This window comes from Paenarthrobacter sp. AB444 (assembly GCF_028736865.1).
Classification (GTDB): domain Bacteria; phylum Actinomycetota; class Actinomycetes; order Actinomycetales; family Micrococcaceae; genus Arthrobacter; species Arthrobacter nicotinovorans_B.
The window spans coordinates 1-41,160 of sequence record NZ_JAQZBY010000021.1; the positions used below are offsets into that span (position 1 = coordinate 1).

Sequence of the window (41,160 nt, forward strand, 5' to 3'; positions counted from 1 at the left end):
CTGCGAGGGCGGGGAGTACGTGGTCCGTGAGGAGCGGGGCCAGGTCCTCGGGCAGGGGAGCGCCAAGGTCGAGCCAGCGGATTTCGGCGATTTCCGCAGAGGGTTGCGCTTCCCACGTGCCCGGGGCCGTGAACACAGTGGCCTCGATGGTGGTCTCGTCCTCGTTGGCGGCGACGGCATGCCAGACGCCCAAGGGTTCCAGGTCCTGTGCGGCAACCTCGATGCCGACTTCCTCCAGCAGCTCCCGGGACGCCGCCTCGGCAGCGGTCTCTCCGGCCTCGGGCTTTCCGCCGGGGTGCATGAACTTCTCCGTGCCGCGTTTTCGGACGGTGAGGAGCTGACCGTCCTGGTTGTAGACGCACACGGCGCTCACCACGATCACGTTCATGCATTTCTCCTCAGGTGCGATTCCAGCAGCAGATCCTTCGCGGGGCCCGTGACGTCCCACGTGAAGCTGAACGCGTCCGGGCCTTCCCACAGATAATTGACGCGGTAATCGTCCGGATCGCACCAGTGCTTGTCCTGGTGGCCCTGCTCCGAGAAGCTCATGACGTGGAATGGCCGGCCGTCGGGAAAGAACACGTCCATGGATTCCGGACCAACGCCAGGCTTCAGGAGGTATTCGCGGAAGGCGGGCCCCGAGTGGGTGGGCCAGTGCATGGTTCCGTCTTCGCGGTAGTCCAGCCCGCCGTCGGGGTTCTCTTGATAGCGCACGACGCCGGTGAAGGAACCTTTGGTGCCTGAGGCGCGGTCCAGGAGTGTCCGCTCCACCACCCAGCTGCCGGCCAGATAGGCCCGCAGGTCCGGGGTGGGCTGCTGATGGTTCAAGTGCCCTCGATTGGAATCGAACCAACGACACCGGCTTTAGGAGAGCCGTGCTCTATCCACTGAGCTACGAGGGCCTGTGTGTCCACGGCTTGGAATCCCACTGCTGGAGCTCGAGGGCCCGGACACGACTACAAGCATACAAGCTGCCGGGCCGCCGCCCGAACACGGCTAGGCTGACGGTCATGAATGGCCACCAGATTGCACCCGTACAGGCCGGAGCGTTCCTTCCGGACCTGCGCAGCACCAGGGCGAACATCGGCGGATGGGCCCAGCTGAGCGTGGTCCAGTATTTCGTGGCGGAGGCTGCAGTGATCGAGGCCTGGGCCGGGCCGGAGCCCTACAGCAGGGCTACCGGCTTCATCAGCGACCTGGGGGCTGTCTCCTGCGGCGTGTATGAGGACCGGGCGGTCTGTTCGCCCTTGCACTGGCTGATGAATGCCTCCTTTGTGGTCCAGGGCCTGGCCTTGGTTCTTGGCGCGCTCTTCCTCACGGCAGGTCTTTTGTGCGTCGCGGCGAGGCCGGGCGTCCCGGCCAGGCGTTTCCGTGCGGCCGGGGACAGCTTGGCCCAGGCCCGGGTGCTGACGGTGCCCTGGATTCTGGCTGTAGCTATCCGGATACTGACCGGCGTCGCGGGGCTGGGAACGGTGATTGTTGGCTTGGTACCCGAAGATGCGGGCTCTCCGTGGCACTTCGCCGGGGCCCTCATGTTTTTCATCGGCGGAGGCTTTGCGCTGCTCCTGCTGGCCATACTGTGGTTCCGGCAGACGCAGGTTAGCTGGTTCCTCGCTGCCTGCGCAGCAGTCTGTCTGGGGGCGCTGGTGGTGGGCGGGCTCACGGGAATGGACGTGCCGCAGCCGGGGACCTTGGAACGGCTCATGGGCTATCCCGTGACCATTGGCCTGGCCGCCGCAGGCCTGGTGATCGCCCAACGCGTGCGGACGGAACGGAAAGCGCTCAGGGCCGGTTGAGGAAGTACTCGCGGATGTCCACCAGCGACGTGCCACCCGTGTAGCCCAGCTCTGCCGCCCCGACGGACACGGAATCGTCCGGTGAAAAGATGCTGATTGAGAAGGAGCCGGAGTCCAGATCCTTGGTCTTGTCGAGCATCGCCGGCAACGCTCCGTCCAAGGCCTCGGCCAGTGCGGCCTGGTCGGAGGCTGTGCCTGTCAGCTTCGCGGTGATGAAGTTTCCGGACGTGTTCATGTTCACGTGCACCTGGGCATCCTTGATTCCGGGCACGGAGCTTGCCGCCTCCTCCATGTCTTTACCGAGCCGTTCCGCCTTGGAGGGACCACCCGCGCCGCAGGCCGTGATGCCAAGGAGGAACAGCCCAACGATCAGGACTGTTGCCAGTGCTCTGGGAAGTTTGCTCAAGATCACTGCTTTCGGGAAATGTTGGACACGGTTGAGGACACCTGGCTGGCGTCGTTGGTCAGGAACTGCTGGGTGGAGTCCTTTTGACTGTACTGGTTGATGGGACCGCCGCCTTCCAAGCGCGTGACTGAATCCACGTAGCGGTAGGAATCGTGGTAGCTCAACCCGGCGAAACCGGGATCGATGTCCGGATTGGGCAATGTAACCACCACGGCGTTGTTGTCCCGGCTCATTGAGACCCCGCCGGGCACCATGGTGGCATCGGCCAGGTCCACTTTGGGAACGGGGTCGCCGGAGTGTTGCAGAGCCAGGACATCGATCGATGACGGGATGGGAGCCGAGTCCACCGGGGAGCCATACGTGACCACATTGGTCACGTTGAACCTGTCCGTGAATCCACTGTCCGAGGCCAACGCCGTGGCGATCATCCCGCCTTGGGAATGCCCTGACAGCATGACTGGCGCACCGGGAGGAATCCCGGCTTTCTCCATGGCCAGGCTCACGGCCTGAGCGGCCGTGGACAGGTTCCCACCGGCGAGTTCAAGGTTTCCGGTGAGGTCCGTAGGGTTGGCCGCGCCATCGGGCATCCACCGCGTCGTGCCCGGAATGCTCACGATGTAGGCAGGCGGACTGCCTGGCTTTTCGACCGTGGTGATCCTGATGCCGGTGTCCTCCGTGCCGTCCTTTCCAGCGTCAGAGTATGCGGCGTCGGTAGCGGCAAGGATGGCACTGATGCTTGAGGGAACAGGCGTGACGGCCCTGCCGTTGGCATCTGTTTTTCCGGGCGTTCCCACCGTCAGCGGAAGGGGATTCCCTGCCACCGGCCGACCATCATCCAACAAATGCGGGTTCTGGAAACCGAAACTCGTCACCGTCGCGGCGGTGTTCAGCGTCGCTGCGACGAGTAGCACGCCGTTGGACACCAGCTGGGTGATCGATGGTGGTTCACCTGACGTCAGCCAACCCCAGCCCATGTTTACCAGGTCGCCGAAACGAGTGAAGCGGTTCTCCTCGGCATCCATCAGGTTTCCGATGGGGAGGGGCGCCAGGTCTTGGGCGAGGTACCACATGCTTGAGGCGGTGCCGGCAAGCACGCGGTTGACCCTGCCGAAGGTGCTCCACAGCTCGCCGGCATCGTCAGCGGCCGCGTCCAGCAGCCGGTCCAAAGCGGACGTACCAGCGGAGCCGGCCGATGGGGCGCTGGCTGCCAGCTGCTCGTGAACGTTCCGTTGCACGGCTTGCGAGGCGGCTTCGAGCGCATGCCCGGCGGCGACAAGTTGGCTGCGGTAGGCCTTCCAGTCGTGGGTGAACCGTTGCCCGTCGTCGCCGTACCACTCCACGTCGGCGATGAGCGGAGTGAGGCTGCCGCTGAGGTCCAGCAACCGTTGGCTGTTCCGGGCAAACTCCTTGCTGAGGCGTCGGCCGCCCTCCACGTCCATTCCATACAGGCTCATGCGTGCACGCTCCCGGCACCGGCACCGGCATCAGCCCCGACGCGGGCGCTGGCGAGGTATTCACGGCCGCCCAGCACGGACCAGGCAAACTCGCTGGCAATATCGGTGGCGGGGACGGGCATCCAAGAGGCCGTGGCAGCGTCCCCGCGGCTTGCCTCCACGGAGTACAGGCGTTCGGCGACGCCCCAGCTGTGGCGGCGTTGGTATGGCTGGAAACCGTGCCTCCCCGGGGGAACCGCCGTCACCTCAAGGTGGATAGTGCAGCCGACGTCGGCGGCAGTTGCCTGCGGAAGGTTGTCGGGGGAGTCAACGAGCCGGGGCAGGTCCGGAAAATGACGGCTGAGGGACGCCCAAGCGTCCTCCTCCCGGAAGAAGGAAACCTCGACGGCGTTGCGGACTTCCGTGACAGCACCGCCTCCCGCTTCGGTGCTGATGCGGCGGCGGTACGAGAGGCCAACGCCCCGCCCGCCCGCCATGCCGACCTCAGTGTGGACCGACTCCAGCGTGCCCCCGGACTGAGCTGTGTCCCCAAACTGAGCTGTGCCCCCGGACTGAACTGTGTCCCCGCGCTGAACGATGGTGGACGCTCTCAGCGGTGCCGACGCCGCAAGGAAGACTGCCAGCACCCATTGCTGTGACATCACCCCACGGGCATCGAGAATGCCGGCGCGGAGGAGTTCCTCTGCAACTTCGGGTGTAACGTCACCCTGGGCCTGCAAGGACGCCTGATAGGCGGCAAGTTCCGCGTCCTGGCTGCTGTCCATCGCTTCGGCGGCTTTGCGGACGGTCGCTGCCCACGCCAGAGGGCTGATCTCAACGATGTTGAGCCTGGAATCGGCCCGGATTTCTCCCACGAATTTCCCCCAATACACTCCGCGCGCCGAACCTGGCGCCAAGGCTCACGGTATCGGCGTGGGGCTGGCGGCGGAATGGGGAGAAGTGCCCGGACAAGCCGGGCGAGGGAGACGGCTCAAACAGCCGTGCTCAGGCGGCGCGCTTCTTCCCCAGGAACACGGCAACCACACCGCATACCAAGCTGATCAGGAAAAGCACCCAGGACGCGACGGTGACCGCCGACGCCACGGCAACCGAACCGGCGTCGGGCGTTTCTGCCGCCAGCACCGAATCGATGGCCACGTTGGACCACAAGTGGGCCACCGCAAAAAGCAGGGGAGCGGCCCACATGGCCCACCGCCACGACTTGCGTGCCACGTTGGTGCCGATGAGCAGGAGCCAGCTGAAGCCAAAGATCAAGGGGAACAGCGTGCCTGCGGTCTTGTGGACGTAATTGAGCTGGCCACGGGCGGAGTCGTCCATGGCGGTGCGCAACTGGGCGATGTAGTCCTGGGAGAAGCCGCCGATCAGGGAGTCGGGCATTGCCAGGCCATTGGAGAGCTGGGTCATCTGGTTCAGGGTCAGCAGGTGCAGGTACCAGAAGAGGAACAAGCTGGCCACGACGCCGGCGATCACGATCAACTTGGAGTTGCTCTGCGCCTTCTGCGGCGTGCGCTGCGTGGTGGGGTTGATCACGGGAGGCAGGGAGTGATCGGGCACCACTGCCTTTGCTCCGTGCTTCTTGATGCGCTGCGCTGGTGTCTTGGCCATGTCATTCATTATCCCGCCACATAAGCTGGACCCATGACCACCGGCAGGCACACCGCAACTGAACTCGATCCTTCACTTGATGACTACCAGCTGGCCAGCGCCCTGGTCCGGGAAGCAGGGCAACTGGCGCTGCTCATGCGGATGGGCGGACTGCAAGGCGAACGCAAGACGTCCATTTCCGACGTCGTCACCGCCGCTGACCACGCCGCCGAGGCTTACGTCCTGGACCAGCTGCGGCGCTGCAGGCCCGACGACGGCATCCTCGGCGAGGAGGGAGCCTCCGTAGCCGGGACCAGCGGACGGACCTGGGTGATCGACCCCGTGGACGGCACCTACAATTTCCTCCACGGCTCCACGTACTGGTGTTCCGCCATTGCCTTGAAGCGCGACGACGCCGGCCGCGGAGGAAGCCCCGTAGCGGATCCATCGGTCCTGCTCGGTGCCATCTACCAGCCCGAGCTGGACAAGCTGTGGCTGGGCGGCGAAGACCAGCCAGCCACACTGAACGGCGAGCCCATCTCCGGCTCCGGCGATGTGTCCGTCGCCGAAATCTCTGCCGCCACCTATATCCACCCCACGTGGCTCGCCGACCCCCGTACGGCCATGCCCTGGCACGCAGCCGCCATCACCGCGGCGTCCCTTCGGATGTTCGGCTCGGGTTCGTGCGACCTCGGCCGGGTGGCCGACGGCGAGCTTGGTTGCTGGTTCCAGCACAGTTGCCCCGAGTGGGACTGGCTCCCCGGCAAGGCGATCGTGCGTGCAGCAGGCGGGGACACCGCCGTCGTCAAGGTCAACGGCATGAACTGGTTCGTGGCGGGAAGCCCGACGGCGGTCCGTGAGTTGGGTGCCGCACTCACCTCGGTTCCCCAGTTCGCTTAGTGGCTGAACAGTTTGCTTAGTACCTGACGGAGGCGTTAACCCCTTCGGGTACCCCCGAGCCTGTGCCCCCGATCTGCTTGTTATTTTGCAGCGGGGGGCGTCTGCCCCCACAGTCTCAGCTGCAGAACAGCCCTGTCCTGCAGCGTTCGCAAGGGGGAATACTTGAACAGCAAGAGCAAGCTGTGGCCCACTGCCGTGGGTGTCACAGCGGTATCGGCCCTGGCCATCGGCCTGGTGGCCGCACCGGCAGCAAACGCAGCACCTACCGACGTCATCTCGGTGGGCAGCGGACAGATCATCGACGGGTCCGTCCTCACGCTCCCGAACTTTGCCAGCCTGGCATCCAACGGAGCAGCAACTGCCCAGCAGATCGGCACCCCGCCGTCCGGCCCGGCAGTCATTGAAAACGACACTCCGCTGGACCTCAGCGCCGTGTTCGGTGTCGTGAACGTGGGCGCGGGCAACATCCCGCTGCTCCAGAACAACGGCATCATCCAGGTCGGCGCTGTCAGCCAGTACGGCAAGGCAGTCAACGACGGTTCCTCGGAAGCATTCTCCGGCACTGTGAGCGGCGCTCCCGGCCTGGTGACGCTGCCCGGCGGACTTCCGACGAGCGGCGATCCTTCGATTCCGGCAGCCCGCATCAACGTCGGCACTGCCGGTATCCTCGGGGGCACCGACCTGGTCAACGTGGACCTCCAGGTGGCTACCCTCGCGGCAGCAGCCAAGAAGGACCAGGGTGCAGCACCTCAGGGCGCCTACTCGGTGGCTGGGGTTTCCGCTGAAGTTGGCGGCACGGTCATCGGCGGCGTCGCGGGCACCATCAGCACCGCGATCAACACGGCCAACGCCATCCTGACCCCCTTGGGCGTCACGGTGGCCAACCCGGTGGCCGGTGGAACCATCTCCATCACGGAGGCCGACCTCCTGGCTGTCGCCGGCGTCGCAGACCTGAACTCCCTGCCGGCTGGAACCGACCTCATCTCGTTCCTGCCGCAGGCTGTTGCCAACAAGCTGACCTCCGTCGTGAGCAGCACTTTGGCGACCGCCACGACCGCCGTGAACGGCCTTGGCCCGATCGCCCAGCTCGCCGCTGCACCTGCCCTCGCTGCCCTGACCGCAACGTTGAACGGCGTGACAGGTGCTCTTGCAACCAGCATCGTGGCACCCTTAAGCACCGCACTGACCGCCCTGGTTTCGGCCAAGGTCAACGTCCAGGAAACCGCACCGTCGGGCGCCTTCACCCAGCGCGCCCTGCAGGTCGCTGTTGCCGGCGGCTCCATCGCCACCGTCAACCTGGCCAACGCGACCGTTGGACCCAACCTTGACGCAGCGGCGATCCCGCTGGTCAACACCGACACCATGGCGATCACCGGCGGCGTGGCCCTCCTGGCACTGCTCAGCTGGCTGTTCGTCCGCTCACGCCGCCGCACTGCGGCAGCCGCTGCCTGATCGCTCCGGCGACCACGCAACGGCGAAAGGAGAACTGTCAATGTACGGCAATAACTGGACTGCCGGCGGCACGGCCGCAGGCGGTACCACGCTGGCTGTCACCGGTGCCCCAACCCTCGGTTGGGTCATCCTGGTGGGGGTCGCCCTGCTGATCACCGGTTTTGTAGTCCTGCGCAACAGCAGGCTCAAAGCGGCAAAGCGCGGAACGGATCCCAACGCGTAATACCATCGGCGGGGCGGCTCTTTCCGGGCCGTCCCGCCACCCCCATTTTTCCCGGGCTTTCCCGCCCTCGCCCAAGCATCGGAAGTAAATGTCGGTACTCGAATCCGCACAGGCGCTGGCTTTTGTGCTCCTGGTGGTTTTTCTTTCGTACATCCTGGTGATTCTGGTGCCCTTCCTCCGGCGCAAACCCGATCCCGAAGGAGATCCCGGCTCTTTCTCGTGGCATGTGTTCATTCCGTGCCGGGACGAAGAGGTGGTGATCGGCGAGACCCTGGGACTGCTGCGCAAGCAATTTCCCGAAGCCCACGTCTGGGTTGTCGATGATGACAGCGACGACGGTACCGCCGGTATCGTCGACGCCGCCTCGACGCGCGACTCCATGATCCACCTGGTGCGCCGGCGGCGCCCCCTGGCACGTACCGGCAAAGGCGACGCACTGAACGCCGCCTACCGCACCCTGGACGCTTGGCTCCCGGCCGACGTCGACCGGTCTTCGGTGATCGTCCTGGTGGTCGACGCCGATGGCCACCTTGCCGACAACGCGTTCCGTCAGGCGGCCGGCCCGCTCGCCTTCGGCGACCCCGAAGTCGGAGCTGCCCAAACCGCCGTCTGGATGTCCAACCTGCAGGACCCGACCCTCGAGGGTGGCACCGGGCTGCAGCGCCTCAAGAAGTCCTTTGGACGGTGTCTGGTCCTGATGCAGGACATGGAATTCCGAACCACCATTGCTGCCATGCAGTCGCTCAGGCGCCACACGCTGACGGTCGGCCTGGGAGGAAACGGCCAGTTCACGCGTCTTTCCGCCTTGGACGTCATTGCCAAAACGTCCGGACAACCGTGGCATGGGGCGCTCCTGGAAGACTACGAACTCGCCATCCACATCATGCTTGGCGGCTACAAGACCGTCTACATGCACGACACCCACGTGGCCCAGGAAGCGCTCCCTGACCTGCGTCGCCTCCTGACCCAGCGCACCCGGTGGTGCCACGGCGGCATGCAGTGCAGCGTGTACCTGAAGCGGATCTTCGAATCGCCCTACTTCAGCAACGTCGGCGCCATCGAATCCAGCTACTTCCTGGTCCAGCCCTTCATCCAGATTCTTGGCCTGGTCCTCTGGCCTACGCTCTTCATCACCATGGTGGCGCAGGGTTCGCTGACCATGGGCAGCTTCGGCGCCTGGATCAGCGCGGCATGGTTCATCATTCCCCTGATTTTTGCAACGGGCGTGCTGCCTTTCGCGTTGTGGGGCCTGGTGTACCGGAAGCAGGTCGCGCCGGAGAAGAACTTCATGCTGGGGGTGCTCTGGGGCTTAGGCTACTGGCTTTACATGTATCAGAACTACGTCACGGTGCTGAGGGCAACCTACCGCCTCATCACCGGCCGGCAGGGGTGGGCCAAGACCCGCCGCAACCAGGAAGCTGACGTTAAACTCCTAGCGAAGGAAGCGTAGTGGCCATGAGCGCCGAAGCCGGCAACATCAGCATTCCCTCAGGACCCCGGGCCATCCCGGTGCGAAAGGCACGCGGCGGGGGACTCATCGGGTTGCTCTTCATCGCTGCCGCAGCAGCTGCGATGCTGCAGCAGGAACACATCCGGTCCGCCGAAGCGTGGCTCATGTCCGCGATTTTCGATGGCGTACTCGGCGGCGCGTCATACAGCGTGGACGACATCATTTTCCACAACGTGGGCGGTGGCCAGCCGTTTGCCCTGCAAGTGACAGGACTGTGCTCCAGCGCGGTCCTGCTGGCCCCGGTCGCGGGTCTGGCCGGGATCTTCTTCCTGATGGGACGCATCCCGGTATCCCGGCTCATGCCAGCCGCCATCATCGCCCTGGTCATCGTGTGCATCAGCAACGCAACCCGCTATTTCATGATCGCAGCCGCGCAGCAAAGCTGGGGTCAGCAGGGTTTTGACCTCATGCATCACTTCCTGGGTTCCTTCGTGGTGATTTTCGGGTTCGTGGCCGCCATCATCGTCCTGGTCCGGGCCGCCGTCGTCCGCAAGAGCCGGCCGGCTGCGCAGGGCAAGGGCCGGCGTGCGTCGTCGTAGCCCGTTCCGCGCAGGGGTCATGGTGGCCGCTGCGGTTTTGATCTCAACACTTTCAGCATGTGAGCAGCCGCAGCCAGGTGTGGACACGGCCACTCCGGAAGCCGGGCTGTGCCATGCGGTGTTCTCGCCGGAGGAATTCGATGCCGGCAGCGAATCCCGGCCGCCCGTGCCCTGCAGCGAACCCCACACCACCCAGACGTTCCTGGTCACAAATTTCCCCAAACCCCTGGCCAGCCAGGAAGCACGCCCCAACCAACAGCAACTCAAGGCTGTCGGCAGGAGAGTGTGCACCGTTGAGGACCTGCGCACCTATCTCTCGGCGTCCACCAGGGATGCAACTACCGGGCTGACGGTCACCAGCTACTTCCCAAGCCGCGACGCATGGGCAGCGGGCGCCCGATCGGTTCGCTGCGACGTCGCACTGACGGACCAACACGGAACGCCCCAGGAAACGGGCCTTGACCTCAAGGGCGCGCTGGCCGGGCCGAACTCCGCCGTTGTACGGCTCTGCTACCGGCAGGAACTCAAGGATGGCGTCCTTTCCGAGGATGGGGCGGACGTTCCGTGCTCGGAACCCCACACCGCCGAGGACATCAGCGCCTGGGTGGCGCAGGACGCGTCGCTGGCAACACCCGAGGCGCGGGAAGCCCGCTGCCTTCCCTACGCCCTGGAGTTCCTGAAGAGTGAAAAGATGCCCCCAGGCATAAGCGTCCACCCCGTCATCCGCACCGTGGGCACTGCACGAACCATCCGGTGCGCGGTGGCCCCTGCGGACCTTCAAGAACCTGGCCAGCCCCTGGCCCTGACGACCGGTAGCCTGGCACCTGTGCACGCCCCTGGGACCGGGGGAGTGACAAGCAATGGTTGAGGACGCGACCGGACTTCGTGAACGTACCAGCGAACCCACGGAAGTGTTCGCCCCCGCCCCGGTGCGCGGCCGGGAGCAGAACAAAGCCCGGCCGATAGGGAGTGTGGCCCGCTTCCTCGCGAGGACGTTCGGGCCCGGGGCATTGCATCTGGGCCCCGTCCCAGGGGTGGCCCTGATCGCCGGACTGGTGTCGGCTGCCCTCATGATGGTGCGGTTGCTGGTTCCCGAACCTGTCGGCATGGGTGACCAAGGCGACGGGCACAGCTTGGTGTGCTCCTTGGGAGTGATGAACCAACGCCCGTGGGACTACGCCGAATTCACAAAGTACATCCACCCAAGCTGGGTTCCCCACACGTACTACGGCGAAGGCTGTGGAGCCAGCGGCACTGGAGAGCCCTACTATTCTTCCCAGCTGCTGTTCTTGTGGCTGGGGAAGCTGTTGACCCCGTTGCTGGGCTGGGGGGAGGGGCTCGATACCCGTGCGGTTGGCATTGTCTGCTGCGCAGTGTTCGGGCTGTTGATCGCGGCGCTGGTCAACGTACTGCCGGGTCGGGCCTGGTTCCGCGTCCTGATCGCAGGGCTGGTGACTGTCGTGATGGCGGACGGAATCTTTGCTGACTTCTTCATCTCGCCTTACAGCGAGGCCGCGGCCTTCCTGGGCATCCTGGCCGTGTCCGTGGCGTTGCTCCACTACTGGAACGGACGCGGACCGCAGTGGCTGGCTGTACTTCTCGTTGTCCTCGCCACCGCGTTCACCTTTTCGGCCAAGACGCAGCTGGTCTCGTGGCTGCCCGTCTTGGCCTTGGCGCTGCTCTGGCAGCCGTGGCGTCGCGGCGCGGCTGAAGGTGACGCGACCGCCGTCGAACCTTCTGCTGCGGCCGCCCGGCGTCCGCGCTGGCGGACATGGTTGCTGCCGGCGACGGCGATCCTGGTGATCGCTGCGTTCTCGGCAGGCTTCATCAACGCCCAACCCAAGAGGTTCTCCGAGGTAAACCTCTACAACGCTGTGTTCGTGGAGCTTCTTCCGTACAGCCCCACCCCCGAGGCGGACCTGGAATGGCTGGGGTTGGACAGCAGTTTCATCAATGCCATGGACACCACCGTGGACTCAACGCGCTCAGCCGTGCACAACCCGCTGTACCACCAGTTCCAGGAGAAGATCAGCCTGGGCACCATCGCCGGTTTTTACGCCACGCATCCCGAACGGCTCATCACCATGGGTGAACGGGGCATCACGGCCATGCTGACACCGGAATTGGGCTATGTTGGCTCCTACCTCGAAGGCTCCGGGCATGGACCGTACGAGAAAGAACGGCGTTTCCCCGTTGTCCTGGGCCTGTTCAGCGCACTGAAGGCCGCGCCAGTGGTCTTTGTCGGGATGCAGCTGGTGACCCTGCTGTTGGGCCTGGCTGTGGCTTTCCGGAAGCGGAGCGCCGTGGGTCGGTTGGCCGTGGTCATGGTGCTGGGATGCTGGTTGCAGTTCTGGGCCGTCATGCTCAACGGGGGCCAGTCCGAAATCTACAAACACATGGTCATCGCCGGGTTCATGGCAGCTCTGTGCGGCCCACTGCTGGTCGCGCTGATCAGTCTCCTCGCCTCCGCGCCACAGAAGGAGCCGGCGCGAAAGCGCAGGGGCCGGCGGGCCAAGGCACAGCAAGGCTCAGCTGATCCAGCCGTCAGTGGTTAGCTGTTTGCGCAGGCTAATGACGTTGCCCACTTTGACGCCCGCGGTGGCATAGCGCTGCCGGATCCTGTGCAGATGGGCCTTGACCGTCTGTTCGCTGATGCCCATGGCGTCGGCCACCCCGCGCACGGGCAGGGGATCGCTGCCGAGATACAGCTCGGCGAGACGTTGCTCGCGCGGTGACAGCTTGACACGCTCCGGCGTGCTGTCCGCCATGTGGCCCATGGCATCAGGATGCACGTACTGCTGTCCGGCGGCGGCCGCACGGAGGGCCGACTCCATGTGCTCAGGCCCCGCCGCTTTGGGAACGTAGCCCAGGGCTCCGGCAGAGCGGACGGCCTCGGCATCCCACGGGTCCAGTGCCGTAGCCAGGACCACCACACGTAAGCCCGTCCGGACCAGGTGACCGACTGCGGGGACAAGGTCTGCGCGGTGGTCAAGGGTTCCCAGGACTGCCACGGTCGCGGACAGGCTGGTCCAGGCGTCCTCTTGGAGATGGGTTGGGACGGTGGTGAAGCCTGCCGCGACCACCAGGTCAGGCGCATTTCGGCGCAGCCAGGCGTCCAGTGTGTCGATCATCAGTTGGTGCCGGTCCACCACCACCAGCCGCGTCACCATAACTTGGGTGCCTTGATATGGACCATCACGCTTGCTCCGCCAGGGTCCGTGTGTACACGTGGGACCCCCAGCGATTCGACCTCACTCCACAGGGCAGGGGTGCAGCGTGCGGGATCGAGGTTGGTCACCCTCCACGTGATCAGCACCCGTTCCCCGATATCCGGCTCCACGTAAACGTGCAACCTGCCTGGTGCCTCGGCGGCGTCGTGCCCCGGGTGGGGAACGGGCGTAGCGAGAAGCATGGTCACCGAGAGGAACGCGGGGCGATGCGCCTGCGGAATGCGTTGCAGGAGGTCCGGCTGTGCAGCCACTGAGACCCTGGAATCAAGACCCGCCAGCACCAGGGACTCATTGAACCAGTTGCTGCTCTGGGCCACCATCAGCTGTGCACGCAACCGGGAGGCCAGCAATTGGGCCTCCGCGGCCAGGTCCGGGCCCAGAGTGCGGCTTTCGCTCCGGCCCGCCCTGGCAAAGAGGTCCTCGATCTGACGGTGCGTGGCGGACAGCTCCTCCGTGCGGGCTGAGTCGAGGGTATCGGCCTGTCGGGTCAGTGTGGCCAGAGACTGGGAGACATGCCGGGCCATCTGCTCCTCCATGCGGCTGCGGATACCCACCACGATCAGGACTCCCAACAGCCCGGGGATGAGGGTAATGAAGAAAATCAACAAGCCCTCCCCGGAACCGAACCGGGGGGTAATGGCGTAATAGGCACTGCTCAAGAGGGAGTTCGCAGCGGAAAGAAGCATGAATCCCAGCAGGTCCCATCGCAGGCAGACCAAGAAGACCAGGGCCGTCCCCAGCATGACGTTGAACGCGAGCGCGAGGTAGCCCGAGGACAACGTCACCACTTGGGCCGTCATGATGCCCGAACCAATGGAGCTGGCAAGCCAGAGCAGGCGCAACAGGGGAAGATGCCGCCGGGCGGTTGTGGGGGCCGATGCCAGGATGGCTATCACGCAGCCTGCGAGGTCGAAGGCGACCGAGGCAAGCCTGGAGTCGTCCAGGCTGGTCCCGTCCAAGGACCCTGCTTGGGTCATGGCCGATAAGATCCACAGCGTCGCACTGGCCGTTACCAGCACGCCCCGGGACAGGAACAGTGGTCCGGTTGCAGTGCCTGTACTCTCCGGAAAGATCCGGCTCATGCTGCCTCTACTTCGAGGACCACCGTGGTTCCACGTCCCGGCGTCGACAACAGCCTGACCCGTCCTCCTACCTCCGTCATCCGCTCAATCACCGAGTGGCGCACACCAAAACTCTCCGGCGGGAGGGACCCGGCATCGAAGCCGCAGCCTGCATCGCTGACCAATACCGACACCAGGGGACCGGTTCGGGAGACGAGCACATCCACGTGGTCGCTCCCGGCGTGCCGCGCTGCGTTGACCATGCATTCCCCGGCTGCGTCGGCCACAGCCAGCCCAACATCCGGAGGCAATGACCCGCCCTCGCCGAAGACGTCCACGCAGAAACCGTCCCGGCTGTGTTCGCGGGCACGCGCCTTCAGCAAGGAAGTCACCTCGGTGCCCGTGGAAGGCTCGACGACGGCGAGGCGGCCGGCCGGGCGGATCGTCACCTGCCCGGCGTCCCCCACGGATGCGGCCCCAAGGGCGCCGACGTTTCGCGCGGGTGCCCCGCCGTCGTCGTAAGCTGCCGGTGCGATCATGCCCCGGAAGTCCTCCGGCGCCACACCGGCGCCACCCCTGGCCAGGAGGGTAAGTCCCCTGAGCACGGTGTCGTGGATTTGCCGGGCGTCCTGGGATGCTGCGTTGATCCGGTCCCGGGCAACTGCCTGGGCGGCCAGGGACTCAGCCTTGACAGCCTGGTCGCGCAGATAGACATCCAGGGCCCTGGGGGCCGAATGTCGGATGGCAAGCATGATGAGCCAGAATCCAAGAAGGATCAGGAATGTCGTGGGCCCAAGGTGATGCATCATGGATGTCGCCAAGGTATGCCCGAAAACCATGAGGCCCAGCAGACCCGTAAAGACTCCGGACTTCCAAGTGCCGCGCAAGGACAAGGCAACGGTGGAGCTGGCACCGATGAGCAGACTGTGCGCCAACAACAGCGAATCCGAATCCTGGCGGTAGGCAACACCTGCAAGGAGCTCCGACAAGATGATCAGCCCGGCCACAATCATCAGCCGGAGCGGCCAGACGTCGCTGAGCAGCATCACCACGAAGCACAGCACCAGCGTGGTCACGATTGCCCAGGCAAGGGCCCGGTGCCACAAGGGACCATCCATGATGGGGAACAGGTATAGCCACGAGGCCGCAACGAAGACAAAGCTCATTACTGTCCCGGACCGGGCCAACATGTCCGAGCGCTCCACCGCTTTCCGCTGCGCTGCCAGCCGCGTTATCCATGCCCCCATGAATGTCTCCCCAAAACCTGTCATCGGAATAAGATGACCACTTAGGCAGCATCATATGCGCGGAGGACCGATAAAAATGCGATACCCGGTGTCCCAACCCACCATCGAGGTGGACATCGTGGAAGACCATGCGGTCCTGCTGGAGGGGCTTTCCCAGTGGCTTCAGGACAACACCACTGGTATTCGCGTGGTTGGCCGCTACACCTCGTGGGCCGACGCCGCCGCCCGCCTGGGTGCCTTGTCCGACGTCGTTATCCTCGATGTCCTGCTCGGCGACCAAGTGCCGCTGCGGGCCAAAATCCAGGCGATCCTTTCGTCGGGTCCACAGGTGGTGGTATGCAGTTCCGTCGTGGACCCGGCTGTCATGCGGCAGGCGATGGCGGCCGGTGCGCTGGCCTACATCCCCAAAACCGCCCCGGCGAGCGTGGTGGAGACTGCGCTCAGATGCGCGGCGCAGGGTACGCATTACGTAACCCCTGAAGTCTCTGAGGCCATGGACGCCGGGATGGGGGAGCCGCAATTGTCGGCGAGGGAACATCAAGTGGTGTCGGTGTATCTCGGAGGAGCGGCCGGGACGATGGCCGAGACCGCGCAATTGCTGGGCATTTCAGTGGACGGCGTGAAGAAGCATCTCGCCTCGGTACGGCGGAAGTTCCAGGACGGTCCGGAGCCGCTGACGAGGCTGGGGCTGCGGGAACGTCTCACCGCGGGCGGGTGGTTGCTGGAGGATGATCAGCAGTAGCCGGGCTGTGGACGCAAGGCTCTATAGTGTCGGGGGCACCGCCTAGACTGGTAGGCACCATGGATATGTTGTTTGACCCCTACGCAGACGGACCCTTCAAAGCTGGAACCAAAGCCGCAGTCAAGGCTGCGCCGGAGCTTTCGCGCTCAGGTGGTGGTGCAACGGGCGCCCGCTTGCAGGAGGGCGACTCTCCAGCCTCCGGCGGATGGGGTAATTCGGATGCATCCGGGCTTCCTTCCGCGGATGCCTTGCTTCAGGGGCTGAACCCGCAGCAGGAAGAGGCAGTCAAGCACGCCGGAAGCCCGCTGCTCATCGTCGCCGGCGCGGGCTCAGGCAAAACCCGCGTACTCAGTAACCGGATCGCGTACCTGATAGCCACCAAGCGTGCCCATCACGGCGAAATCCTGGCCATTACCTTCACCAACAAAGCGGCAGCCGAGATGCGGGAGCGCATCGAAGCCTTGGTAGGGGCACGGGCCAAGGGCATGTGGATCTCAACCTTCCACTCCTCCTGTGTCCGCATCCTGCGGCGCGAGGCTGCCAACGTGGGGTTGAACTCCAACTTCTCCATCTACGATTCCGCGGACTCCCTGCGACTGATCACGCTCGTGGCGAAGAACCTGGACCTCGACCCCAAGAAGTTCGCCCCGAAGGCCATCCAGCACAAAATCTCTGCGCTCAAGAACGAGCTCATCGACGCCGATTCCTACTCTTCCTCGGCGAACTACAACGATCCTTTTGAGCAGGCCGTGGCCGAGGTCTTCAAGGGCTACGCCCAGCGGCTGCGCCAAGCCAACGCCATGGACTTCGATGACCTCATCGCTGAAACCGTCTACATGTTCCGGGCCTTCCCCGCGCTCGCGGAGTCCTACCGCCGGCGCTTCCGCCATGTCCTGGTGGACGAGTACCAGGACACCAACCACGCACAGTACGCGCTGGTCCGGGAAATCGTAGGGCTCGGGACCGACACGGATGTCCAACCCAGCGAACTCACGGTGGTGGGCGACTCCGATCAGTCCATTTACGCCTTCCGTGGCGCGGACATCCGGAACATCGTGGAGTTCGAGGCCGACTACCCGAACGCGCGGACCATCAAGCTGGAGCAGAACTACCGCTCCACCCAGAACATCCTCAGCGCGGCCAACTCGGTGATCTCCCGCAATCCCAACCGCCAGGAAAAGCGGTTGTGGACGGCCGAAGGCGATGGCGAAAAGATCATCGGCTACGTCGGGGAGAATGAGCACGACGAAGCCCAGTTCATCGCCAAGGAAATCGACCGGCTGCAGGACGAGGAAGGTCTTCGCCCCGGCGACGTTGCCATCTTCTACCGGACCAACGCGCAGTCGCGGTCCATTGAAGACGTCCTGGTCCGTGTCGGCCTGCCGTACAAAGTGGTGGGTGGCACCCGCTTCTACGAACGCAAGGAAATCAAGGATGCTCTGGCGTACCTGCGCGTCCTGGTGAACCCGGACGACGACGTCAACCTGCGCCGCGTGCTGAACGAACCCAAACGCGGAATCGGTGACCGTGCCGAGGGCGCCGTTGCCGCCCTCGCCGAGCGCGAGCGCACGTCCTTCATGGCCGCTGCCCGCCGCGCGGACCAAGCACCGGGCATGGCCACCCGCTCGGTCAACGCCGTCCTGGGCTTCGTGAAGCTGTTGGATGACCTCGCCGAAGTTGCCGCAGGCTCCGGTGCCGCTGCTGCACTCGAAGCCGTCCTGGAGCAGACGGGATACCTTGCGGGGCTGCGCGCGAGCACGGATCCGCAGGACGAGTCCCGTGTGGAGAACCTCGCCGAACTGGTGGCAGTGGTCCGTGAGTACGAACGCGACAACCCCGACGGTTCGCTGGGCGAATTCCTGGAACAGGTTTCCCTGGTGGCAGATGCGGACCAGATTCCGGACGCGCCGGGTGCCGACATTGATGCGGCTGTGGCAGAGGCCAAGCGCATGGGAGTTGTCACCCTCATGACGCTGCACACGGCCAAGGGCCTGGAGTTCCCGGTGGTGTTCCTCACCGGCATGGAGCACGGCATCTTCCCCCACCAGCGTTCGGCCACCGATCCGAAGGAACTCGCCGAAGAGCGACGCCTGGCCTATGTGGGGCTGACCCGTGCGCGGAAACGGCTCTACGTCACGCGCTCGGAGGTCCGGAGCATGTGGGGCCAGAGCCAGTACAACCCTGCCAGCCAGTTCCTGGAAGAGATTCCGTCGGAGCTGGTGGAGTGGAAGCGCGAAGGAATGAGCCGGCAAGCGGGCGGATGGGGCAGCGCTCCGATCGGTTCCAACCGCTACGGCGGTTCCTTCTGGGGCGCCGGAACCTCCCGTGGTCAGGCCGCAAGCCCTACCGCAGGGTTCGACGCGGACGTGCCTGCCGCCGTCGCACGCAACAGGGTCCAGCCGCAAAAGGAAGTCATTTCCGTCGCTGTGGGGGACAAAGTCAACCACACGAGCTTCGGCAACGGCGTGGTGCTCGGCGTCGAAGGCGCGGGAGACAAGACGGTCGCCAAGGTGAAGTTCGACGTCGGCGAGAAGCGCCTGCTGTTGCGCTACGCGCCGCTGACAAAACTGGACGCGTGACGCAGCACGGCATAATTGGTGGCATGCGACGCACAGTGTGGGGGCTCCTGGCCGCTTTGATCCTGGTTGTGGTGTCGGGTTGCTCCTTCGCCACCAAGGACCCCGACTACGTTCCGCCTGCCCCGTTGCCGCCGCTGGAGCAACTGCAGCAGGTTCCGGTCTCTGAGCAGACCACCCTTGCCGCCGGCGAGGACGTTACGGCGTTCGTCGCCGCGGACCGGAACATCGTGTGTGCCATGACGTCCTCACGGGGCGGTCACCTCAACCTGCCCTACGAGGCCAACTCCTATTCGGACGCTGCCAACAACAAATTCGCGATCGTGCCGGTTGTCCATTGCGAGCTCGCAGCGTACGCCAAGCCTGAGCCTGATGACATGGCGGACGACTGCGCCGGGACGGGGCTGGGCTACCTCGGCGGTACGGCGCTCCTGACTCCGGACAAGGCCGTGTACGGCTCGTGTCGTTCCGGCGTAACACAAATGGAGTCGGAGTTCGGGCCCAAGGGCAGCCGCAGCGGCCCCATCTCCAAGCTGCGCGAGCTGGCAGAGGGGCAGAACATTGAACGCAACGGCCTGCGGTGCTCGGCGTACAACGGCGGCGTTGCCTGCGGAAACGTCTCAGGGGGCGTGGCATTCTTCGTCAGCCGCAAGGGCTACCAGCTGGTTTCCGACGGCGGCAAGACAGTCCGGGGGAGCCTGAAGGAAGGCTTCTGATCGCCCGGAAAGGGCCGTTGGTGAAGCCAAAATCCGCGTCATCCTGCGGTTTTTCTACATGCGATAGAAGTGTAAGGTTACTCACTTAACAGGTAGTGTGTAGCTGGCGGGACTCCTCAAAGGGCTAAAGTTCCGAGAGGACCTTACGCAATGTGACCGGCTTCAATCCTGGTTGTTACCGCGTACTTTCCGCAGCTGGCTATCGCGGTCATCGCGGTTCCCGGCTGAACAGAAAACTACTTCGACGTAGAAGGACACTAAACCGTGGACCTGTTTGAATATCAGGCGCGCGATATGTTCGAAGCGCACGGTGTACCCGTGCTCGCCGGCATCGTGGCGCACACTCCTGAAGAAGCGAAGGCAGCTGCCGAGAAGATCGGTGGCGTTACTGTCGTCAAGGCACAGGTTAAGGTCGGTGGCCGCGGCAAGGCTGGCGGCGTGAAGGTTGCCAAGTCCGCTGATGAGGCGCTTGAGCACGCAACCAACATCCTGGGCATGGACATCAAGGGCCACACCGTCAACAAGGTGATGATCGCCCAGGGTGCCGATATTGCTGAAGAATTCTACTTCTCGGTCCTCCTCGACCGTGCGAACCGCAACTACCTGGCCATGTGCTCGGTTGAAGGTGGCATGGAAATCGAGCAGTTGGCAGTGGAGCGCCCCGAGGCCCTGGCCAAGATCGCCATCGACCCCGCCGTGGGCATCGACCAGGCCAAGGCCGACGAGATCGTTGAAGCTGCAGGCTTCGCTGAAGAACTGCGCGGCAAAGTCGCCGACGTCATTCTGAAGCTCTGGGACGTCTTCAAGAAGGAAGACGCCACGCTCGTTGAGGTCAACCCGCTGGTCCGTACCGGCGCCGGTGACATCGTTGCCCTTGACGGCAAGGTTTCCCTGGACGAGAACGCTGACTTCCGCCACGTTCACCACGGTGAGCTGGAGGACAAGGACGCAGCTGACCCGCTCGAGGCCAAGGCCAAGGCGCAGGACCTCAACTACGTCAAGCTGGACGGCGAAGTTGGCATCATCGGCAATGGCGCCGGTCTTGTGATGTCCACGCTCGACGTCGTTGCCTACGCTGGCGAAAACCACGGCAACGTGAAGCCCGCCAACTTCCTCGACATTGGTGGTGGAGCTTCCGCCGAGGTCATGGCCAACGGCCTGGACGTCATCCTGGGCGACTCCCAGGTCAAGAGCGTCTTCGTCAACGTCTTCGGTGGCATCACCGCTTGTGACGCTGTGGCGAAGGGCATCGTGGGTGCACTGGCCGAGCTCGGTTCCTCCGCGAACAAGCCGCTGGTAGTTCGCCTCGACGGCAACAACGTCGAGGAAGGCCGCCGCATCCTGACCGAGGCCAACCACCCGCTGGTTACCCTGGCCGCCACCATGGACGAGGGCGCCGACAAGGCCGCCGAGCTCGCCAACGCAGCTAAGTAAAGGGACGCGAGAATGTCTATCTACCTCAACAAAGACTCCAAGGTCATCGTTCAGGGCATCACGGGCGGCGAAGGCACCAAGCACACCGCGCTGATGCTCAAGGCCGGCACCAACATTGTTGGCGGCGTGAACGCCCGCAAGGCCGGTACCACGGTCCTGCACGGCGACAAGGAAATCAACGTCTTCGGCACCGTCAAGGAAGCCATCGCTGAAACCGGCGCAGACGTCTCCATCGTCTTCGTTCCGCCGGCATTCACCAAGGACGCCGTCGTTGAAGCCATCGAAGCCGGCATTGGCCTCGTAGTGGTCATCACGGAAGGTGTTCCGGTTCAGGACTCCGCCGAATTCTGGGCCCTGGCCCAGTCCAAGGTGGACGCTGACGGCAAGCAGATCACCCGCATCATCGGACCGAACTGCCCCGGCATCATCACCCCGGGCGAAGCCCTGGTTGGCATCACCCCGGCAAACATCACGGGCAAGGGTCCCATCGGCCTCGTGTCCAAGTCCGGTACCTTGACCTACCAGATGATGTACGAACTCCGCGACCTCGGTTTCTCCACCGCGATCGGCATCGGTGGCGACCCCATCATCGGCACCACGCACATCGACGCCCTGGCCGCGTTCGAAGCCGACCCGGAGACCAAGGCCATCGTCATGATCGGTGAAATCGGTGGCGACGCTGAAGAGCGTGCAGCCGACTTCATCAAGGCCAACGTCACCAAGCCGGTTGTCGGCTACGTGGCAGGCTTCACGGCTCCTGAAGGCAAGACCATGGGCCACGCCGGCGCCATCGTCTCCGGCTCCGCCGGTACCGCCCAGGCCAAGAAGGAAGCCCTTGAGGCTGCAGGCGTGAAGGTCGGCAAGACGCCGTCCGAGACCGCGACGCTGCTGCGCGAGGTTTACGCAGCGCTCTAAAGCTCCACCAAGCAGTACGACGGCGGCCCGGTGCCTTCCCCACGGAAGGCGCCGGGCCGCCGTCGTACTTTAAGCCCCCGTGTACTTAATCCCACGTTGTGGGCGCCGTTGTGCGGGCTATTCCTGTGCGGGGGGCAGAGTGGGCCGCGCAATGTGGGTTGGCCTGTTGTGGGGCCTGCTGTGCGGGCTATTCGGGTGTTTTGGGGCGCAGAGTGGGCCTCGCAAGGTGGGTTGGCGTGTTGTGAGGCCCGCTATGCATCCCGCCTCTCTAGCCTCGCAAACTCGGCCAGGGAACCCTGGCGTTGTGGGCCCTGCTAAGGATTTGGGGCGCAGAGTGGGCCTCACAAAGGGGTAGGCCTGTTGTAGGGCCTGCTGTGCGGGCTATTCGGGTGTTCTCGGGCGCAGAGTGGGCCTCGCAACGCTCGAGCAAGTCCCGTCGAGAGCTTCCGGCGTGCTTTTGCTGTATCCAGAATCAGACAACTTTGTTAGTATGTTAGGACAAACTTCCGAGAAAGGTTCTGCAATGCCGCTTGTTCGAATCGACGTCAACCAAGGCCGTTCACCCGAAGAGCTGACCGCCGTCAGCCGCGCCATCCATGACGCGATTGTCGCCGAGTATGGAATTCCCGAGCGCGACTACTTCCACATCCTCACCGAGCATCCCCAGGGGCAGATCATTGCGCAGGATGCCGGGCTTGGATTCGAGCGGACATCCGGCGTGGTGATGATCCAGATCTTCACCCAGGAGGGCCGTAGCCAGATGGCCAAGAGTTCGCTTTTCGAAGCCATTGCAACGAGTCTCGCTGGGGTGGGCGTGGCCGGCGAAGATGTCTTCGTGGGCTACGTGGAGAACACTGCCGGCGACTGGTCATTTGGTTTCGGCCGCAGCCAGTATGTCACCGGTGAGCTGGCTGTTCCGCGCAAATAAAGCCGGGCTGTGTCATGTTGTAAATATGTCAGTACAAACCTTTGACAGGACATGCGATCTGGTGCAAAGTAGTCATGTGGCCCCGCTCACTGAGGGGTGGCAAGGCATTGGGGCCCAGCGCTCAAAGAGTTCACAAGAGAAAGGTCAACGATCACCGTGACCCACGAACTGCTCACGATCGGGCGCATCAGCGTTGATATCTACCCGAACGACATCGGAGTGGACCTGGAGGACGTGACGTCCTTCGGCAAATACCTCGGAGGTTCGCCTTCCAACGTTGCCGTTGCTGCCGCCCGCCATGGCCGCCGTACCGGCGTCATCACCCGTACCGGCGACGACGCCTTCGGAAAGTACCTGCACCGCGAACTGCACAAGTTCAACGTTGACGACTCTTTCGTCTCGCCGGTAGCCCAGTACCCGACTGCGGTGACGTTTTGCGCGATCAAGCCCGCCACGGACGAATTCCCGCTGTACTTCTACGGCCGCTTTCCCACCGCGCCTGACCTGCAGATCAAGGCCGAAGAGCTGGACCTGGATGCCATCCGGGAGGCCGGCATCTTCTGGTCCACCGTCACAGGCCTGTGCCAGGAGCCGAGCCGCAGTGCACATATCGCGGCGCACCAGGCCCGCCCCCGGACCGGGCTCAAGAATGGCCAGTTCACCATTCTCGACCTGGACTACCGCCCCATGTTCTGGACCTCCGAAGAAGAGGCCCGTGCAGAGGTGGCCAAGATCCTCCCGCACGTCACGGTAGCGATCGGCAATGACAAGGAATGCGCCGTGGCCGTAGGGGAGGGGACGCCTGACGAGCAGGCAGACCGCTTGCTGGCCGCCGGCGTCGAAATCGCCGTGGTGAAACTCGGCGCGGAAGGCGTCATGGCCAAGACCCGCACGGAACGTGTGGTTTCGGCGCCGGTACCGGTGGAAACCGTCAACGGACTGGGCGCCGGTGACTCCTTCGGGGGTGCCTTCTGCCACGGACTGCTCTCCGGCTGGCCGCTCTCCGAAGTCCTGGATTACGCGAACGCCTCCGGTGCCATCGTCGCCTCCCGCCTCTCTTGCGCGGATGCGATGCCGACGCCGGAGGAGGTCACCTCGCTGCTGGCCGAACGCGGACGTCCGGTCCCGGGCGGAACCCCCGCAGAAGCCCCCATTGCAGAAGGAGCAGTGCGTTGAGCCTCAACGATGACCCCCGCCGCTATGAACACTTGAGCCGTATCCGGCTTGAGGACCCGGAGGCCGTGGCCCGCGCAGCTGCCACCCGCCGTCGTCATCCCGGCCTGAAGCATGGGGTGCAGAACTTCATAGTCGCCGCCGACCATCCGGCACGGGGGGCTCTTGCCGTTGGCTCCGAGCCGATGGCGATGGCCGATCGCCGCGACCTCTTGGACCGCCTGCAGATCGCCTTGGCCAACCCCGCCGTTGACGGCATCCTGGCCTCGCCGGACATCATGGACGACCTCCTGCTCCTCGGGGCCCTCGAAGGCAAGCTGGTGTTCGGTTCCATGAACCGTGGCGGCCTCGCCGGCCTGGTCAACGAGTTCGACGACCGCTTCACCGGCCACACCGCAGCCGCGCTCGAGGCACTGGGCGCTGACGGCGGCAAAATGCTGACCCGTATCTGCCTGGGCGACCCGGACACCGTTGCCACCCTTGAGGCCACAGCCAAGGCCATCGATTCGCTGGCCGAACGGAAGCTCATCGCCATGGTTGAACCCTTCCTTTCGGTCCGTGATTCGCACGGCAAGGTCCGTAACGACCTCCGCGCCGACGCCGTCATCAAGTCCGTCGGCATTGCCGAGGGCCTGGGATCCACCAGTGCCTACACCTGGATGAAACTGCCGGTAGTTGCCGAGATGGAGCGCGTCATGGCCTCCACCACCCTGCCCACCGTGCTGCTCGGCGGCGACCCGGACGGCAGCCAGGACGAAGTGTTCGCTTCCTGGCAGGCGGCCCTCGCCCTCCCCGGCGTCCAGGGCCTCACGGTGGGGCGCACCCTGCTGTACCCGCACGACGGCGATGTCGCCGGTGCCGTAGCGACGGCCGCCTCGCTGCTGAACAACACTTCGCCCGGGGCGGCTGATGCTTCCGGGCTCAGCTCGTCAGACCGTATTCCCGTGAAAGTATCGGAGTAGAGACCAGTGGGAGCAACCCGTCGGATGACCGTGGCGCAGGCCGTGGTCGAGTTCTTGTCCAAGCAGTACACCGTGGACTCTGTTGCCGGTGTTGATTACCGTGAGCGCTTGATTCCGGGAACGTTCGGTATTTTCGGACACGGCAATGTGGCCGGAGTGGGCCAGGCATTGAAGCAGTACCAAGCCGCGGATCCGACCATCATGCCGTACTACCAGGGACGTAATGAGCAGGCCCAGGTGCATCAGGCCGTGGGGTACGCCCGGCACACGCGCCGCCGCCAGACGTTTGCTATCAGTACATCGATCGGTCCGGGTTCCTCGAACCTGTTGACGGGCGCGGCCTTGGCCACCACCAACCGGCTGCCCGTCCTGCTGCTGCCTTCGGATACCTTCGCCACGCGCGCCGCCGACCCCGTGTTGCAGCAGCTGGAGCTCCCCTACGCGTATGACATCACGGTCAACGATGCCTTCCGTCCGCTCTCGAAGTTCTTCGACCGCGTCTCCCGGCCGGAGCAGCTGTTCTCGGCTTTCCACCACGGCCTGCGCGTACTGACGGACCCGGCCGAGACCGGTGCCGTGACCATCTCGCTGCCGCAGGACGTCCAGGCCGAGGCGTTCGAGGTGCCCGAAGAGTTCCTGGCCGAGCGCGAGTGGCGGATCCGACGCCCCGAAGCCGAGGATGAGGACATCCGCCGTGCCGTCGAGGCAATCCGCGCCGCGAAGCGCCCGCTGATCATCGCCGGCGGCGGTGTGCTTTATGCCTACGCCAACGAGGAACTGGCAAAGTTTGCAGAGCTTACCGGCATCCCGGTAGGCAATACCCAGGCGGGCGTCGGCGTCCTTCCGTGGGACCACCAGTTCTCCCTCGGTGCCATTGGTTCAACCGGCACGACGGCGGCCAACGCCATCGCTGCCGAGGCGGACCTGATAATCGGCATCGGCACCCGCTACGAGGACTTCACCACTGCGTCCCGGACCGCGTTCCAGAACCCGGACGTGAAGTTCGTGAACATCAACGTCGCGGCAATCGACGCGTACAAGCACGGCACCACCCTGCCGATCGTCGCTGATGCCCGCAAGGCCTTGGTGAAGCTGAACAAGGCCTTGGGCGGCTATCGGGTCGGCGCGGACCTCGAAGAGAAAATCGCGGCGGAGAAGAAGCGCTGGAACGCGGTCGTGGACGAGGCCTTCGAAACCCGCTTCACGCCGTTGCCGGCGCAGAACGAGATCATCGGCGCCACAAACAAGGCGATGGACGACCACGACGTCGTCATCTGCGCGGCAGGTTCGCTCCCGGGCGACCTGCACAAGATGTGGCGTGTGCGGGACCCCTTCGGTTACCACGTGGAGTACGCCTACTCCTGCATGGGCTACGAAATCCCCGGCGGCCTGGGCGTAAAGCGTGCAGCGCTGGCCGAAGCCGCCGCTGGGGGCGTGGACAGGGACGTGGTGGTCATGGTCGGGGACGGCTCCTACCTGATGATGCACACCGAACTGGTCACCGCCGTCGCCGAACGCATCAAACTGATCGTGGTCCTGATCCAGAACCACGGTTACGCCTCCATCGGCTCGCTTTCGGAATCCCTCGGCTCGCAGCGCTTCGGGACCCAGTACCGCGTCCTGGACAAGGAACAGCACAGTTTCGACGCCGGTGAACACCTGCCCATCGACCTCGCCACCAACGCCGAATCACTGGGCGCAAAGGTTATCCGGATCGAACCGGGCGAGAACGTGATCGAGTCCCTCGGCGCTGCGATCAAGGAAGCCAAGGCAGCTCCGGAAACCGGCCCGATCGTGATCCACGTCGAGTCCGATCCTTTGCTGGATGCTCCCAGTTCTGAGTCTTGGTGGGACGTTCCCGTCTCAGCGGTGTCGGAGCTGGAATCCACGCAGCAGGCCTACAAAACGTACACAGACCACAAGAGCCGCCAGCGTAAGCTGCTCGGCTGAATCCCAAGACCCCGCCACAAGAAATTAGACGAGGAAGTCCGCAGATGTCGACGACGACCATTTTGACCACCATCAACCACTTCATCAACGGCGCCGAGTCCGCCGGTGAAGGCGACCGCACCCAGCCGGTGTACAACCCGGCCACCGGGCAGGTCACCGCAGAGCTGCGCCTGGCCAACCAGAACGACTTGGACACCACGGTGGCCGCTGCCCGCAAGGCCGCTGATTCCTGGGGTGACATTTCCCTGGCCAAGCGCACTGCGGTGTTGTTCAAGTTCCGCGAACTCGTCGCAGCGCACGTCGATGAACTCGCCGAGCTGATCACCGCCGAGCACGGCAAGGTCCTCTCCGACGCCAAGGGCGAGATCGGCCGTGGCTTGGAAGTCATCGAGTTCGCCTGCGGCATTCCGTCCTTGCTCAAGGGTGACTACTCGGACCAGGTTTCCACCGGCATCGATGTCTTCTCCTTCCGGGAACCGCTCGGTGTGGTGGCCGGTATTACGCCGTTCAACTTCCCGGTGATGGTGCCGTTGTGGATGGCCCCGATGGCCATTGCCACCGGTAACGCGTTCATCCTCAAGCCCTCGGAGCGGGACCCGTCCCCGTCGCTGCTGCTGGCAAAGCTCTGGCAGGAAGCGGGCCTGCCCGATGGCGTGTTCCAGGTCCTTCACGGCGGCAAGGAAACCGTCGACGGCCTTCTGACCCACCCGGATGTGGACGGCATCAGCTTTGTTGGCTCCACCCCGATCGCCCAGTACGTCCACGAGACCGCCACCAAGCACGGCAAGCGTGTCCAGGCGTTGGGCGGGGCGAAGAACCACGCGATCGTGCTTCCTGATGCCGACCTGGACAACGCCGCCGACCACCTCGCCGCCGCCGCGTTCGGCTCCGCCGGTGAGCGGTGCATGGCAATTTCTGTTGCTGTCGCCGTCGGGGACGCTGCTGACTTGCTGGTCAAGAAGGTCGAAGAACGTGCCCTGGCCGTGAAGGTCAACAACGGCACCGAACCCGGCGCTGAAATGGGCCCGGTGATCACCCCGGCCTCGAAGGAACGCATCGTCAAGATCGTCACCGAAGCAGAAGCCGCAGGTGCTGCCATGGTGGTGGACGGCCGCGACCTCGTCGTCCCGGGCCACGAAGAAGGCTTCTGGGTAGGTCCCACCGTGATCGACCACGTCAAAACCGAAATGACCGCTTACCAGGAGGAGATCTTCGGCCCAGTCCTGGTAGTGGTCCGCGTCGACACCCTGGAAGAGGGCATCGCGCTGATCAACTCCAACCCCTACGGCAACGGCACCGCGATCTTCACCTCCTCCGGTGCTGCGGCACGGAAATTCCAGCGCTCGGTGACCGTTGGCATGATCGGCATCAACGTTCCCCTCCCGGTCCCGGTGGCCTACCACTCCTTCGGCGGATGGAAGGCCTCCCTCTTCGGCGACAAGCACATCTACGGCCCCGAAGGCGTTTCCTTCTACACCCGCGGCAAGGTCATCACCTCCCGCTGGCCCGAGACCCACCACGCCTCCGGCGCCTCCTACAACTTCCCCTCCAACTGAACCGCTGCAGAGAAAGACAACGCTGTCATGACTGATGTCGAGAACAAGCTCATCATTGGCACCGCACCCGATTCCTGGGGCGTGTGGTTCGCGGACGACCCCAAGCAGACACCGTGGGAGCGGTTCCTGGACGAAGTTGCCGAGTCCGGCTACAAATGGATCGAGCTCGGCCCCTACGGCTACCTCCCGAACGACCCCACCCGTCTGGCGGAAGAACTCAAGCAGCGCGATCTCAAGGTCACCGCCGGGACAGTCTTCACCGCGTTCCACCGCGGCGCCACGCAGTACGACGAAGCCTGGGAGCCCGCCCGCAAGGTAGCGGAACTCACGGCGGCAATGGGCGGCGAGCACATCGTGGTCATTCCGGCCATGTGGCGCGACGACGTCACTGGCGAGGCCGTGGAAAACGGGGAGCTCAGCGATGAGCAGTGGGCGGACCTCTTCGCCGGCCACAACCGCATGGGCAAGGTCCTCTTGGAGGACTTCGGCCTGCACCAGCAGTTCCACTCCCACGCCGATTCCCACGTCGGTGCCCAGAAGGACATCGAGACCCTCCTCGCGGCCACGGACCCCGAGTACCTGAACCTTTGCTTGGATACGGGCCACGCCGAGTACTGCGGGGCTTCCAGCCTGGAACTCATCAAGAACTACCCGGACCGCATCGGCTACCTGCACCTGAAGCAGATCAATCCAGAGGTCCTGGCTGAAGTCAACGAGAAGAACATGACGTGGGCCGCCGCCAACCTGGCCGGTGTCATGACCGAGCCGCCGAACGGTCTTCCGGATCTGCGCGCGGTCATCGAAGCCGTGGAAGGGCTTAACCGGCCCATTTTCGGCATCGTGGAGCAGGACATGTACCCGGTAGCGTTCGACGTGCCGATGCCCATTGCCAAGCGCACCCGCAACTACTTGCTTTCCTGCGGCTCGCGTACGCGGGTCCAGTAGCCAGACCACCCCGACTTTTCGAAGGATAGATACAGTGACCAAGACTCTCCGCGTTGCCGTCATCGGCGCAGGCCGCATGGGTGCCGACCACATCAAGCGTCTCAGCACGCGCATCCACGGCGCTGAAGTAGCCGCCGTCGTCGACGTCGACCTTGCCCGCGCGCAGGCCGCCGTCGAAGGTATTGACGGCGCCGTGGCGCTGGCAAGTGCCGACGAGGCACTCAACAACGGCGACGTAAACGCCGTCCTGATTGCGACCCCCGGCTTCCTCCATGAGGAAATCCTCTACAAGGCGCTGGAAAAGGACTTTCCGATCCTGTGCGAGAAACCGCTGACGCCGGACGCCGAGAGCGCCTGGAAGGTGGTTCAGGCTGAGCAGGCTTTGGGCCACAAGCGCATCCAGGTCGGCTTCATGCGCCGTTTCGACGCCGAGTACTCGGCTTTGGGTTCCATCATCCGCAACAGCGAATTGGGGGAGCTGTTGATGCTGCACCACCAGCACCGCAACCCCAGCACACCTGAGGGCTTCACCAACGAGATGCTGATCAACGACTCCGTGGTCCACGAGTTCGATGCCATCCGCTACTTCACGGGTGAGGAGATCACCTCGGTGCAGGTCCGCCTGGGGAAGCCAACCCGCAACGCCCCGAATGGCCAGCACGACCCCCAGCACGTGTTGCTCGAAACCGAGTCCGGTGTGCTGGCCGACGTCGAAATCTACGTCAACGCAAAGTTCGGCTACCAGGTGGCCACGCAGGCGTCCTTCGAGGACGGCATCGTGAGCATCGGCGGTGACTCGGGTCCCTACATCCAGACCGCGGGCAAGTGGGGCGGCACCGTCACCCCCGGTTTCGAGGACCGTTTTGGTGCAGCGTACGACGTCGAGGTGCAGGCCTGGGTGGATGCGGCACTTCGCGGCGAAATCGGCGGCCCGACAGCCTGGGACGGCTACGCCACAGCGGCGTGCTGCGAGGCCGGCGTCGAGGCGCAGAAATCCGGTGAGAAGGTCAAGGTCCAGTTGAACACCAAGCCGGATCTCTACAAGTAGGGGCATCGGCATGAAAATCGCACTTGATCCCACTCCTTTCCACCACAGTCACAGCCTGCTGGAGTTTCCCCGGGTCGCGGCCGACCTCGGTTACAAGTACCTGCAGATGACCCCGCACGCTGACCTCATTCCGTTCTTCAACCACCCCAAGGCCGACGATGAGCTGGTGGGCAAGCTGAAGGCCGCGTGCAAGGACGCCGGCGTCGAGATCGCTTCTGTGTTGCCTGTCCTGCGCTGGTCGGGGCCGGATGAGGACGCCCGGGAAGCCGCGGTCCGTTATTGGAAGCGTGCCATCCAGATTGCCGTGGACCTGGGCGTGCAGACGATGAACACCGAGTTCAGCGGCCGTCCGGAGAAGGCCGAGGAGTCCGAGCGGGCTTTCTACCGTTCCATGGAGGAACTCCTGCCCATCATTGAGCGGGAGGGTCTGGATGTGCTGATCGACCCGCATCCGGATGACTTCGTGGAAGACGGTCTGGCTGCCCTGCGGGTGATCCGTGGCGTAAACTCTCCGAACATCGGCATGGTCTACGTTGCCTCGCATACCTTCCATATGGGCAACAAGCCGCTGGAGATCATGCGTGCCGCCGGAGACAAGCTGCGCCTGGTGCATGTCTCGGACACCATGAACCACCATGCCTCGCACGGCCTGCGCTACATCACCAACCCGCCCGGTAACGCGGTGCGGGTCCACCAGCACCTGAAGATCGGCGATGGCGACGTCAACTGGAACGAGTTCTTTGGCGGACTTAAGGAGATCGGGTTCCTCGACAAAGCGAACACAGTGATGGTTTCTTCTGTGTTTGCCGAGGACGAGAACGCCGAGGAAGTCTCCCGCTACCAGCTCAAGACGATGACGGACTACATCGCCCAGGCCAGATAGTAGACATCAAGAAAGCCCCTGTGAATCCACAGGGGCTTTCTTGGTATTCGGAATCAGGCCGTGAACGGCAGTCGGGCATCCACGTCCTGGCCTTCCCAGGTCTGGCGAATCCAGCCGTGGTGCGGGTCGTCGCTGATGAGCCAGTCACGGACGCGTCCGGGGCCGGCCATGACGTTGAGGTAGTAGAGGTCGTAGCCGGGGGCTGCCATGGCGGGGCCGTGCCAGCCGTAGGGGACCAGGACCACGTCTCCGGTACGGACTTCGGCGGAGACGTCGATGGGACGCTCGTCGGAGGCGTACACCCGGGCGTAGCCGATCGCGTCGGTTTCCTCCGGGGCCGGGGAGCCGGGAGCCACACGGGTTTCGAAGTAGTAGATCTCCTCCAGGCTGGTTTCACCGTCCTTCTCCTCGTCGTGCTTGTGGGGAGGGTAGGAGGACCAGTTGCCGGCCGGGGTGATCACTTCGCAGACGATGAAACGGTCGGCTTCCAGTGCTGCGGGTGTGCCGAAGTTGTGGACCTGACGGGAGCAGTTGCCCGCGCCGCGCAGTTCGACCGGGGTTTCGGCTGCCGTGATCAGCCGGGTCGGGTACGACGCCTTGGCGGGCGCAATCGCGATGGCGACCCTGCCGCCGTCGTTCGAGCTGATGGTGACGGCCTTGTCGATTCCGGTGTAAAGGACATCGCTCGGCCCGTGGAAAACGGACTGCCGACCGGCCAGACTGTACGTCCCGCCGTCGACCGTCAATGTAAAGGAGCCGCTCAGCGGCACCACGATGCGCTCCTCCGGAGCGGCAGGAAGCTCGACGGCGGCACCCGCGGCGAGCGTCGCGGCCTTCAGTCCCGTGTGGGCCCAGCCGTCGACGGCGAGGCTGGAATCGGAGGTGCCGAGGGAGATGTCCCATTTACCGTCGTTGGCGGTCCCCAGCGGGTAAACCCAGTTGGCCATAAGTAGAGTCCTTGCGTTAGCGCTGTACGAGTGTCATTTCAAAGCTGTAGGAGTCAGCGCGGTAGACGTGGTGCCCGGTTTCCACCATGCGTCCGGTGTCGTCAACCGCGGTGCGTTCCATGGTGACCAGGGCGGAGCCGACCTCGGCCTCGAGGAGGGGCGCCTGGTAGTCGTTGGCGATCATGGCGCCGATGCGTTGGGAAGCGAGCCGGAAGTTGACGCCGCCGCGCCGCAGGATGGCGTAGAGGCCTTCGCTGGTGAGCTGGGCTTCATCCATGCTGGTGATGTCGTCCCGGACCCAGTTTTCCATGAGGGCCAAGGGCTTCCCGCCCACCTTGCGTAGTCGTGTGAAGTGGTAGACCTTTGACCCGGCAGGCAGTTGGAGGGCGGTGAGCGTTGCGGCGTCGGCCTCGATGTGGGAGAAGCTGAGGACCTCGGTGGTGGGCTTTTTGCCGTTGTTGCTGAGGTCGTCGAAGAGGCTGGAGAGTTCCAGCGGGCGGCGGACCTGGCTGGCTACTACCTGAGTGCCCACGCCGCGTTTGCGGACCAGCAGTCCCGCCCGGACCAGCTCGTCCATTGCTTTGCGCATGGTTGGCCGGGACAGATTGAGCTGCGCTGCGAGGTCAATTTCGTTATCCAAACGGCTGCCGGGTTCCAGCACACCGCTGTGGATGGCGGCCTCGATGCCCTGTACTACCTGGTGGTAAAGGGGTACCGGGGACGAACGATCGATGCTGAGACTGAGTTGGTTCGTCACTGGTTCCTCCTGGACGCCTGCTGAAGCCGACGAGGAAGCAGGATGCGGCTCCTCTGCCGGATGGAAGCTATGTCCGCTCATGTTCGCTTGATAGGACATACTGCCTTTTTCTGATAATAGCAGCAGGGTCGCGGCCGTCAAGGATGGGGGTCCGGGCAGGTCGCTTGCGGGTATCTACACGAGGGGAGTACGTAAAAACATCCTAATGTCAGGACAAACTATTGACAAAGTGTGAGGTCAGTCACCATGATCTGAGTAGTGGGGAGATCCGGATACGAGTCTCCGGACCCCTCAACCTGAAATCAAAGGAGATAACGGTGGCAAAATTCTCATGGCGCAAAGCGGCGGTCGTCGCTGCAGTGGTTCCCTTGGTGGCACTGAGCGCCTGCTCGAGCCAGGGCGGCAAGCCGGCGGATGCCGGCGGGGGAGCAGCTGCAGGCCAAGTGGCCAGCACCGACCGCATCAAAGTTGCCCTGATTACGCATGCTGCTGCAGGAGACACGTTCTGGGACATCGTCCGCAAGGGTGCGGAGGAAGCATCCGCCAAGGACAACGTGGAGCTCCTTTACACCAGTGATCCCGAGGCCGGTCGACAGGCGCAGCTGGTCCAGCAGGCCATTGACCAGAAGGTGGATGGCATCGCACTGACCCTGGCTACTCCGGATGCGTTGAAGGATGTCCTGAAGAAGGCCACCGATGCAGGCATTCCCGTAGTGAGCCTCAACGCCGGTGAATCAGTCTCGGCCCAACTCGGTGCCTTCACCCACTTCGGTTCCAACGAACAACTCGCTGGCGAAGCCGTTGGTACCCGGCTTGCGGCCGAAGGCTACAAGCACCCCGTGTGCGTCATCCAACAGCAGGGTCACGTGGGCCTGGAAGCCCGTTGCGCCGGCGTGAAGGCCAAGGTTCCCGCCACTGAGATCCTCTACGTTGACGGCAAGGACATGACCGCGGTGCAGTCCACGGCAACTGCCAAGCTCCAGGCGGCCAAGGACGCCGACGTGATCATCGGACTCGGTGCTCCGATCACGCTGACCTTGCTCAAGTCGGTTTCCGATGCCGGAAGCTCCGCCAAGGTAGCCAGCTTCGACCTCAACGCCGACCTCGCGCAGAAGATCGTGGACGGAGCGGTGATCTTCACCGTCGACCAGCAGCCGTGGCTCCAAGGCTACATGTCCGTTGATTCCCTGTGGCAGGCAAAGCGCGGAGGCTTCAAGATCGGCGGCGGCCAGCCCGTCCTGACCGGTCCCACCATCGTGGACAAGTCCAACGCTTCCGACGTCCTCAAGTTCGCCCAGCAGGGCGTTCGCTAGATCCCGGCATCAGGCTGCGCGGCGGATGGCCGCCGCGCAGCCTGGACAACAAGGAGTCACTCCCATGGCAAACACAGCAACCCTGCCGCCGGCGACATCGCCTGGTGATGAACGGGTAGGCCGACGCAACCCCTTCCAAAAATTCCTCGCCAGGCCCGAGGTCGGTGCCCTCGTAGGTGCCGTGGTCCTGTTCATCTTCTTCGCCTCCGTCTCGCAGACGTTCACCCAGCCAAATGCACTGGCTACCGTCCTGTACGGCTCCTCGACCATCGGCATCATGGCGGTCGGTGTTTCGCTGCTGATGATCGGCGGCGAGTTCGACCTCTCCACCGGCGTCGCCGTGATCTCGTCCGCGCTGACGGCCTCGCTCTTCAGCTGGAACTTCTCCCTGAACGCCTGGGTGGGCGTTGCTTTGGCCCTGGTGGTCTCGCTGGGCATTGGTTTCATCAACGGCTGGATCCTGGTCAAGACCAAGCTCCCCAGCTTCATTGTCACGCTGGCGACCTTCCTGATGCTGACCGGTCTCAATCTGGCATTGACCCGACTCATCGGTGGCAGTGTCTCTTCCCCGTCCATCTCCAAGCTTGATGGCTTCGAATCGGCGCGTGCGGTTTTCGCCTCCTCCATCAGCATTGGCGGCGTGGAAGTGAAGATCACGGTGTTCTTCTGGATTGTCTTGGTCCTGGTTGCTTCCTGGGTACTGCTGCGCACCCGCGTCGGCAACTGGATCTTCGCCGTGGGCGGCGATGCCAATGCTGCCCGCGCAGTAGGTGTCCCCGTCACCAAAACCAAGATCGGCCTGTTCATGGCTGTGGGTTTCTGCGGCTGGATCCTGGGCATGCACAATCTCTTCGCCTTCGATGCCGTGCAGTCCGGTGAAGGTGTGGGCAACGAGTTCCTTTACATCATTGCGGCGGTCATCGGTGGCTGCCTCCTGACCGGCGGCTACGGCTCAGCAGTAGGCGGCGCTATCGGCGCCTTCATCTTCGGCATGGCCAACAAGGGCATTGTGTACGCACAATGGAACCCGGACTGGTTCAAGTTCTTCCTGGGCTTGATGCTCCTGCTGGCAACCATCGTCAACCTCATCGTCAAACGCCGGGCAGAGCTGAAGTAAGGGGCCGGAACCATGAACGCACAACAGATCGACCAGCAGACCCTGCTGAAAGACGAGAAGGACCCCTTGACGCACACACCAGTGCATCTGCTCTCACTCGATGGTGTAGGCAAGCACTATGGCAACATCATCGCCCTGCGGGACGTGACCATGGCCGTGGACAATGGCCGAGTCACCTGTGTCCTCGGCGACAACGGTGCCGGCAAGTCCACCCTGATCAAGATCATCGCCGGACTCCACCAGCACGATGAGGGCACGTTGAACGTGATGGGGGATGCCAGGAAGTTCAACTCACCCAGGGACGCCCTCGACGCCGGCATTGCCACCGTTTACCAGGACCTCGCCGTGGTCCCGTTGATGCCCATCTGGCGGAACTTCTTCCTCGGTTCGGAGCTGACCAGCGGTTTCGGCCCGTTCAAGAGCATGGATGTCCAAAAGATGAAGGACATCACCAAGAAGGAACTTGCTGACATGGGCATCGACCTGCGCGATGTGGAGCAGCCCATCGGCCAGCTCTCCGGCGGTGAACGCCAGTGCGTCGCCATCGCCCGTGCAGTGTACTTCGGCGCCAAGGTCCTGATCCTCGACGAACCGACGGCCGCGCTGGGAGTCAAGCAGTCCGGCGTCGTCCTTCGCTACATCCTGCAGGCGCGCGACCGGGGCCTGGGCGTCATCTTCATTACCCACAATCCGCACCACGCCTATCCCGTCGGTGACCGGTTCCTGCTGCTCAAGCGCGGCAAATCGATCGGTTACTACGACAAGAAGGACATCAGCCTCGATGAGCTGACGGCGCAGATGGCCGGCGGCGCGGAGTTGGCCGAGTTGGCCCATGAGCTGGAGCAGCTGGGCGGACACTCGGCTGCATTGGAGGAAGTCAAAGCCGAGGTCGCGGACGTCGCAGACGCTGCCCCGGAGGCAAGCTCAAAGCGCCACTAGGCTTTCTTCGTGGATCTCTGCCCGGAGCCCCTCAGTGGCTCCGGGCAGAGCCGTATCCAGCCCAGGTTTTCAGCCTCGAATGGATGTGGTTCTGCGCAGCACCAATGCAGGTTCGATCAGCGTCTGCTCGGGTTGGAGGGCGGGATCCCCGATCCTTGCCAGCAGCCTGCGGGCGGTAGCCACGCCCACGAGGTCGCTTCGATTGTCTATTGAGGTGAGGTCCAGATAACGCGACTTCGCCAGGGGCGAGTTGTCGTAGCCGATCACCGATACATCGTTCGGAACTGAGAGACCGCGCGCCTTGAGCGCGGCGAACGCGCCGACCGCCATGGTGTCGTTGGCTGCGAAGATCGCGGTTGTCTCCGGGTGGCTGTCCAGGAGTCGGATGGCTGCCTGATAGCCGTCCTCTTCCGACGTGCCAGGTGACTGGCTGATCACAGGTTCGACGCCGGCCGTCTCCACCGCGCGCAGGAAACCGGCCCGGCGGTGTGCGGAGGCGCCGTCGGAACCTGAGAGGTGACCGATGCGGAGATGACCCAACTCCAACAGGTGATTCGCGGCCAGGGTGCCCCCGCCGTCGTCGTCGTTGGTGATCAGGTCCGCGCCATCCGGAACGCCGTTGCGCCACCCGGCCACCACCGTGGGCACCCGGATTCCGGACAGCATGGCGTCGCTGGGCTCGGCGGCGAGCGTCAAAGCGTCCACGTGCATGGCCAGTAGCCCGTCGGTGGCTTCCTTGATGCGGTTCTCGCCAGGGCGGGAGTCGGCGAGCATCACCTGGTAGCCGAGGTCGGACAAGATCGATTCCATGCCGCGCAGGAGGTCGACGAACCACGGGTTCCGGTAGTCGTCGATGACCAGGCCGATGCTTTTGGTGCGGCTGCTGGCAAGAGTGGTTGCGGCGCGGCTGGGGCGGTAGCCGAGGTCGGAGATCGCTTTTTGCACGGCTCCCCGGCGCTTTTCGCTGATCCTTTCGGGGGCCTTGAGGTAGAGGGAAACCAACGACGGCGAGACACCGGCGTGTGAGGCGACGTCGTAGAGGGTGGGCCTCTTGCCCAGGGGGCTGTTGTGCGTTTCGGGGCTTTTCAAGGGATCTTCGTTGCCTTTCGTTCCTGCTTTCGAGGATAACCTCTGGAACATTGACAGGACATATGGACATGGCTACGATCGATCCAAGCGCAAAATTGTAGCGCTACAAAATTGCCGGACAGTGCTCACGCTGCGGCGACATTTCAAAGGAGAAATCAATGGCTGAAAGCCTCGGCGTCGCCGTCATCGGCGCAGGCATGGCCGGAAAGGCCCACGCTGCCGCCTACCGTGCGGCCTCTGCCCTCTACAGCCCCGTACTGCCACCATTGCGCCTCGTGTCGATCGCGGATGTAAATGCCGAATTCGGCTCCTTGGCCGCGCGGCGCTTCGGATACGAACGCAACGACACCTCCTGGCAGGCCATTGCGGAGGCTGACGACATCGACGTGGTCAGCGTGGTCATCGCCAACTCACTCCACCGCGAAGTGGTTGAAGGGCTGTTGGCTGCCGGCAAGCATGTTCTGTGTGAGAAGCCGCTCAGTGACACCATCGCCGACGCGCAGGCCATGGCTGATGCTGCCCGGTCCGCCGAAGCCCGGGGGACCTTGGCCCGTATCGGATTCACGTTCCGACGGACCCCTGGCATTGCCTACATCCGGGATCTCATCCGCAATGGAACCCTGGGCAACGTCCTGCACTTCAGCGGCCGCTATTGGACGGACTATGGCGTCAGCCCCGCCGCTCCCATGAGCTGGCGCTACAAGGGTGGGCCGGGCTCCGGTGCGCTCGCCGATGTCGGAAGCCATCTGACCTATATCTCTGAATTCCTGTGCGGCGACATCCAATCCGTCAGTGGAGGTCGTCTGGTCACCTCGATCGACAAGCGCCCGCTGCCACTGAGTGCCGTGATGGGACACGACCACGTGGCCGTGTCCGACACCTTTGAAGCCGTGGAAAATGATGACTACGCGGCCTTCAATGCCGGGTTCGCCAGCGGAGCGGGCAGCTTTGAGGTCTCACGTGTTGCCGCAGGGCATGCGAACAGCCTGCAGTTCGAGGTGTTCTGCGAGAACGGCGGCGCCAAATTCGACCAGCGCCGCCCTTCTGAGATCCAGTTGTTCCTGAATGACGAAGCGGGCCTGCAGAACGGCTACCGGCAAGTCATTCTGGGCCCAGGGCACCCTTACATTTCGGGAGGCCTTGCCATGGACGCCCCGGAAGTGGGTTTCGGCCAGAACGATGCCTTCGGCTACCAGGCCCGGGCGTTCCTCGAAGAAGTCGCAGGGCTGCCCGAAGCGGAGTCACTGCCTCGCTGTGCAACCTTCGACGAGGGCGTTCGCAACATGGAACTCCTCGGTGCTGTTGCCGAGTCCGCCCTCAACAACGGAAAGAAGATCACACTATGAAACTCGGTGTCTACAACGCCATCCTGCATGACCGGTCCTTGCCGGAGGCCTTGAAGGTCATTGCTGACCTGGGGCTGACTGGAATCGAAATCAATACCGGAGGGTTCCTTCCGGCGGTGCATGTGCCCACTATGGACGACATCCTGGTGTCGGATGCTGCCAGGGACGATTACCTGGGCCTCTTCGAAGGCACTGGGGTCTCTATCGCCGGCTTGAACTGCAATGGAAACCCCCTGCATCCGCGTCGGGAGATCGGTGAGAGGCATGCCGAAGACATCCGCCGCTCCATCCGACTGGCCCGCAGGCTGGGGCAGGATCGCGTCGTGACCATGTCTGGACTGCCCGCCGGCGAACCCGGCGCCACGGTGGTGAACTGGGTAGTCAACGCCTGGAACTCTGCGGCACTGGACGTACTGGACTATCAGTGGGGTGTGGCGGCGGAATTCTGGAAGGAAACCGACCGGCTGGCCGCCGATCACGGGGTAAAAGTGGCCCTGGAGTTGCACCCGCAGAACATCGTGTTCAACACGGCCGATGTCTACAGGCTCATCGAACTCACGGGCGCCACGCATGTGGGCGTGGAGCTGGATGCCTCGCACCTGTTCTGGCAGCAAATGGACCCGGTGGCTGTGGTCCGGGAACTTGGGTCGCTGGTGTTCCAGGCTGCCGCGAAGGACGTTCGCGTGAACACGGGCAACGCTGCTTTGTATGGGGTCCTGGACAACAGCTTCAGGCGGTTGTCACCCGAGGAGAACCGGACCAACCTTGGCGGAGACGAATGGGCCAACGAATGGCCGAAGAACTCAGCCTGGGACTTTGTTGCCCTGGGACGCGGCCACGACACCTCCTATTGGACCGAGTTCCTCCGCGCGCTTCACGACGTGGATCCGGACATGCTGGTCAACATCGAACACGAGGATGTATCCCTTGGCCGGATCGAGGGTCTTGAGGTTGCGGCGAAGGTATTGCGCGAGGCGGACGCGGCTCTCGAGGCGTCGTTGAGTGCGAATGTTTGACAGGACAAACTGACAAGCTTTAGTGTCGCATCAGGAATTTTCCCAAGAAACCAACTTCTGCTGCAGTGACGGAGACAGAAATGACGAACGTAGTGACCCTCGGCCTGGTGGGCGTGGGCCGGATCGGCGTGATGCACGCCAACAACATCAGCGCGCTCAATGCCACGATGGCACAGGACGGAGTGCAGGTGCGGCTAAGGCTGACGGACGTCGCGGAGAAGCACGCGCGCTCCGTGGCGGAAAGCCTCGGTGCGGAGTTCCTAGGCTCTGTGGAGGAACTGATCGCCTCCGGGGTGGACGGCCTGGTTATAGCTACGGGTACAGCAACGCACCCCGACCTCATCAGGGCTGGAGTGGATGCCGGTATCCCCGTGTTCTGCGAAAAGCCAGTAGCCGTGAACGTGGCGGAATCGCTTCCAGTCCTGGACTACATCCGCGAAAAGAGCGGAGTAGTGCAGATCGGGCATCAGCGCCGCTTCGATGCGGGCTACCTTGAGGCCAAACGCGCCTACGAAGCCGGAGAACTCGGGTGGATCCATTCAGTCAGGGCCGTCACCTGCGACATGACCCCGCCCCCGGTCGAATTCCTTGCTACCTCGGGTGGTCTGTTCCGCGACTGTTCCGTCCACGACTTCGACATCCTCCGCTGGCTCACCGGCAAGGAAATCGTTGAGGTCTACGCCAAGGGTTCCAATAATGGCGACCCGGCGATCGGCGAGGTGGGCGACGTTGATACCGCTTTGGCGGTTGTGACGTTCGACGACGGCACGGTAGGCACGGTCTCAGCCAGCCGATACAACGGGGCCGGGCACGATGTCAGGCTGGAACTCCAGGGTTCCGAACGCTCGGTCCTGGTGGGCATGGACCAGCAGATGGCCATGCGTTCTGCTGAGCCGGGAGTGGTGTTTCCCTCCGGAACGGCGCATGCCACCTTCGCTGAGCGCTTCGATCAGGCATACCGGTCCGAGATGGCGGCGTTCGTGGAACTCGTGCTTGGGCAACGAAAAAACCCTTGCACTCCCGAGGACGCAGTGGCCGCATCCAAGGTAGCTGATGCAGCACAGGAGTCCCTGGAAACAGGTTTGCCGGTCAGGGTCTCTGCCTAGTCGCTCCGTGCTCCCTATGCCCTTGCTCATGTTCTGAGCGGTGGAGACTGTCCGGTAAACACCGTGTGGTGGTGGTTGCGGCGGGGTGTTTGGTGGGGGTCGATGTGGGGTGGGGGGATGAACCAGGGTGTGCCGGTTTTCATGTTGATGTGCCATTGCTCTTTGTGGATGAGGTGGTGGTGGTGTGAGCAGAGGAGGGTGCCGTTTTCTGTTCCTGTGGTGCCGCCGTGTGACCAGTAGGTGATGTGGTGGGCTTCGCACCAGGGGGCTGGGATGGTGCAGTCGGGGAAGGCGCAGCCT

Annotated in this window: 40 protein-coding genes and 1 tRNA gene; 27 read left to right on the forward strand and 14 right to left on the reverse strand. The window is 63.9% G+C overall.

Going from position 1 to position 41,160, the window contains the following annotated elements; all coding sequences use genetic code 11:
• From PQ627_RS19180 to PQ627_RS19190, 3 genes are all read right to left on the reverse strand, one after another.
• Window positions 1-388: NUDIX hydrolase (locus PQ627_RS19180; protein ID WP_274262939.1), on the reverse strand; the 388-nt coding region annotated here is incomplete at its 3' end.
• Window positions 385-828: a DUF6314 family protein gene (locus PQ627_RS19185; protein ID WP_274262940.1), complete on the reverse strand. Its 444-nt coding sequence runs from the start codon at window positions 826-828 to the stop codon at window positions 385-387. The genes PQ627_RS19185 and PQ627_RS19180, both read right to left, overlap by 4 nt.
• Before the next feature lies 1 nt (window position 829).
• Window positions 830-902: transfer RNA gene (locus PQ627_RS19190), tRNA-Arg, on the reverse strand.
• A 108-nt stretch (window positions 903-1,010) separates the two neighbouring features.
• Between PQ627_RS19190 and PQ627_RS19195 the strand changes: the two genes are divergently transcribed.
• The gene (locus PQ627_RS19195) at window positions 1,011-1,796 is read left to right on the forward strand and encodes a DUF998 domain-containing protein (protein WP_274262941.1); all 786 of its coding nucleotides are present in this window, start codon (window positions 1,011-1,013) and stop codon (window positions 1,794-1,796) included.
• Here the strand turns inward: PQ627_RS19195 and PQ627_RS19200 are convergent.
• The 4 genes from PQ627_RS19200 to PQ627_RS19215 form a co-directional block, all read right to left on the reverse strand.
• Window positions 1,783-2,208, reverse strand: coding sequence for a hypothetical protein (locus PQ627_RS19200; RefSeq protein ID WP_274262942.1), 426 nt, complete (start codon window positions 2,206-2,208; stop codon window positions 1,783-1,785). The genes PQ627_RS19195 and PQ627_RS19200 overlap by 14 nt on opposite strands.
• A complete protein-coding gene (locus PQ627_RS19205) occupies window positions 2,205-3,656 on the reverse strand; it encodes a PGAP1-like alpha/beta domain-containing protein (protein ID WP_274262943.1) in 1,452 nt (483 codons plus the stop codon). Before PQ627_RS19205 ends, PQ627_RS19200 begins: the two co-directional genes overlap by 4 nt.
• Window positions 3,653-4,510: a hypothetical protein gene (locus PQ627_RS19210; RefSeq protein WP_274262944.1), complete on the reverse strand. Its 858-nt coding sequence runs from the start codon at window positions 4,508-4,510 to the stop codon at window positions 3,653-3,655. The genes PQ627_RS19205 and PQ627_RS19210 overlap by 4 nt, the downstream gene beginning before the upstream one ends.
• A 130-nt stretch (window positions 4,511-4,640) precedes the next feature.
• Entirely contained in the window at window positions 4,641-5,261 is a 621-nt protein-coding gene (locus tag PQ627_RS19215; RefSeq protein WP_274262945.1) for a hypothetical protein, read from the reverse strand.
• 33 nt (window positions 5,262-5,294) lie between these two features.
• Here PQ627_RS19215 and PQ627_RS19220 point away from each other — a divergent pair, with 33 nt between their 5' ends.
• The 7 genes from PQ627_RS19220 to wsfD all read left to right on the forward strand — a co-directional run bounded on the left by PQ627_RS19220 (window position 5,295) and on the right by wsfD (window position 12,419).
• Complete coding sequence (locus PQ627_RS19220) at window positions 5,295-6,140, forward strand: inositol monophosphatase family protein (RefSeq protein ID WP_274262946.1); 846 nt, start codon at window positions 5,295-5,297, stop codon at window positions 6,138-6,140.
• A gap of 162 nt (window positions 6,141-6,302) precedes the next feature.
• Window positions 6,303-7,592, forward strand: a complete 1,290-nt coding sequence (locus PQ627_RS19225; RefSeq protein ID WP_274262947.1) for a PVV-CTERM domain-containing choice-of-anchor G protein — start codon at window positions 6,303-6,305, stop codon at window positions 7,590-7,592.
• A gap of 40 nt (window positions 7,593-7,632) precedes the next feature.
• Window positions 7,633-7,815, forward strand: coding sequence for a peptidase (locus tag PQ627_RS19230; RefSeq protein WP_144662665.1), 183 nt, complete (start codon window positions 7,633-7,635; stop codon window positions 7,813-7,815).
• 88 nt (window positions 7,816-7,903) lie between these two features.
• On the forward strand, window positions 7,904-9,265 hold the full coding sequence (locus PQ627_RS19235) for a glycosyltransferase family 2 protein (protein ID WP_274262948.1): 1,362 nt from the start codon (window positions 7,904-7,906) through the stop codon (window positions 9,263-9,265).
• Between the two features lie 5 nt (window positions 9,266-9,270).
• On the forward strand, window positions 9,271-9,864 hold the full coding sequence (gene xrtS, locus PQ627_RS19240) for an exosortase S (RefSeq protein ID WP_274262949.1): 594 nt from the start codon (window positions 9,271-9,273) through the stop codon (window positions 9,862-9,864).
• Complete coding sequence (locus PQ627_RS19245) at window positions 9,851-10,732, forward strand: septum formation family protein (protein ID WP_274262950.1); 882 nt, start codon at window positions 9,851-9,853, stop codon at window positions 10,730-10,732. Before xrtS ends, PQ627_RS19245 begins: the two co-directional genes overlap by 14 nt.
• Complete coding sequence (wsfD, locus tag PQ627_RS19250) at window positions 10,725-12,419, forward strand: glycan biosynthesis hexose transferase WsfD (RefSeq protein ID WP_274262951.1); 1,695 nt, start codon at window positions 10,725-10,727, stop codon at window positions 12,417-12,419. The genes PQ627_RS19245 and wsfD overlap by 8 nt, the downstream gene beginning before the upstream one ends.
• Here wsfD and PQ627_RS19255 read toward each other — a convergent pair.
• The 3 genes from PQ627_RS19255 to PQ627_RS19265 are packed head-to-tail and all read right to left on the reverse strand — an operon-like array spanning window position 12,393 to window position 15,402.
• Window positions 12,393-13,034 carry a response regulator transcription factor gene (locus tag PQ627_RS19255; RefSeq protein WP_274262952.1) on the reverse strand — a complete coding sequence of 214 codons (642 nt, stop codon included), beginning with the start codon at window positions 13,032-13,034 and terminating at the stop codon, window positions 12,393-12,395. The two genes, wsfD and PQ627_RS19255, sit on opposite strands and share 27 nt — an antisense overlap.
• Complete coding sequence (locus tag PQ627_RS19260; protein ID WP_274262953.1) at window positions 13,028-14,176, reverse strand: hypothetical protein; 1,149 nt, start codon at window positions 14,174-14,176, stop codon at window positions 13,028-13,030. Before PQ627_RS19260 ends, PQ627_RS19255 begins: the two co-directional genes overlap by 7 nt.
• The gene (locus tag PQ627_RS19265; RefSeq protein ID WP_274262954.1) at window positions 14,173-15,402 is read right to left on the reverse strand and encodes a sensor histidine kinase; all 1,230 of its coding nucleotides are present in this window, start codon (window positions 15,400-15,402) and stop codon (window positions 14,173-14,175) included. The genes PQ627_RS19260 and PQ627_RS19265 overlap by 4 nt, the downstream gene beginning before the upstream one ends.
• An 88-nt stretch (window positions 15,403-15,490) precedes the next feature.
• Between PQ627_RS19265 and PQ627_RS19270 the strand changes: the two genes are divergently transcribed.
• From PQ627_RS19270 to PQ627_RS19330, 13 genes are all read left to right on the forward strand, one after another.
• Window positions 15,491-16,144, forward strand: a complete 654-nt coding sequence (locus PQ627_RS19270) for a response regulator transcription factor (RefSeq protein ID WP_274262955.1) — start codon at window positions 15,491-15,493, stop codon at window positions 16,142-16,144.
• Between the two features lie 59 nt (window positions 16,145-16,203).
• A complete protein-coding gene (gene pcrA, locus PQ627_RS19275; protein WP_274262956.1) occupies window positions 16,204-18,723 on the forward strand; it encodes a DNA helicase PcrA in 2,520 nt (839 codons plus the stop codon).
• A gap of 23 nt (window positions 18,724-18,746) precedes the next feature.
• Entirely contained in the window at window positions 18,747-19,436 is a 690-nt protein-coding gene (locus tag PQ627_RS19280) for a hypothetical protein (RefSeq protein ID WP_274262957.1), read from the forward strand.
• Window positions 19,437-19,700: 264 nt separating this feature from the next.
• A complete protein-coding gene (sucC, locus tag PQ627_RS19285; RefSeq protein ID WP_144662654.1) occupies window positions 19,701-20,870 on the forward strand; it encodes an ADP-forming succinate--CoA ligase subunit beta in 1,170 nt (389 codons plus the stop codon).
• A 12-nt stretch (window positions 20,871-20,882) separates the two neighbouring features.
• Window positions 20,883-21,785: a succinate--CoA ligase subunit alpha gene (gene sucD, locus PQ627_RS19290; RefSeq protein WP_144662653.1), complete on the forward strand. Its 903-nt coding sequence runs from the start codon at window positions 20,883-20,885 to the stop codon at window positions 21,783-21,785.
• Between the two features lie 523 nt (window positions 21,786-22,308).
• Window positions 22,309-22,713, forward strand: a complete 405-nt coding sequence (locus PQ627_RS19295; protein WP_274262958.1) for a tautomerase family protein — start codon at window positions 22,309-22,311, stop codon at window positions 22,711-22,713.
• Window positions 22,714-22,869: 156 nt separating this feature from the next.
• Entirely contained in the window at window positions 22,870-23,889 is a 1,020-nt protein-coding gene (gene iolC / locus PQ627_RS19300; RefSeq protein WP_262277603.1) for a 5-dehydro-2-deoxygluconokinase, read from the forward strand.
• On the forward strand, window positions 23,886-24,848 hold the full coding sequence (locus PQ627_RS19305) for a Cgl0159 family (beta/alpha)8-fold protein (protein ID WP_144662650.1): 963 nt from the start codon (window positions 23,886-23,888) through the stop codon (window positions 24,846-24,848). Before iolC ends, PQ627_RS19305 begins: the two co-directional genes overlap by 4 nt.
• Window positions 24,849-24,872: 24 nt before the next feature.
• Entirely contained in the window at window positions 24,873-26,798 is a 1,926-nt protein-coding gene (gene iolD, locus PQ627_RS19310; protein WP_274262959.1) for a 3D-(3,5/4)-trihydroxycyclohexane-1,2-dione acylhydrolase (decyclizing), read from the forward strand.
• Between the two features lie 44 nt (window positions 26,799-26,842).
• Window positions 26,843-28,354, forward strand: a complete 1,512-nt coding sequence (locus PQ627_RS19315) for a CoA-acylating methylmalonate-semialdehyde dehydrogenase (protein ID WP_274262960.1) — start codon at window positions 26,843-26,845, stop codon at window positions 28,352-28,354.
• A 27-nt stretch (window positions 28,355-28,381) separates the two neighbouring features.
• The gene (locus tag PQ627_RS19320; protein ID WP_274262961.1) at window positions 28,382-29,299 is read left to right on the forward strand and encodes a sugar phosphate isomerase/epimerase family protein; all 918 of its coding nucleotides are present in this window, start codon (window positions 28,382-28,384) and stop codon (window positions 29,297-29,299) included.
• 34 nt (window positions 29,300-29,333) lie between these two features.
• On the forward strand, window positions 29,334-30,347 hold the full coding sequence (locus PQ627_RS19325) for a Gfo/Idh/MocA family protein (RefSeq protein WP_274262962.1): 1,014 nt from the start codon (window positions 29,334-29,336) through the stop codon (window positions 30,345-30,347).
• Window positions 30,348-30,357: 10 nt separating this feature from the next.
• Window positions 30,358-31,230: a sugar phosphate isomerase/epimerase family protein gene (locus PQ627_RS19330; protein WP_274262963.1), complete on the forward strand. Its 873-nt coding sequence runs from the start codon at window positions 30,358-30,360 to the stop codon at window positions 31,228-31,230.
• Window positions 31,231-31,283: 53 nt separating this feature from the next.
• On the opposite strand, the gene iolB is transcribed toward PQ627_RS19330, so the two are convergent.
• A complete protein-coding gene (gene iolB, locus PQ627_RS19335; RefSeq protein ID WP_274262964.1) occupies window positions 31,284-32,177 on the reverse strand; it encodes a 5-deoxy-glucuronate isomerase in 894 nt (297 codons plus the stop codon).
• Window positions 32,178-32,193: 16 nt separating this feature from the next.
• Window positions 32,194-32,934 (reverse strand): GntR family transcriptional regulator, encoded by a 741-nt coding sequence (locus PQ627_RS19340; protein WP_274262971.1) that lies wholly within the window; start codon window positions 32,932-32,934, stop codon window positions 32,194-32,196.
• 317 nt (window positions 32,935-33,251) lie between these two features.
• Here PQ627_RS19340 and PQ627_RS19345 point away from each other — a divergent pair, with 317 nt between their 5' ends.
• From PQ627_RS19345 to PQ627_RS19355, 3 genes are all read left to right on the forward strand, one after another.
• Window positions 33,252-34,247 carry a substrate-binding domain-containing protein gene (locus PQ627_RS19345; protein ID WP_144662643.1) on the forward strand — a complete coding sequence of 332 codons (996 nt, stop codon included), beginning with the start codon at window positions 33,252-33,254 and terminating at the stop codon, window positions 34,245-34,247.
• A gap of 64 nt (window positions 34,248-34,311) precedes the next feature.
• Window positions 34,312-35,364 (forward strand): ABC transporter permease, encoded by a 1,053-nt coding sequence (locus PQ627_RS19350; RefSeq protein ID WP_144662642.1) that lies wholly within the window; start codon window positions 34,312-34,314, stop codon window positions 35,362-35,364.
• Between the two features lie 12 nt (window positions 35,365-35,376).
• Window positions 35,377-36,303: an ATP-binding cassette domain-containing protein gene (locus PQ627_RS19355; protein ID WP_274262965.1), complete on the forward strand. Its 927-nt coding sequence runs from the start codon at window positions 35,377-35,379 to the stop codon at window positions 36,301-36,303.
• 69 nt (window positions 36,304-36,372) lie between these two features.
• Here the strand turns inward: PQ627_RS19355 and PQ627_RS19360 are convergent, their stop codons facing one another.
• Complete coding sequence (locus tag PQ627_RS19360; RefSeq protein WP_274262966.1) at window positions 36,373-37,392, reverse strand: LacI family DNA-binding transcriptional regulator; 1,020 nt, start codon at window positions 37,390-37,392, stop codon at window positions 36,373-36,375.
• 158 nt (window positions 37,393-37,550) lie between these two features.
• Here PQ627_RS19360 and PQ627_RS19365 point away from each other — a divergent pair, with 158 nt between their 5' ends.
• From PQ627_RS19365 to PQ627_RS19375, 3 genes are all read left to right on the forward strand, one after another.
• Window positions 37,551-38,738 carry a Gfo/Idh/MocA family protein gene (locus tag PQ627_RS19365; protein WP_274262967.1) on the forward strand — a complete coding sequence of 396 codons (1,188 nt, stop codon included), beginning with the start codon at window positions 37,551-37,553 and terminating at the stop codon, window positions 38,736-38,738.
• The gene (locus PQ627_RS19370; RefSeq protein WP_274262968.1) at window positions 38,735-39,754 is read left to right on the forward strand and encodes a sugar phosphate isomerase/epimerase family protein; all 1,020 of its coding nucleotides are present in this window, start codon (window positions 38,735-38,737) and stop codon (window positions 39,752-39,754) included. Before PQ627_RS19365 ends, PQ627_RS19370 begins: the two co-directional genes overlap by 4 nt.
• A gap of 80 nt (window positions 39,755-39,834) precedes the next feature.
• Window positions 39,835-40,860 (forward strand): Gfo/Idh/MocA family oxidoreductase, encoded by a 1,026-nt coding sequence (locus tag PQ627_RS19375; RefSeq protein WP_274262969.1) that lies wholly within the window; start codon window positions 39,835-39,837, stop codon window positions 40,858-40,860.
• A gap of 26 nt (window positions 40,861-40,886) precedes the next feature.
• On the opposite strand, the gene PQ627_RS19380 is transcribed toward PQ627_RS19375, so the two are convergent.
• The coding region (locus PQ627_RS19380) for an HNH endonuclease (RefSeq protein WP_274262970.1) at window positions 40,887-41,160 on the reverse strand (274 nt) is incomplete at its 5' end.

Excerpts from the sequence above, each read along its gene's own strand:
- PQ627_RS19195 (WP_274262941.1), top strand. The coding sequence starts at position 1,011 with ATGAATGGCCACCAGATTGCACCCGTACAGGCCGGAGCGTTCCTTCCG.
- PQ627_RS19205 (WP_274262943.1), bottom strand. The coding sequence starts at position 3,656 with ATGAGCCTGTATGGAATGGACGTGGAGGGCGGCCGACGCCTCAGCAAG.
- PQ627_RS19215 (WP_274262945.1), bottom strand. The coding sequence starts at position 5,261 with ATGGCCAAGACACCAGCGCAGCGCATCAAGAAGCACGGAGCAAAGGCA.
- PQ627_RS19220 (WP_274262946.1), top strand. The coding sequence starts at position 5,295 with ATGACCACCGGCAGGCACACCGCAACTGAACTCGATCCTTCACTTGAT.
- PQ627_RS19230 (WP_144662665.1), top strand. The coding sequence starts at position 7,633 with ATGTACGGCAATAACTGGACTGCCGGCGGCACGGCCGCAGGCGGTACC.
- PQ627_RS19235 (WP_274262948.1), top strand. The coding sequence starts at position 7,904 with ATGTCGGTACTCGAATCCGCACAGGCGCTGGCTTTTGTGCTCCTGGTG.
- xrtS (WP_274262949.1), top strand. The coding sequence starts at position 9,271 with ATGAGCGCCGAAGCCGGCAACATCAGCATTCCCTCAGGACCCCGGGCC.
- wsfD (WP_274262951.1), top strand. The coding sequence starts at position 10,725 with ATGGTTGAGGACGCGACCGGACTTCGTGAACGTACCAGCGAACCCACG.
- PQ627_RS19255 (WP_274262952.1), bottom strand. The coding sequence starts at position 13,034 with ATGGTGACGCGGCTGGTGGTGGTGGACCGGCACCAACTGATGATCGAC.
- PQ627_RS19260 (WP_274262953.1), bottom strand. The coding sequence starts at position 14,176 with ATGAGCCGGATCTTTCCGGAGAGTACAGGCACTGCAACCGGACCACTG.
- PQ627_RS19265 (WP_274262954.1), bottom strand. The coding sequence starts at position 15,402 with ATGGGGGCATGGATAACGCGGCTGGCAGCGCAGCGGAAAGCGGTGGAG.
- pcrA (WP_274262956.1), top strand. The coding sequence starts at position 16,204 with ATGGATATGTTGTTTGACCCCTACGCAGACGGACCCTTCAAAGCTGGA.
- PQ627_RS19280 (WP_274262957.1), top strand. The coding sequence starts at position 18,747 with ATGCGACGCACAGTGTGGGGGCTCCTGGCCGCTTTGATCCTGGTTGTG.
- sucD (WP_144662653.1), top strand. The coding sequence starts at position 20,883 with ATGTCTATCTACCTCAACAAAGACTCCAAGGTCATCGTTCAGGGCATC.
- PQ627_RS19295 (WP_274262958.1), top strand. The coding sequence starts at position 22,309 with ATGCCGCTTGTTCGAATCGACGTCAACCAAGGCCGTTCACCCGAAGAG.
- iolD (WP_274262959.1), top strand. The coding sequence starts at position 24,873 with ATGACCGTGGCGCAGGCCGTGGTCGAGTTCTTGTCCAAGCAGTACACC.
- PQ627_RS19315 (WP_274262960.1), top strand. The coding sequence starts at position 26,843 with ATGTCGACGACGACCATTTTGACCACCATCAACCACTTCATCAACGGC.
- PQ627_RS19320 (WP_274262961.1), top strand. The coding sequence starts at position 28,382 with ATGACTGATGTCGAGAACAAGCTCATCATTGGCACCGCACCCGATTCC.
- PQ627_RS19330 (WP_274262963.1), top strand. The coding sequence starts at position 30,358 with ATGAAAATCGCACTTGATCCCACTCCTTTCCACCACAGTCACAGCCTG.
- iolB (WP_274262964.1), bottom strand. The coding sequence starts at position 32,177 with ATGGCCAACTGGGTTTACCCGCTGGGGACCGCCAACGACGGTAAATGG.
- PQ627_RS19350 (WP_144662642.1), top strand. The coding sequence starts at position 34,312 with ATGGCAAACACAGCAACCCTGCCGCCGGCGACATCGCCTGGTGATGAA.
- PQ627_RS19355 (WP_274262965.1), top strand. The coding sequence starts at position 35,377 with ATGAACGCACAACAGATCGACCAGCAGACCCTGCTGAAAGACGAGAAG.
- PQ627_RS19365 (WP_274262967.1), top strand. The coding sequence starts at position 37,551 with ATGGCTGAAAGCCTCGGCGTCGCCGTCATCGGCGCAGGCATGGCCGGA.
- PQ627_RS19370 (WP_274262968.1), top strand. The coding sequence starts at position 38,735 with ATGAAACTCGGTGTCTACAACGCCATCCTGCATGACCGGTCCTTGCCG.
- PQ627_RS19375 (WP_274262969.1), top strand. The coding sequence starts at position 39,835 with ATGACGAACGTAGTGACCCTCGGCCTGGTGGGCGTGGGCCGGATCGGC.